General features: G+C 58.0%; 52 protein-coding genes (2 of these 52 cut by a window edge). 14 read left to right on the top strand and 38 right to left on the bottom strand.

Annotated features, from left to right (window positions below):
• The 8 genes from ACLPGZ_RS10035 to ACLPGZ_RS10000 form a co-directional block, all read right to left on the bottom strand.
• On the bottom strand, positions 1–326 hold the beginning of the coding sequence (locus ACLPGZ_RS10035; RefSeq protein ID WP_060186585.1) for an LLM class flavin-dependent oxidoreductase. It extends 1,102 nt beyond the left edge of the window; the window shows 326 of its 1,428 coding nt (coding positions 1–326); its start codon is at positions 324–326; the stop codon falls past the left edge of the window.
• A gap of 16 nt (positions 327–342) precedes the next feature.
• Positions 343–1,167 carry a MetQ/NlpA family ABC transporter substrate-binding protein gene (locus tag ACLPGZ_RS10030; RefSeq protein WP_137431080.1) on the bottom strand — a complete coding sequence of 275 codons (825 nt, stop codon included), beginning with the start codon at positions 1,165–1,167 and terminating at the stop codon, positions 343–345.
• Between the two features lie 165 nt (positions 1,168–1,332).
• Positions 1,333–2,532, bottom strand: a complete 1,200-nt coding sequence (locus tag ACLPGZ_RS10025) for an SfnB family sulfur acquisition oxidoreductase (protein WP_239054957.1) — start codon at positions 2,530–2,532, stop codon at positions 1,333–1,335.
• 4 nt (positions 2,533–2,536) lie between these two features.
• Positions 2,537–3,802 carry an SfnB family sulfur acquisition oxidoreductase gene (locus ACLPGZ_RS10020; protein ID WP_429641178.1) on the bottom strand — a complete coding sequence of 422 codons (1,266 nt, stop codon included), beginning with the start codon at positions 3,800–3,802 and terminating at the stop codon, positions 2,537–2,539.
• Between the two features lie 81 nt (positions 3,803–3,883).
• Positions 3,884–4,546, bottom strand: coding sequence for a methionine ABC transporter permease (locus ACLPGZ_RS10015; RefSeq protein ID WP_009461203.1), 663 nt, complete (start codon positions 4,544–4,546; stop codon positions 3,884–3,886).
• Positions 4,518–5,723 (bottom strand): methionine ABC transporter ATP-binding protein, encoded by a 1,206-nt coding sequence (locus ACLPGZ_RS10010; RefSeq protein ID WP_226349114.1) that lies wholly within the window; start codon positions 5,721–5,723, stop codon positions 4,518–4,520. Before ACLPGZ_RS10010 ends, ACLPGZ_RS10015 begins: the two co-directional genes overlap by 29 nt.
• 1 nt (position 5,724) lies before the next feature.
• Entirely contained in the window at positions 5,725–6,567 is an 843-nt protein-coding gene (locus ACLPGZ_RS10005; RefSeq protein WP_429641176.1) for a MetQ/NlpA family ABC transporter substrate-binding protein, read from the bottom strand.
• Positions 6,567–7,394 carry a MetQ/NlpA family ABC transporter substrate-binding protein gene (locus ACLPGZ_RS10000; RefSeq protein ID WP_083055295.1) on the bottom strand — a complete coding sequence of 276 codons (828 nt, stop codon included), beginning with the start codon at positions 7,392–7,394 and terminating at the stop codon, positions 6,567–6,569. The genes ACLPGZ_RS10005 and ACLPGZ_RS10000 overlap by 1 nt, the downstream gene beginning before the upstream one ends.
• A 334-nt stretch (positions 7,395–7,728) precedes the next feature.
• On the opposite strand from ACLPGZ_RS10000, the gene ACLPGZ_RS09995 reads away from it, so the two are divergent.
• Positions 7,729–7,992, top strand: coding sequence for a type II toxin-antitoxin system RelE family toxin (locus tag ACLPGZ_RS09995; RefSeq protein ID WP_035269329.1), 264 nt, complete (start codon positions 7,729–7,731; stop codon positions 7,990–7,992).
• Positions 7,976–8,302, top strand: a complete 327-nt coding sequence (locus ACLPGZ_RS09990) for a helix-turn-helix domain-containing protein (RefSeq protein ID WP_035269331.1) — start codon at positions 7,976–7,978, stop codon at positions 8,300–8,302. Before ACLPGZ_RS09995 ends, ACLPGZ_RS09990 begins: the two co-directional genes overlap by 17 nt.
• Positions 8,303–8,418: 116 nt before the next feature.
• Here the strand turns inward: ACLPGZ_RS09990 and ACLPGZ_RS09985 are convergent, their stop codons facing one another.
• The gene (locus ACLPGZ_RS09985) at positions 8,419–9,609 is read right to left on the bottom strand and encodes an acetylornithine transaminase (protein ID WP_009461207.1); all 1,191 of its coding nucleotides are present in this window, start codon (positions 9,607–9,609) and stop codon (positions 8,419–8,421) included.
• Positions 9,610–9,882: 273 nt separating this feature from the next.
• Complete coding sequence (gene dinB / locus ACLPGZ_RS09980) at positions 9,883–11,088, bottom strand: DNA polymerase IV (RefSeq protein ID WP_081055435.1); 1,206 nt, start codon at positions 11,086–11,088, stop codon at positions 9,883–9,885.
• 177 nt (positions 11,089–11,265) lie between these two features.
• Between dinB and ACLPGZ_RS09975 the strand changes: the two genes are divergently transcribed.
• The 8 genes from ACLPGZ_RS09975 (at position 11,266) to ACLPGZ_RS09940 (ending at position 21,391) form a co-directional block, all read left to right on the top strand.
• Complete coding sequence (locus tag ACLPGZ_RS09975; protein WP_088451577.1) at positions 11,266–12,837, top strand: ABC transporter substrate-binding protein; 1,572 nt, start codon at positions 11,266–11,268, stop codon at positions 12,835–12,837.
• 155 nt (positions 12,838–12,992) lie between these two features.
• Positions 12,993–13,979 carry an ABC transporter permease gene (locus ACLPGZ_RS09970; protein ID WP_009461210.1) on the top strand — a complete coding sequence of 329 codons (987 nt, stop codon included), beginning with the start codon at positions 12,993–12,995 and terminating at the stop codon, positions 13,977–13,979.
• Between the two features lies 1 nt (position 13,980).
• Positions 13,981–14,895: an ABC transporter permease gene (locus ACLPGZ_RS09965; protein WP_009461211.1), complete on the top strand. Its 915-nt coding sequence runs from the start codon at positions 13,981–13,983 to the stop codon at positions 14,893–14,895.
• Between the two features lie 3 nt (positions 14,896–14,898).
• Positions 14,899–15,873, top strand: a complete 975-nt coding sequence (locus ACLPGZ_RS09960) for an ABC transporter ATP-binding protein (RefSeq protein ID WP_083055176.1) — start codon at positions 14,899–14,901, stop codon at positions 15,871–15,873.
• Positions 15,870–16,874 (top strand): ABC transporter ATP-binding protein, encoded by a 1,005-nt coding sequence (locus ACLPGZ_RS09955; RefSeq protein WP_060186592.1) that lies wholly within the window; start codon positions 15,870–15,872, stop codon positions 16,872–16,874. The genes ACLPGZ_RS09960 and ACLPGZ_RS09955 overlap by 4 nt, the downstream gene beginning before the upstream one ends.
• Before the next feature lie 142 nt (positions 16,875–17,016).
• The gene (locus ACLPGZ_RS09950; RefSeq protein ID WP_009461214.1) at positions 17,017–17,577 is read left to right on the top strand and encodes a sigma-70 family RNA polymerase sigma factor; all 561 of its coding nucleotides are present in this window, start codon (positions 17,017–17,019) and stop codon (positions 17,575–17,577) included.
• Positions 17,578–17,589: 12 nt separating this feature from the next.
• Positions 17,590–18,597, top strand: coding sequence for a FecR domain-containing protein (locus ACLPGZ_RS09945; protein ID WP_429641172.1), 1,008 nt, complete (start codon positions 17,590–17,592; stop codon positions 18,595–18,597).
• A 256-nt stretch (positions 18,598–18,853) separates the two neighbouring features.
• The gene (locus ACLPGZ_RS09940) at positions 18,854–21,391 is read left to right on the top strand and encodes a TonB-dependent siderophore receptor (RefSeq protein WP_429641170.1); all 2,538 of its coding nucleotides are present in this window, start codon (positions 18,854–18,856) and stop codon (positions 21,389–21,391) included.
• 240 nt (positions 21,392–21,631) lie between these two features.
• Here the strand turns inward: ACLPGZ_RS09940 and panD are convergent, their stop codons facing one another.
• Together panD and ACLPGZ_RS09930 are read right to left on the bottom strand one after the other, a co-directional pair.
• Positions 21,632–22,192: an aspartate 1-decarboxylase gene (gene panD / locus ACLPGZ_RS09935; protein ID WP_009461218.1), complete on the bottom strand. Its 561-nt coding sequence runs from the start codon at positions 22,190–22,192 to the stop codon at positions 21,632–21,634.
• Between the two features lie 83 nt (positions 22,193–22,275).
• Positions 22,276–22,455, bottom strand: a complete 180-nt coding sequence (locus ACLPGZ_RS09930) for a hypothetical protein (protein WP_021447139.1) — start codon at positions 22,453–22,455, stop codon at positions 22,276–22,278.
• On the opposite strand from ACLPGZ_RS09930, the gene ACLPGZ_RS09925 reads away from it, so the two are divergent.
• On the top strand, positions 22,454–23,233 hold the full coding sequence (locus ACLPGZ_RS09925; protein WP_088451587.1) for an ABC transporter ATP-binding protein: 780 nt from the start codon (positions 22,454–22,456) through the stop codon (positions 23,231–23,233). The genes ACLPGZ_RS09930 and ACLPGZ_RS09925 overlap by 2 nt on opposite strands.
• 332 nt (positions 23,234–23,565) lie before the next feature.
• On the opposite strand, the gene ACLPGZ_RS09920 is transcribed toward ACLPGZ_RS09925, so the two are convergent.
• Positions 23,566–24,183 carry a flavin reductase family protein gene (locus ACLPGZ_RS09920; RefSeq protein WP_035269337.1) on the bottom strand — a complete coding sequence of 206 codons (618 nt, stop codon included), beginning with the start codon at positions 24,181–24,183 and terminating at the stop codon, positions 23,566–23,568.
• Positions 24,184–24,344: 161 nt separating this feature from the next.
• Between ACLPGZ_RS09920 and ACLPGZ_RS09915 the strand changes: the two genes are divergently transcribed.
• A complete protein-coding gene (locus tag ACLPGZ_RS09915) occupies positions 24,345–25,322 on the top strand; it encodes an AraC family transcriptional regulator (RefSeq protein WP_115634720.1) in 978 nt (325 codons plus the stop codon).
• A 22-nt stretch (positions 25,323–25,344) separates the two neighbouring features.
• Here ACLPGZ_RS09915 and ACLPGZ_RS09910 read toward each other — a convergent pair whose 3' ends face one another.
• From ACLPGZ_RS09910 to ACLPGZ_RS09890, 5 genes are read right to left on the bottom strand one after another with little or no spacing between them, the layout of a single operon-like run.
• A complete protein-coding gene (locus tag ACLPGZ_RS09910) occupies positions 25,345–26,937 on the bottom strand; it encodes a phytoene desaturase family protein (RefSeq protein ID WP_115634718.1) in 1,593 nt (530 codons plus the stop codon).
• 1 nt (position 26,938) lies between these two features.
• Positions 26,939–27,550, bottom strand: coding sequence for a flavin reductase family protein (locus ACLPGZ_RS09905; RefSeq protein ID WP_026483919.1), 612 nt, complete (start codon positions 27,548–27,550; stop codon positions 26,939–26,941).
• 25 nt (positions 27,551–27,575) lie between these two features.
• A complete protein-coding gene (locus ACLPGZ_RS09900; protein ID WP_009461224.1) occupies positions 27,576–28,820 on the bottom strand; it encodes a styrene monooxygenase/indole monooxygenase family protein in 1,245 nt (414 codons plus the stop codon).
• Between the two features lie 56 nt (positions 28,821–28,876).
• On the bottom strand, positions 28,877–29,659 hold the full coding sequence (locus ACLPGZ_RS09895) for an SDR family oxidoreductase (RefSeq protein ID WP_226349105.1): 783 nt from the start codon (positions 29,657–29,659) through the stop codon (positions 28,877–28,879).
• A 22-nt stretch (positions 29,660–29,681) separates the two neighbouring features.
• Complete coding sequence (locus tag ACLPGZ_RS09890) at positions 29,682–30,569, bottom strand: SphA family protein (protein ID WP_035269964.1); 888 nt, start codon at positions 30,567–30,569, stop codon at positions 29,682–29,684.
• A 330-nt stretch (positions 30,570–30,899) separates the two neighbouring features.
• Here ACLPGZ_RS09890 and ACLPGZ_RS09885 point away from each other — a divergent pair, with 330 nt between their 5' ends.
• A complete protein-coding gene (locus ACLPGZ_RS09885) occupies positions 30,900–32,288 on the top strand; it encodes a DUF6056 family protein (RefSeq protein ID WP_371478566.1) in 1,389 nt (462 codons plus the stop codon).
• A gap of 416 nt (positions 32,289–32,704) precedes the next feature.
• Here the strand turns inward: ACLPGZ_RS09885 and ACLPGZ_RS09880 are convergent, their stop codons facing one another.
• The 19 genes from ACLPGZ_RS09880 to ACLPGZ_RS09790 form a co-directional block, all read right to left on the bottom strand.
• Positions 32,705–33,742: a TRAP transporter substrate-binding protein gene (locus ACLPGZ_RS09880; RefSeq protein WP_063689941.1), complete on the bottom strand. Its 1,038-nt coding sequence runs from the start codon at positions 33,740–33,742 to the stop codon at positions 32,705–32,707.
• A 141-nt stretch (positions 33,743–33,883) separates the two neighbouring features.
• A complete protein-coding gene (locus tag ACLPGZ_RS09875; RefSeq protein ID WP_021447142.1) occupies positions 33,884–35,173 on the bottom strand; it encodes a TRAP transporter large permease in 1,290 nt (429 codons plus the stop codon).
• 15 nt (positions 35,174–35,188) lie between these two features.
• Complete coding sequence (locus ACLPGZ_RS09870; RefSeq protein ID WP_009464436.1) at positions 35,189–35,692, bottom strand: TRAP transporter small permease; 504 nt, start codon at positions 35,690–35,692, stop codon at positions 35,189–35,191.
• 771 nt (positions 35,693–36,463) lie between these two features.
• Positions 36,464–37,195, bottom strand: coding sequence for an SDR family NAD(P)-dependent oxidoreductase (locus ACLPGZ_RS09865; protein WP_009463811.1), 732 nt, complete (start codon positions 37,193–37,195; stop codon positions 36,464–36,466).
• A 21-nt stretch (positions 37,196–37,216) separates the two neighbouring features.
• The gene (locus tag ACLPGZ_RS09860) at positions 37,217–37,618 is read right to left on the bottom strand and encodes a Zn-ribbon domain-containing OB-fold protein (protein ID WP_083055164.1); all 402 of its coding nucleotides are present in this window, start codon (positions 37,616–37,618) and stop codon (positions 37,217–37,219) included.
• Positions 37,615–38,799 carry a thiolase family protein gene (locus ACLPGZ_RS09855; RefSeq protein ID WP_429641166.1) on the bottom strand — a complete coding sequence of 395 codons (1,185 nt, stop codon included), beginning with the start codon at positions 38,797–38,799 and terminating at the stop codon, positions 37,615–37,617. Before ACLPGZ_RS09855 ends, ACLPGZ_RS09860 begins: the two co-directional genes overlap by 4 nt.
• Before the next feature lie 4 nt (positions 38,800–38,803).
• The gene (locus ACLPGZ_RS09850) at positions 38,804–40,435 is read right to left on the bottom strand and encodes an AMP-binding protein (RefSeq protein ID WP_042484938.1); all 1,632 of its coding nucleotides are present in this window, start codon (positions 40,433–40,435) and stop codon (positions 38,804–38,806) included.
• 19 nt (positions 40,436–40,454) lie between these two features.
• Complete coding sequence (locus ACLPGZ_RS09845; protein ID WP_009463815.1) at positions 40,455–40,937, bottom strand: aromatic-ring-hydroxylating dioxygenase subunit beta; 483 nt, start codon at positions 40,935–40,937, stop codon at positions 40,455–40,457.
• Positions 40,938–40,939: 2 nt separating this feature from the next.
• Positions 40,940–42,274 (bottom strand): aromatic ring-hydroxylating dioxygenase subunit alpha, encoded by a 1,335-nt coding sequence (locus tag ACLPGZ_RS09840; protein WP_254003235.1) that lies wholly within the window; start codon positions 42,272–42,274, stop codon positions 40,940–40,942.
• A gap of 23 nt (positions 42,275–42,297) precedes the next feature.
• Complete coding sequence (locus tag ACLPGZ_RS09835) at positions 42,298–43,266, bottom strand: PDR/VanB family oxidoreductase (protein ID WP_115634869.1); 969 nt, start codon at positions 43,264–43,266, stop codon at positions 42,298–42,300.
• Between the two features lie 330 nt (positions 43,267–43,596).
• Positions 43,597–44,385 (bottom strand): cyclase family protein, encoded by a 789-nt coding sequence (locus tag ACLPGZ_RS09830; RefSeq protein ID WP_088451603.1) that lies wholly within the window; start codon positions 44,383–44,385, stop codon positions 43,597–43,599.
• Positions 44,386–44,630: 245 nt separating this feature from the next.
• Positions 44,631–45,659 carry a carbon-nitrogen hydrolase family protein gene (locus tag ACLPGZ_RS09825; RefSeq protein WP_042484948.1) on the bottom strand — a complete coding sequence of 343 codons (1,029 nt, stop codon included), beginning with the start codon at positions 45,657–45,659 and terminating at the stop codon, positions 44,631–44,633.
• A 15-nt stretch (positions 45,660–45,674) separates the two neighbouring features.
• On the bottom strand, positions 45,675–46,598 hold the full coding sequence (locus ACLPGZ_RS09820; RefSeq protein ID WP_009463820.1) for a fumarylacetoacetate hydrolase family protein: 924 nt from the start codon (positions 46,596–46,598) through the stop codon (positions 45,675–45,677).
• Between the two features lie 95 nt (positions 46,599–46,693).
• Complete coding sequence (locus ACLPGZ_RS09815) at positions 46,694–47,818, bottom strand: cupin domain-containing protein (protein WP_083055160.1); 1,125 nt, start codon at positions 47,816–47,818, stop codon at positions 46,694–46,696.
• A 21-nt stretch (positions 47,819–47,839) separates the two neighbouring features.
• Complete coding sequence (locus ACLPGZ_RS09810) at positions 47,840–50,176, bottom strand: bifunctional salicylyl-CoA 5-hydroxylase/oxidoreductase (protein WP_083055158.1); 2,337 nt, start codon at positions 50,174–50,176, stop codon at positions 47,840–47,842.
• 130 nt (positions 50,177–50,306) lie between these two features.
• Positions 50,307–50,750 carry an acyl-CoA thioesterase gene (locus ACLPGZ_RS09805; RefSeq protein WP_035269363.1) on the bottom strand — a complete coding sequence of 148 codons (444 nt, stop codon included), beginning with the start codon at positions 50,748–50,750 and terminating at the stop codon, positions 50,307–50,309.
• A gap of 95 nt (positions 50,751–50,845) precedes the next feature.
• Positions 50,846–51,361 (bottom strand): MarR family winged helix-turn-helix transcriptional regulator, encoded by a 516-nt coding sequence (locus ACLPGZ_RS09800; protein ID WP_009463824.1) that lies wholly within the window; start codon positions 51,359–51,361, stop codon positions 50,846–50,848.
• 232 nt (positions 51,362–51,593) lie between these two features.
• On the bottom strand, positions 51,594–53,099 hold the full coding sequence (locus ACLPGZ_RS09795) for an indolepyruvate oxidoreductase subunit beta family protein (RefSeq protein WP_035269365.1): 1,506 nt from the start codon (positions 53,097–53,099) through the stop codon (positions 51,594–51,596).
• Positions 53,100–53,122: 23 nt separating this feature from the next.
• Positions 53,123–55,333, bottom strand: coding sequence for a thiamine pyrophosphate-dependent enzyme (locus tag ACLPGZ_RS09790; RefSeq protein WP_035269366.1), 2,211 nt, complete (start codon positions 55,331–55,333; stop codon positions 53,123–53,125).
• 200 nt (positions 55,334–55,533) lie between these two features.
• Between ACLPGZ_RS09790 and ACLPGZ_RS09785 the strand changes: the two genes are divergently transcribed.
• Positions 55,534–55,992, top strand: a complete 459-nt coding sequence (locus ACLPGZ_RS09785) for a MarR family winged helix-turn-helix transcriptional regulator (protein WP_009463827.1) — start codon at positions 55,534–55,536, stop codon at positions 55,990–55,992.
• Positions 55,993–56,219: 227 nt separating this feature from the next.
• Here the strand turns inward: ACLPGZ_RS09785 and ACLPGZ_RS09780 are convergent, their stop codons facing one another.
• Positions 56,220–56,984 carry the 3' portion of a Bug family tripartite tricarboxylate transporter substrate binding protein gene (locus ACLPGZ_RS09780; RefSeq protein ID WP_009463828.1) on the bottom strand. The gene runs 219 nt beyond the window's last position, so only the last 765 of its 984 coding nucleotides appear in the window; its start codon lies off the right edge, out of view; it ends in the stop codon at positions 56,220–56,222.

The following is a 56,984-nucleotide window of genomic DNA, read 5'->3' as shown; positions in this document are numbered from 1 at the left end:
GACGCTGTCAGACCAAAGCCAATATGTTGCGTGACGGCTGCCATGGCCGAGACCAGCAGCCAGGGGTTGTTCACCGGTAGTTGAATACCCTCGCGCAGCGTCAAGTCCACACCTTGCTGGTAAACGTCGTAATAGCCGACCACATCCGCCAGAAAAATGCCGTCGAACAAGCCTTTTTCCAGCGTTTGGGCCAGATCCGTCCAGTACTTCAGAGTGTGATACTGCGTGGATTGATCACGCGGATGCGTCCACAAACCATGGTGGATGTGGCCGACGCAATTCATGTTGAAAGCGTTGATATGGATGTGTTTCTTGGGCTGCGTCATGGGGCATTCTCCTTGCTTAATGCGGCAACCAGGTCAGGCGATACAGCTTTTTCTCGCCCTGGTAGAACTGATCGATTGCCTCGCGCACGGCAGGCGATGTTTTGTAGACCTCCAGGAACTGGGCAATGCGCGGGTCTTTCGTCCTGTCGCTACGGGCCACAAACTGAATCGCCCAGGAATCGTCCTCGTAACTGGTCAAGGACAAGGCTTTCGTAGCATCAAAGGCTTTGGAGGCCAGGATGAAATACGGAAAGCCCTGAGCCAGATCCACGTCCTGCGTGGCACGTGCCAATTGCGGGCCTTCCACTTCCACAAACTTCAGGTTCTTGGGGTTGGAAACAATGTCATCGGGAGTGCCCAGCAAGCCGGTCTCGGGGCGCAGCGTGATCAAACCTGCATGCTGTAACAGACGCAACCCACGGCCTACGTTGACGGCGTCACTGGCAATCGCCACTTTTGCGCCATCGGGCAAATCGGCCAGCGTGGCGTGCTTGAGAGAATACAGGCCCAGGTAAGACAAAATGCCCGGCTGCACGCTGACCAGCTTGAAGCCCTTGTCGCGCACCGCATTGGCCAGGTAATTACTGTTCTGGTAGTAGTTCAGATCAATATCGCCCGCATCCAGCGCCACATTCGGTGTGGCCCAATCGGTAAATTCGATCACCTGCACATCTACCCCCTGCTTCTTGGCTTCCTGAGCGGCAACGGCCACCGAGTCCGCAAAAATGCCGGGAACAACGCCGATTTTCAATGGCGCAGCGGTCGCTGTGCTGCTCAACAAAACGGCAGTAGAAACCAGGCTAAACGCCGTCAGTTTTTTCAAAATCTTCGAGATAGTCATCAATCAACATCCAGATAAAAGAGAAAGGCTCGTGGCCTGGAAAACAGGCCATATCGAAGCGCATATGTGTCTTGCTAGAACGTATTTACTGACATGCTTTGAGCCATACTGCGCAACGCTTCTTCACCCCTGCAGCCATACCCAAACACAGCTTTCCAGGTGGCATCACAAAGCACCATGACGCGGCGGGCGCACGCCATTCAGGGCGTAATTGCCAATGGCGTGATACTTCCAGCGCACCGGGTCATGCAGGGTATGGACGCGGGCGTTGCGCCAGTAGCGATCCAGCCCATGCTGGGCTTGCGTAGCGCTGGTACCCCCCAGTTCAAACAGCTTGCTGCCTGCCAGCACACTGGCGCTGGTAGCCAGGGCTTTGGCCTGCGCAACGGCAATGGAGGCCTGAGCCACGCTGTCCTCATCCGGTGCTTGCTGGGCGGCGTCCACAAAGCGGGCGGCGCGGGCCAGTAGCGCTTGCGCGGCACGCAAACGCACATGCACATTGCCCACCTCCTGCAGCAGCAAGGGGTCCTGTGCGGCGGTATCCACGCCAGCGGTAATCCAGGGACGGCTGTGCTCGCGGATAAAGGGCAAGGTGGCCTCGAAAGCCCCTTGGCCTATGCCCAAATCCAGTGCTGCATGGATGATCTGGGCATAGGGGCCAATGGTGGTCGGACGCTCGAAGGAGTCCGTGAACGGCACGACCCATTGCGGCTGCACAGGAACACGTGTGAACTCCACCGAGCCGCTGCCTGTCACACGTTGGCCAAAGCCGTCCCAATCGTCTGTCAGCGTGACGCCTGCAGCCCCACGCGGTACAAAAACCAGATACAGGCGGCCTTCATCAGACGAGGTCGTCAGCGTGGGAATCCAGTGTGCAAACAGCGAACCCGTGCAATAGAATTTGCGGCCATCCACAAACCAGCCATCGGGTTCTTTCAGCAATTGCGTGCGACGGACAAAGTCCTTCTTGCCGATCTCTGCCAATGCATTGCCAAAGCGTTTGCCTTGCAGCACCTGATCGTAGAAAAAGGCCTTTTGCTCGTGCGTCGCCCCCACGCGCAACACTTCCAACGCGTAATAGTGGTTTTGCGGGATATGGCCAAAGTTGCCATCGGCCTTGGCAATGCGCTGCACGACACGGGTGAGCACATCGGCGGAAACGCCCGCGCCGCCGTATTCTTTGGGGACCGTAATGCCCCATAAGCCACTTTGACTGAATTGCTCCACCTCTCGATGCGGCAAGATACGGTCGCGGTCACGTTCCAGCGCATCCTGGGCAATGAATTGTGCAAACTGCTCGGCGGCTTGCAGCGCTTCGGCCTCGGACTGGATGATGTGTACGGATGTAGAAAGCTGTGTAGTCATGGCCTCAATTCCATTGGTGATAAGACGGCGAGGCGCCATTGAGCAGATAATTGCCCAGCAAGTGATATTTCCAGCGCACCGGGTCATGCAAGGTGTGCACACGGGCATTGCGCCAGTGGCGGTCCAGGTTATGAGCTGCACGGGTGGACGACGAGCCGGCCAAGGCAAAGAGCTGTTCGCTGGCATTCAGGGCCGCTTCCGTCGTCAGGATTTTGGCCTCGGCAACGGCTACAGAAGCACGGGCGCTGCTGTCTGCATCCACGGGCTTGGCGGCCAATTCATCCAGCAAACGCGCTGCCTCCAGCAAGACTTCCTGAGCAGCATCCACCTCAATCTGCAAGGCCCCGACTTCCTGAATGATATGAGGGTCCTGCGTGGCACTGGCCACACCCGAATCGGTCCAGGGGCGCGCACGATTGCGGACAAATTCCAGTGCATCCTGCAAGGCCCCCTGAGCGATACCGGCATCAATACTGGCTTGAATCAGTTGAGAAATAGGACCCGATAGGGAAGGCTTGTCCGCAAAACGCCAGCTTTCCAGCACATGCTCTTCCTCGACCAGGACCTGGTCGAACACCACACTGCCACTGGCGGTGGTGCGTTGCCCAAAGGCATTCCAGTCATCAATCACCTGCACGCCGGGCGCATCACGACGCACCCAGACCTGCACGCCACGGCCTTGCTCATCCGCAGCCCGGAAAGGAATCCAATGGGCGAACAAGGCCCCGGTTGAATAAAAGCGTGTGCCGCTAACGCGCAAGCGGCCATCCGCTGCCCGAGCAAGATGGGCAGTGATGTCGGTAATCACCGCTGCCTTGCCCTTTTTTTCCGGCCCGCCATTACCTAAACGCGCGCCTTGCAGCACCGCCTTGAACCAACGCTGCTTTTGAGATTCAGTGCCGGTGTCTTTCAGGTTCTGGATCAGCGCGAAATGGTTTTGCGGGATCTGACCCAGAGAAGGGTCAGCCGCGCTGATGATGGCAAAAACCTGCGCCAGCGTTTCGTTGGAGGCTCCCAGGCCGCCATAGGCTTTGGGGATAGTGATGGCACCCAAGCCGCTGGCGGTATAGCGCTCTATCTCGTCCCAGGGGAGCTGGCGCAGGCGATCGCGCTCGGCCGCAGTTTGGGCAAATTCAGCAGCCAATTGCCGGGCAATGGCGATGGCTTCGGCTTCACTGCCAATCACATGAGGCTGTTGGGGGGGCAAGGGCAGACGCGGCTTTGCAGATGCTTCGGGCAAAGCTCCGCCCTGAGTAATCCGATCATTCATACGGCACTCTTTTCAATGACTAAAAACGGTAGGGATAGGCGACGCCACTACATGCAGCGCCAGCCCTTGGCTAAATTTGGATCAACGGGCACGCAGCCATTGCACGTAACGGTCGCCAGCAAACTGCACTACGGTCACTAGTGCGATCAGCACGGCAATCACAATCAGCATCACCTGCGTGTCAAAACGCTGGTAGCCATAGCGGATTGCCAAGTCACCCAGACCACCGGCACCGACCGCACCGGCCATGGCCGACGAGCTGATCAAAGCCACGATAGTGATGGTGAAACCACCCACAATGCCGGGCAGCGCCTCGGGCAAGTAGACATGGCGCACGATGTCCCACTTCTTGCAGCCCATGGCTTGAGCCGCTTCAATCAGGCCCGAGTCCACCTCGCGCAGGCTGACCTCGGCAATACGGGCAAAGAAAGGCGTGGCGCTGATTGCCAAGGGCACAATGGCCGCCCACACCCCAATCGTGGTGCCTGCCAGCAAGCGCGTGAAAGGAATCAGCGCAACCAGCAAAACAATGAAGGGCGTGGCCCGGAAACCATTGACCACGCTACCCACCGCCCGGTTGATCTTGGGCGACTCCCAAAAGCCATGGGGGGCCGTCACAATCAAGAGCACCGCCAGCGGAATACCGGCCAGAAAGGCAATGCCCCCAGACACGCCCACCATCATCAACGTGTCCAAAAAAGCCTGCCAATAACGCTCAGCGGGGATACTCAGATTCCACAACATATCCAATGTCCTCAATGTGATGCGCGATGGCCGCCGGGCCTTGCGTCAAAGATGTCAAATCGGGCAGGCTCACATGCCCCTCAATGGCGACCAGCAAACGTCCATGTGCATGGCCCTGAATGCGGTCCACGCCACCATGCACCAGCTGCGGCTGACCGGGCAGGCTGCGGGCAATGCGCAGCAAATCCGGCTCCCAGCCGCCTTCGCCGCTATAGCTCAATTGCAGAATGCGACTGTACGTGCCGGATTTAGGAGGCTGCTGCACCAGACGTGCCTGCAGATCCTCTGGCAGTGTGTGCTGCAAGGGGGCCAGCAGCGCCTTGGTGGCGTCATGCTGCGGTTTGCCAAACACACGCCAGACCTCGCCCAGCTCGGCAATGCGGCCTTTTTCCAGCACCAGCACGCGGTCGGCAATTTCACGGATCACACTCATCTCGTGCGTAATCAGCACGACGGTGATGCCCAGACGGCGGTTAATGTCCTTGAGCAGACTCAGAATGGACTGTGTGGTCTCCGGGTCCAGTGCCGAAGTGGCCTCATCGCACAGCAAAATCTCCGGGCCGGTTGCCAAGGCGCGAGCAATGCCCACACGCTGCTTTTGCCCACCCGACAAACGACTGGGATAGGTATCGGCCTTATCTTGCAAGCCGACCAGTTGCAGCAGTTCCTGAACACGCTGAGCAATGTCTTGTGCCGACACCCCGGCCACCTTCAAGGGCAAAGCCACGTTCTCGTACACCGTTTTGGCAGACAACAAATTGAAGTGCTGAAAAATCATGCCAATGCGGCGACGCAGCTGCACCAGCTCCGACTCATTCAGACGGGCAATGTCCACGCCATCTACCAATACCTGGCCGCTGCTTGGGCGCTCCAGCCGGTTGATGGTGCGCAGCAAACTGGATTTACCCGCGCCACTGCGACCAATAATGCCGAAGATGCTGCCCGGCTCTATGTCCAGATCAATGTCCTGCAAGGCAGGCACAGCGCCTGCCGAGGACTGATAAATCTTGGACAGATTACGAAAGGCCACGCTGCCTGCCTTGACGACGCTGGGTTGCTGTTCCAGTTCCGCTTTGACAGACGCACTGGCCTTGTGAACCTCGCGCTGTCCTGCGGCCTGTTCGGCGGTATCGCGCAACTCGTCCAAATTACGCCGTAGTGCTGATGTGTATGCCATATCACTTGCTCGCTGTGGTGCTGCCTTGCCAGGGCAAGGTGTACAGATGGGGGTTGTGATCAAAGCGGTCTGCAATCGTGTTGCGTACCGCTTGCGACTGCTGGAACAGCTCCACGAACTGTTTCAGGGCAGGGTCGTTGACGCGATCTTTGCGCGTAACAAAACCCATTGCATAAAAGGTGTCGGCAATGCCGGAATAGACCAAGGCCTTGCCCGCATCCGCCTTGCGGCCAGCGCTGACGAAATAGCTGGGCCAGACGACAGCCAGGTCCACATCCGGCAGGGAATGGATCAGTTGCGGGCCTTCAATTTCCACCAGCTTGAGCTGCTTGGGGTTGTCCACCACATCATTGACCGTAGCCCCGGTATTCAGACCATGGCGCAAGGTAATCAGGCCCGCTTTTTGCAGCAGCAACAGGCCACGGCCCTGATTGACCGGATCATTCGGCAAGGACACGGTTGCGCCCTTGGGAACCTGGTCCAGAGACTGATACTTGTTCGAGTACAGGCCAATGTTTTGCAGCAAGCCCAGACCGATCAATTCCAGGTCGTAACCACGCTCTTTGATGGCATTGTTCAAAAAGGCTTCGTGCTGGAAGAAATTCACATCAATATCGCGGTTGTTGACAGCCTCGTTGGGCAGCGTCCAATCCGTAAATTCCACCAACTGAATATCCAGACCCTGCTTCTTGCCTTCCGGGATCAGCGCTTGCACCGCATCCGAGGTTGCACCAGGAATGGAGCCCACTTTAATCACGGCGGCAGAGCTGCTGAACGGCAGGGCAGCGGCAAACAGAATGCCCAGCGTCCAACGCTGCACGCGAGAGGAGAAAATCGCCGTCATTATTTCGCCCCTCCTTGTGCATTCAGCCAGGCCAGGGTGTAGAGGCGCTCGTCGTTATTGAATGCCGCACGCGACACGTCACGCACAGACTGCGAGTTTTGATAGATGGAAATGAACTTTTGAATGACAGGATCGTTAGTACGGTCCGCTTTCACCACGAACTGAATGGCAAACTGCGCATCTTCAATACCCGAGTAGGCCAGACCACTGGAAGGATCAAAGGCTTTGGCCGCCACGATGAAATGCGGATAGCCCTGGGCAATATCCACATCACCCGTAATACGCACCAGCTGCGGGCCTTCCACTTCCACAAAGCTGAGCTTTTTGGGGTTCTCGACAATGTCATCCAGGCTGCCCAGATAACCGACCTCTGGCTTGAGCTTGATCAGCCCAACTTTTTGCAGCAAGAGCAGACCACGCCCCTGGTTCACGGGATCGTTGGCAATGCCTACCTTGCCGCCCTGAGGGACCTGATCCACCGCCTGATGCTTGAGCGAATACACACCCACATTGGCCAAAATACCCGTGCCCGCGCTGGCCAGCTTGTAGCCGTTTTTCTCGATGGCGTTCTTCAGGAAAGGCTGATGCTGGAAGTAATTGATATCAATATCGCCGTTATCCACCGCCACATTGGGCGTGGTCCAATCGGTGAACTCGATCACCTCGACATTGATGCCTTGGGCCTTGGCATCCTTGGCCGCGGCATTGATGGAATCGGCATAGGCGCCCGGCACCACGCCAATGCGTAAAGAATCGGCGGCAATGGCCGGAGAAACAGCCAGCACAAGGGCACTAGCTACGATGAGTTTGGACAGATGCTGGAGCATGGTAAACAGTGCCTCACGAGGTGGGCCTGCGCTTGCAGGCAAATCTTGGAAGCTTCTATTACATCGACTCCATTCTCCTGACACCACAACAGAACAATCATTTACTTATGCTGGCTAACTGCTGGATGAAATTACCTCAAGTTATTGATATTTATATTATTTTTGAAAATAAACTAAATACTGCCAACGATGGCATTTGTGATATTTCATGCGCGTTTCAAGTTAGTCGTGGGAGTGCAAGAACAGGGGTCACAAATGTTTTTTGCCGTCCTCCGCACAATTTTCCAAAACTTATATCAAGGAACTTAACTTATAATTAACTTATATTTTGTCCATGAACTCGATATTCTGGACACCCAAAGCCGCCAAACAACTGCGCAAGATCGACAGGCAACACCAGGGCGCTATCCGCGACGGTGTCGGCAACTTGGCTGACATGCCCAATTGCTCCGGATCGCAGAACATCAAAGCGCTGACGAATCACCAGTATGGCTATCGCCTGCGCATCGGAAACTATCGCGTCCTGTTTGATTGGGACGTAGAGATAAGAATTATCGACATCCAGGAAGTGAGAAAGCGCGATGAACGCACGTACTAATATTCAGATCATCAATGGCCCGGACGGCAATCCCGCTTTTGTCGTGATTCCCTACGAAGACTACATCGCCAGCCAGACCCAAGACGGCGGGCTGATCCCCCACGCCGTCGTCAGCAGCACGATCGACGGTGCAACGCCGGTTCGGGCATGGCGTGAACACCTTGGGCTGACACAGGCAGAGCTGGCCACTCGTCTGGGTATCAGCCAATCTGCCTATGCACAGCAGGAAAGCAGCGAACGACTGCGAAAAAGCAGCCTGGAGCGCATTGCAGCTGCGCTTGGGATTACACCTGAGCAACTCGACTTCTAAGCCAGGAACGGCAGCTTGCAGGTCCCCTCCAAGCCGCCAGACCCGCAGGGCTACAAAAATCCAAAGACCAAAAAAAATCCGCCCGAAGGCGGATTTCTTTACAGCAAGCTGACCGCTTAGCCGCGAACCTTGACCAGGATTTCGTCCAGCCAGGCCAACATCAGGTCGATTTCGTCGGCCGTGATGTTCAGAGCTGGCATGAAACGCAGCAGGTTAGGACGTGGCGAGTTCAGCAACATGCCTTCTGGAGCACGGTCGCGGGCAGCAGCCACGATTTCCGGGCCGTCGTCCTGATCCAGGATCAGAGCACGCAGCAGGCCTTCGCCACGCTCACCGTTCATGCCCCACTTGGCGCTGATGGCCAGCAGGCCTTCGGACAGCTGCTTGGCGCGGGCGTTGACCGACTCCAGGAAGCCAGGAGCAGCCAGTTCGTCGAACACGGCTACGCCAGCAGCGGTCATCAGGGGGTTACCGTTGTAGGTACCGCCCTGGTCGCCTGGCTGGAAGCAGGACACTTCTTCGCGGGCGCATAGTGCCGACAAAGGCACGCCACCACCAATGCCTTTACCCAAGGTCATGATGTCAGGACGGATGCCCGAGTGTTCGTAGGCAAACATGGTGCCGGTACGGCCCATGCCGGTTTGCACTTCGTCCACGATCAGCAGCAATTTGTGCTCGTCGGCCAGAGCGCGCAGACCCTTCATGAATTCCACGGTCGCAGGAATAACACCGGCCTCGCCCTGTACGGGTTCGAGCATGATGCCCACGGTTTGATCGTCGATCAGCGCGCGCACGGATTCCAGATCGTTCAGTTTGGCTTTAGGAAAGCCGTCGACCTGTGGAGCAAACATGCGATCCCAGCCGGGCTTGCCGGACAGGGACATGGTGGCCAGGGTACGGCCATGGAAAGAGTGCTCAAAAGAAATGATCTTGTAAGCGTTGTTCTTGTTGATCTGACCCCATTTGCGCGCCAGCTTGATGGCGCCTTCGTTGGCTTCGCCACCACTGTTGGCAAAGAACACGCGATCAAAGCAGGAGTGTTCCACGATGCGTTTGGCCAGCTCGATAGAGGGCTCGTTGTAGAACGCAGGCGAGGGGTTGATCAATTTGGACGCTTGTTCGGTGATCGCCTTGATCACGTTGGCAGGGCTGTGGCCCAGCGCGTTCACGGCCCAGCCCTGGACGGTGTCCAGGTATCGCTTGCCGTTGTGATCTTGCAGCCAGGAACCTTCTCCTCGCACAAAGACCAACTCCGGACGCTGGGTAATTTCCATTAATGCACGTACACCGGCCCGATCGAATTCCATAACGGCAAACCTTGATGAAAATGAAAGAAGAAAAAATAAACCAGCCCGGCGGCTGGACAATTAATTCTAACGCAGCACACCCCCGGCAGGACGCTTATGCCTGGGACAATGGTCATCTGGCCGTGGATTGTCCCTTTTCTGGTACACATCCGCGCCCTGGCAGGCGCCAAAGCGTTTTAAGCCTGAAATCTTTGCACGGTATCGGGGTGGGAGTCGCCGGGACGCGCTTGTATAAAACCTGTCATCCAAGCAGCCTTCCAAAGATCTGCCTGCCTAAAACAAACCGTCCAGATCCAGTTGACGAGGCTGCTCCTGCGGCATTTCACTGATGGGCAGCAGAGCGCTGGCTTTCACACCCAGCAAACGCAAGCGTCTGTCCAGCACGGCGCGCTTCAGATTCTGGCGGGCGGCGGCCAGAATGGCATCTGCCGCCAGCACCGGCGCGGGCAGTGACAGGTCGCGCGTCACGGTTTTGAAGTCCTCGAACTTCAGCTTGATGCCTATGGTTTGGGCGCACATGGCGGATTTGCGTAAATCCTGCTCCAGCTTTTCACACAGGGACTCCAGCACGGCAGACAGGCGGGACCGATCCATGCGCACGTGCAGATCACGCTCGAAGGTGGTTTCACGACTGATGGATTTAGGCGTGCGGTCGGTGGATAAGGGGCGCTCGTCCTGGCCTTGGGCCACGGCCATCAGCCATTGCGCGTAGCGCAGGCCAAAATGTTCCTGCAATTTTTCTGCAGGTGTGGCGGCCAGTTCCCCGATCTTCTGTATGCCCATTTCCGTCAGTTTCACGACCGACTTGGGACCAATGCCATTGATCTTGCCCACGGCCAGCGGCCAGATGCGGGTAGGCACATCGTCCATGGTCAACACGCAGGCCCCATTGGGCTTGTTCAGTTCTGAGGCAATTTTGGAGAGCAGCTTGTTGGGCGTAATGCCTACCGAACAGGTCAGGCCGGTGGCCTGGTTCACGGCTTGTCGAATCTGCTCGGCCAGTTCGTGGCTGTCTTCGGTTTTATGGCTAAGGTCTACATAGATCTCGTCGATACCCCGATCCTCGATATGGTCCGAGACCGTGGCCACGGCCTGTTTAAACAAGCGCGAATAATGGCGGTAAGCTTGAAAATCGGCAGGCAGCAAGATGGCATCAGGGGCCAGTTGGGCCGCCTTCATTAAACCCATGGCCGAGAACACACCCAGCTGACGCGCTTCATAGGTCGAAGTCGTGGCCACCCCGCGCCCAACATAATCGGCCAGACGGGCATGTTGCCAGCTGCCATCGGGCAATTGCCTGGGCGCATCAGCACTGCGCCCGCCAATCACCACGGGACTGCCGCGCAAATGCGGGTAGCGCAACAGCTCCACCGAGGCATAAAACGCATCCATATCCACATGAGCGATACGCCGCTCCAGAGGTTTTTCTTCTTGTGCCGCCACCTTGATCAGCCCGTTAACTGTATATATGTACACCATTATAGCGACAAGTCTGCGGTGCACCGAGAGCCACTGAATAAGCGCCGGGATGATATAAATCACTAAACATCATTAAGCTGACAGCAGGCTGAAACTACGTATTGAATCGGCAGCAAGCGCCCGGTTACTATGCAGCCTCTCTATCAGCGACACCAAGCACCCCAACAGGAGGTTTTCATGAAAAAAACAGTATTGGCTGCTGCGCTGGCAGCTCTGGTCGCCCTGCCCTTGGTGGGCCACAGCAAAACGCTTACCTGGTCCAGCCAGGGCGACTTCATGACGCTGGACCCACACGCACAGAACGAAAACCTCACGATCACAGGCAGCATGTATGTCTATGAGGCGCTGGTGGACTACGACAAGGATTTCCAGATTGTGCCCAGCCTGGCCACGGCCTGGGAACAGCGCGAACCTACTGTGTGGCGCTTTACGCTGCGCGAAGGGGTGAAATTCCACGATGGCGCTCCCTTTACCGCCGATGACGTGGTGTTCTCCATTCAGCGCGCCATGGCCCCTACGTCCAACTTCAAGGCCTACGTGAACGGCATCGTCAAGGCTGAAAAAGTGGACGACAAGACGGTGGACATCATCACTGCCGCGCCCAACCCGGTTCTGCTGCGCCAATTGACCAGTGTGTTCATCATGAACAAGGCCTGGTCGGAAAAGAACAATGTCACCCAGCCCCAGGACTTCAACAAGAACGAAGAAACCTTCTCGGCTCGCAACACCAACGGCACTGGCCCTTACAAGCTGAAGTCGCGTGAAGTGGACGTGCGCACCGTCTTTGTCGAAAACGAAGAATGGTGGAACAAGGGCAACAAGGTGGGTAACGTCACCGAAGTGATCTACGTACCCATCAAGCAGAACGCCACCCGTACCGCCGCCTTGCTGTCGGGCGAAGTAGACCTGGTTCTGGACCCGCCTGCGCAGGACTTGCAGCGTCTGCGCCAGCAAACCAAAATTGTGGAAGGCAACGAGTACCGCACCATCTACCTGGGTCTGGACCAAAAGAATCCGGAACTGAAGTACAGCAGCATCAAGGGCAAGAACCCCTTTGCTGATCAACGTGTGCGTGAAGCCCTGTATGTGGCCATCGACATTGAAGCCATCAAGAAAGCCGTGATGCGCGGTTCTTCCGCCCCCACCGGCACCATGGTGGCCCCTCAGGTTCACGGCTACACCAAGGAATTGGCCCAGCGCCTGCCTTACAGCCAGGATCGTGCCAAGGAACTGCTGAAAGAAGCCGGTTACGACAATTCCCTGACCTTCACCCTGGATTGCCCGAATGATCGCTACATCAACGATGAAGCCATCTGCCAGGCCATCGTGGGCATGTGGGCCAAGGTCGGCGTGAAAGCCAACCTGAACGCCATGCCACGCGCCACCTACTTCCCCAAGGTACAAAGCTTTGACTCCAGCGCCTACATGTTTGGCTGGGGCGTGCCGACCTTTGATGCGCTGTACACCCTGCAAAGCCTGATGCACAGCAAGGGCGAGGGCGCTGACGGCTCCTTTAACTTTGGTGGCTACGAAAACGCCGAAGTGGACGCCTTGATCGACCAGATCAAGACCGAAACCGACACCGCCAAGCGCGATGCCGCCATCCACAAGGTTCTGGAAATTCATGCCAAGGAAGTAGGCCACATTCCCCTGCATGACCAGATCATTCCTTGGGCCATGGCCAAGAAGGTCAACGTGGTACATCGTGCGGACAACCGCATGCTGGCCCAATGGACCACCATCGACTAAGTTGTTTTCATACCCCAGCCCCGCCTCCGTGCGGGGCTGGTTCCCATTACGCTGTAGTCATCCGTTTCTACACCAGCCCCCTTGCCGGGCCCTTTCTACACATTAAGGACGACACTGGTCGCGAGTGATCCTCGCGCTCTACCAGGAGACCGCCTATGCTGGTATTTATTATTCGCCGTCTGATCCAGGCTGTTCTGGTGATGCTGACGGTCAGCCTTCTGGCTTTTGTGCTGTTCCGCTACATCGGTGACCCGGTCACCATCATGCTGGGACAGGACGCCACCGAACAAGATCGCGTGGAACTGCGTGCCAGCCTGGGGCTGGACCAACCCGCCCCCGTGCAATTCGGACGCTTTGTGTCCCAGGCCGTACAAGGCGAATTTGGCCTGTCCCTGCGGCAAGCCCAACCGGTTTCCACCCTGCTCAAAGACCGCCTGCCTGCCACCGTAGAACTCTCCGTGGTGGCCGCCATACTGGCCTTGCTGATAGGCCTGCCACTGGGCGTGTACACCGCCTTGAAGCGTAATGGTTTCATGGCGCAAAGCATTCTGGCCTTTTCATTGCTGGGCATATCACTGCCCACCTTCCTGATCGGTATCTTGCTGATCCTGATCTTCTCCGTGCAATTGGGCTGGCTGCCCAGTTATGGCCGGGGCGAAGTCCTGAAGTTTGGCTGGTGGAGTACCGGCCTGCTTAGCTGGGACGGGATCAAGCATTTGATCCTGCCCGCCATCACGCTCTGTTTGTTCCAGCTCACGCTGATCCTGCGTCTGGTGCGCTCCGAGATGCTGGAAGTACTGCGCGCCGACTACATCAAATTTGCTCGTGCCCGTGGCCTGTCGCAACGCGCCATCCACTTTGGTCACGCTCTGAAAAACACCATGGTGCCGGTTATCACCATCACGGGGCTGCAACTGGGCGGCATCATCGCCTTTGCCATCGTGACGGAAACCGTTTTCCAATGGCCGGGCATGGGTCTGCTGTTTATCCAGGCCGTGCAATTTGCCGACATCCCCGTGATGGCGGCCTATCTCTGTCTGATTGCCCTGGTATTTGTTGTGATCAACCTGCTGGTAGACCTGCTGTACTTCCTGGTCGATCCACGTCTGCGCACCCAATTGTCGGGCGCCAAGGGGCACTAATATGTTCGCTAAATTGAAAACCGCCTGGGATAGCGATCTGGTCTGGTCCTGGCGTCATTCCCCCGTGGCCATTGCGGCCACCATCATGGCCTTGCTGCTGTTTATCGGCGCGCTGGGTGCCCGCTGGGTGGCTCCTTACGATCCCTTCGATCTGACCTCCATCGATCTGATGGATGCCTTGCTGGCCCCGGCCTGGTCGGAAAACGGTTCGCCCCAATACTGGTTGGGAACAGACAGCCAGGGCCGTGACCTGTATTCGGCCCTGTTGTACGGGACGCGCACCTCCTTGCTGATCGGTCTGGCCTCGGTAGCCTTGTCCATGGTGGTCGGCATTGTGCTGGGCCTGCTGGCCGGTTACTCCGGTGGCCGTGTGGATGCCTTCATCATGCGTGTGGCCGATGTGCAGCTGTCCTTCCCGGCCATCCTGATTGCCTTGCTGATCGACGGGGTGGCCCGTGCCGTGTTCCCCTTGAACATGCACGATGTAGTCGCCTTCCCGGTGCTGATCGGGGCGATTGCGCTGGCCGGTTGGCCGCAATATGCCCGTACCGTGCGTGGCTCCACGCTGGTGGAGAAAAACCGTGAATACGTACAGGCTGCCCGCGTGATTGGCGTGTCCTCCCCGCGCATCATGTTCAGCCATGTGCTGCCCAATGTGATGGGCCCCGTGCTGGTGCTGGCCACCGTGCATCTGGCCACCGCCATCATCACCGAAGCCACGCTGTCCTTTCTGGGCGTCGGCGTTCCGGCCACCTCGCCTTCTCTGGGCACCCTGATCCGGATCGGTAACGACTTCCTGTTCTCGGGCGAATGGTGGATCACGATTTTCCCTGGCCTGATGCTGGTGCTGCTGGTGCTGTCGGTCAACCTCCTGGGCGACTGGTTGCGTGACGCCCTGAACCCCAAATTGAGCTAAGCCATGACTGCACTCTTAACTGTCCAAGACCTGTGTGTCGAATTCCCGACCCGGCGTGGTGTGCTCCAAGCCCTGGATCATGTGTCCTTTTCCATCGCCCCCGGCGAAGTGCTGGGTGTGGTGGGGGAGTCCGGTGCCGGCAAATCCCTGACGGGTTCCTCCATTATTGGCTTGCTCGATGCCCCCGGTCGCATCAGCGGCGGCCAGATTCTGCTGGAAGGCGAGCGCATCGACAATCTGAACCAGGACCAGATGCGCAAGATTCGTGGCCGCAAGATTGGCGCGATTTTCCAGGACCCGCTGACCTCGCTGAACCCACTCTATACCGTGGGTCATCAACTGGCTGAAACCATCGTCACGCACCTGCCTCTGTCCTGGAAACAGGCACAGGAACGCGCCATCGAATTGCTGGAAGCTACCGGCATTCCGGCAGCGCGCGAGCGTATCGACCACTATCCGCACCAGTTCTCCGGCGGCATGCGCCAACGGGTGGTGATTGCGCTGGCCCTGGCGGCCGAGCCCAAGCTGATCGTGGCAGACGAACCTACTACTGCACTGGACGTGTCAATTCAGGCGCAGATTATCGACCTGCTGAAAAAGCTCTGTCGCTCGCAAGGCACCTCGGTCATGCTGATTACCCACGATATGGGGGTGATTGCGGAAACCGCCGACCGCGTGGCCGTGATGTACGCCGGTCGCATTATCGAGATCGGCCCTGTACAGGATGTAATCCAGAAACCCAGCCACCCTTATACCCGTGGCTTGATGCGTTCCATTCCCAATCTGCACGCGGGGCTGGAGCGTCTGGAGCAAATCCCCGGCAGCATGCCGCGCCTGAACGCTATTCCGCCCGGCTGTGCCTTCAATCCGCGTTGTGATCGTCGCTTTGATCGCTGCCTGGTCGAACGCCCCGAGCTGTTGCCTGTTCCCCCACAAACACAGGCGGCCTGTTGGCTGCATGCACAGGAGTCCGCATGAGCGCCCCTAAACAAGCCCTGGTCCAGGTCAAGGACGCTGCCTGCTGGTTTGATGTGTCCCCGCCCTTGCTGGAACGCCTGGTCTACCGCAAACCAAAGGTAAATCTGCGCGCAGTAGACGGTGTCAGCTTCACCCTGAACAAGGGTGAAACCCTGGCGCTGGTGGGTGAGTCCGGCTGCGGGAAATCCACCGTGGCCCGTCTGCTGACCGGCCTGTATTCGCTGACACGTGGCGAGATTCTGTTTGATGGCCAGTCCCTGCAAACCATGGACAAGGCCAGCCAGAAGGCCATGCGCAAACGCCGTCAGATGATTTTCCAGGACCCCTATGCCAGCCTGAATCCTCGCTGGCGCGTGGGCCGCATCATTGCCGAACCACTGGTCACCCACACGGACATGAGCCGCGCCCAGCAAGACGCCAAAGTGGCTGAGCTGCTGACGCAAGTGGGCCTGAACCCCAGCGACGCCCAGCGCTACCCGCACCAGTTCTCCGGCGGCCAACGCCAGCGTATTTCCATTGCCCGTGCTCTGGCTCTGCAACCCGAGTTCATCGTCTGTGACGAGCCCACCTCGGCGCTGGACGTGTCGGTGCAGGCACAGGTCCTGAACCTGATGAAGGATTTGCAGCGCGAACTGGGGCTGACCTATCTGTTCATCTCACACAACCTGGCCGTGGTGCATCACGTGGCCGACCGGGTTGGCGTCATGTATTTGGGCCGGATTGTGGAAATTGCGCCACGCGACGATTTGTTCGCGCAGCCTCGCCACCCCTACACGCGCATGTTGCTGGGAGCCATTCCTGACATGAGCGGAGCGGGCAAAAGCCGCATCCCGGTCGCCGGTGAAGTGCCTAATCCACTGAACCCGCCATCGGGCTGTACCTTCCATCCACGCTGCCCGCTGGCCAATGATCGCTGCCGCCGCGAAGCCCCGGCTTTGCTGCAAACCGGGCAGCACGAAGTGGCTTGTCATGCTGTAGAAGAAGGGCGCGATCAGGCCTGATCGCTTGCGATGCCAACAGTAAAACCGCCCACGGCAACTTGCCGAATGGGCGGTTTTTTCTGATAATTGAGAATTATTCTCAGTTCTCATTGCCCGATTCTCTACCATTTTTCTGGTCGAGCAGGCACCACTGGAACGCATCATGCACAATGCCGCCTTCTCACCCGACACGGAATCGCTCTACCGGAATTACCACGGCTGGTTGCATAGCTGGCTACGACGCAGGCTAGGTAATTCCTTCGATGCGGCCGATCTGGCCCAAGACGTTTTTGTCCGACTGCTACAGAAACCCCGTCAATTCGGCAGCGAGCCCGAAGCCCGTGTGTATTTGCGGCTCATGGCCAATGGCATGTGCGTGGACTTATGGCGACGCCGTCAGATTGAACAAGCCTGGCTGGAAGAGCTGGCCAACCGCCCGGCCGCCCTGGTTCCTTCTGCCGAACACCAGGCCCTGGTGCTGGAAGCCCTGCAAGAGATAGACAGCATGTTGCGCACCCTGCCCGCCAAAGTGGGCAATGCCTTTTTCATGGCCATGGCCGACGGCATGAGCAACCGGGAAATTGCAGAGGCGCTGGGCGTGTCCACACGCATGGTGCACCGATACCTTAGCCAGGCCATGCTGTGCTGCCTGAAGCTGGAAGCCCGCCATACCGCCTCTGACATGCCCGTGCATCAGGCCTCCAGCCTGCCCGAGCCACGCTGATTACCCGCCCCCATGAGCACCTCCGAACTGCATCCCGACGATACGCTGGAGCCTTCATTTGACGCGCTGGAGCAGGCCGCCGAATGGTTTGCACTGCTGCGCTCGGACGAGGCCTCGGCCCAGGACCGACAAAGCTGGCAAGGCTGGCTGGCCGCTCAGGCCGAGCATCGCAAGGCCTGGCAGTATGTAGAGCGCATCAGTGGCCGCTTTGAACCGATACAAAGCAGCGACAGCCGCCAGGCTGCCGTCCAAAGCTATTGCCTGGCCAACCGACGAATGGGACGCCGCCGCCAATTGCTGCTGGGCCTGGGCACACTGGCAGGCAGCAGTTTGGGCAGTTGGCTGGCTTGGCAGCATACGTCCTTGCCCGGCACAGTAATGGCCTGGTCAGCCGAGCATCGTACCGCCCGTGGTGAAGTCCACCAACTGACTTTGCCCGATGGCTCTACCGTTTGGCTCAGCTCCGACACTGCAATGAACCACGACTACCGAGGCAATCAACGGCTGCTCTCCCTGGTTCAGGGTGAAATTCTGATCGATACAGCGGCCGATCCTGCACGGCCCTTTCTGGTCGAAACCCGTCAAGGCTTGCTGCGTGCCTTGGGGACACGCTTTACGGTGCGACTGGACGGTCAGGAGACTTTTCTGGCGGTGTATCAAGGCGCGGTACAGGTGGACACGGCAAACAAGCGCCAGCAGCACATTATCCATGCCGGTCAGCAGACACAGCTTTCGCGTACCGCGATTGCGGCTACCACTGCTGTCCTGCCCGAGCGACAAAGCTGGACCAAAGGCATCCTCGTCACCGACAACACACCCTTGATCGAGGTCGTGCGCGAATTGCAGCGCTATCGCGGCGGCCACCTTAGCGTTTCACCCGAGGCGGCCCAGCTGCCTGTGATTGGCAGCTATCCCTCCACCGATCCGGACCGGGCCTTGAGAATGCTGGAAGGGGTGCTGCCCATTCGCATCAAACGAACCCTGCCCTGGTGGGTCAGCATTGAACTTGCCGAGCACTGACCTTGATTCAGACACACACATTCACGGGCATCAGCCGCCGTGCATGACAAGCCGGTTTACGGGCCTATTCAAGCGGCCAATGCTTCAAACCGGCTATTTCCACTTTTCCGAGTTCCGCTTTTCCTTGGCGTGTTCGATATACCTGATGAGGGCATCGTTTTACCCGTCTCCTGGCACAAAACCAGAATCTGACCAGGACACATGCAAACCGGCTCGCTCTCGCCGACTACACCGCTTCCAAGGAGCAGAATTCATCATGCCCGGCTATTCCCAGCCTGTCGCCCAAGGGGCGAACTCTTTTGGTGCCATGCACTTTTTCCGACCCGGTTTCAAACTAAGCCCCTTGGCCTGCGTGCTGCAACTTGCCCTGGCCAGCGGTGCATTGAGCCTGGCAAGCTGGCATCCTCAAGCCCACGCCCAAACCATCAACAGTGCGTCTGCCAAACAACAAAGCTACAGCATTCCAGCGGGCCCCTTGAGCACAGCGCTGGCTCGCTTTGCAAGCGCATCCGGCGTACTGGTCGCTGGAGCCGGTGAGCTGGCCAGGGACAGAAACAGCCCAGGCGTTTCCGGCACGTTTTCGCCCCAGGCCGCGCTGGATGCACTGTTGGCCGGTACTGGCCTGACTGCTGTTGCCAGCTCGGATGGCAGCTACCATCTGCGCCAAGTCCCAGAGGCACCTGCCGGTGACGTCACCCAGCTGAGCACCGTAACCGTACGGGGACGACTCGATCCCAGAACCGAAGGCACAGGCAGCTACACCAACGCATCGGCAAGCTCGGCCACGCGCATGAACCTGACTGCACGTGAAACCCCGCAGTCGGTCAGCGTGATCACGCGCCAGCGGCTCGACGACCAGGGTTTGCTCACGCTTAATGACGCACTCAAGCAGGCCACCGGCGTCAAGGTACAAGAAGGCGAAGTGCTGGGCACGACTTATCAGATCCGCGGCTTCTCGCTGGATACGGCACAGCTTGACGGCGTGCCTGTCTCGCTGGGCGCAGGCGGCTCGGAAGCGGCCGCCGACATGGCCATCTACGATCGCGTGGAAGTGGTACGCGGCGCGGCGGGTCTGTTGCAGGGGGCCGGCAACCCGGGCGGCACGCTCAATCTGGTGCGCAAGCAACCCACCCGTGAATTTGCCGCCAGCGGCAGCGCGATGGTGGGATCGTGGAACAGCTACCGTGTGGAAGCCGACGTCTCCAGTCCGCTCAACCACAGCGGTGATCTGCGCGGGCGGGTGGTGGCCGTGCACGACGACCGCGACTCCTTCGTGGATCACGTCAAGGAACGCAAGGAAGTGCTGTATGGCGTCTTGCAATACGACTTCACTCCCTCGATCACGGCCACCGTGGGGGTGGATCATCAGCGCACCAAGGGTACGCCCAACGGCACTGGCGTCGTCTTCTTTGACGACGGCGGCGATCTCGAACTGCCACGCAGCACTTACCTGGGTGCCGACTGGAACCACCGGGCCACCCGCAGCACCACCGTGTTCGGCGACCTGACCTGGGAGATGGACAACGGCTGGCAGACCAAGCTGTCGGCCAACCGCCAGCACTACGACGTAGACACGGTGTTTCTGTCCGCCTCGGGCGCGGGCGTGGACCGCAACACGCACCAAGGCCCACTCCTGAACTACGCACGAGCCAGCAGCCTGAACCGCACCCAGACCAGCGTGGACCTGTACGCCTCGGGCCCATTCTCCTTGCTGGGCCGCAAACATGAGCTGGTAGTAGGTGCGAACATGCGCCGCAATCCCACCGAAACCGACCAGGTGCCGCTGCGTGAATACGCCAGCATCCGGCCCGATGTCTTTAACTGGGACCCCACCTCGCTGCCTCCGCCCAATATTGGACCCTATGAATCGCGCACCGCCACCACCACCAAGCAGTCGGGCATCTATACTGCTGCTCGTCTAAGCCTTGCCGATCCGCTCACCTTGATCGTGGGTGGTCGTTGGAGCTGGTGGGACTACAGCAGCGACAGCACCAATCTGCTCACCGGCGCCAACACGGCCTCCTCGAGCTACAAGGTCAGTGGCGAGTTCACACCGTACGCCGGTCTGATATTCGATCTGAACGATAACTACTCGCTGTACGCCAGCTATACCGACGTGTTCCGTCCGCAAAACGCCATCGATCGCAACGGCTCCTTGCTCAAGCCCATCGTGGGTGCCAACTACGAGGCGGGTATCAAGGGTGAATTCCAGGATGGCCGCGTGCAGGCTTCGCTGGCGGCCTTCCGTATCGAAGAAACCAACCGCGCCCAGACCGATCTGGACGGCCCCAAACCGTGCCCCTACACCACCAGCGACTACTGCTCGATTGCCTCAGGCAAAGTGCGCAGCGAAGGGATTGAGGCGGAGTTGACAGGTGAACTGGCCCCAGGCTGGAATCTGACGGCTGGCTATACCTACAACACCACCAAGTACGTGAAAGATGCGGCCAACCAGGGCAAGCCCTTCAACACGCGCACGCCAGAACATATGTTCAAGCTCTTTACCTCTTACCGCCTGCCAGGCTCGTTGCGCCAGTGGACAGTGGGGGGTGGCTTCACGTGGCAGACCAAATTCCTGTACGAGAACACGGCCGGCACGATCCGTATCGAGCAAAATCCTTACGCCGTGGCTGATCTGATGGTGCGCTACGACTTCACGCCCAAGGTTTCAGCCACCCTCAACCTGAACAACGTGTTCGACAAGAAGTACTACCGTTATATTGCCCACGAACGCGCCTACAACTACTACGGCGACCCACGCAACGTGATGCTGACGCTGCGCGCCCAGTATTGAGGCTGAACGTGAACAAGATGCTCAAGCGCTCTGATTGCAGTGCTCTGGGTACCTTGTAGTCTGACGGCGCCCTGTGCACCATGGCGCTGTGCTCAATGCCATACTCAGGCCTGTGTACCAGATATAATTCGGCCACAAACTGACTGAATAAAAAAACGCTGTGTTTGCTGCCAGAGGCAGTGAACACCGCGTTTTTTAATAAAGCCATCAGCGGGCCTGATGCGGCCCGGTGACATTCAATCAGTTCTGGTTCGCAGGTGCGAAATCGGCCAGGTGGCAGGACAGGATGTCGGCAATGGCACGATCATCCAGGCCACGGGAGCGCAGGTCGGCGGACAGGGCGTCCACGTCAACACGGGCCAGTGGGCGCTCTGCACCGCGAGGGCGGTCGTCGCGTACCACGCGGAAGTCGTAATCGCGCTGGGCGGTCTTGGCCACTTCGTAGTGCATGACTTCATCCACTTCGTTTTCCGGCGTGAAGGTCAGCACGGTAGGGCGCAGGGAATACAGGTCTTCGGAGTTCATCACGTATTCGGTTGCGCAGATGATGACGGTGTCGCCCTTTTGACAGGTACGGGCCGCCGCGCCGTTCAGGACCACACAGCGCGAGCCGGGTTCACCGAAGATCACGTAGGTAGAAATACGGGCGCCACTGTCCTTATTCCAGATTTCCACAAACTCCATGGGTAAAATGCCCGCTTGTTCGCAGATTTCAGGATCCAGTGTGATCGAGCCGTGATAGTTCAAGTCGGCACCGGTCACCTTGATACCATGCAGCTTGGCACGGACCACTTTTTTCATGACAACACTCTCTAGAAACAGGTCCCCTGTAACGGACACCTAAGCTTGGCTAAAACGCGGCTTTCGCTGCGCCCTTAGCCCGATCAGGGCTGCGGGAAAGACTGCATCATAAACCCAGAAATGCGCGCAAATCCGTTTAGACCCACAGATTTGTACGGGAAAACCACAGCATCAATGATTTGCCTGACGGCCAGTCTGTGCTGTAATCCCCTCTGCCGCGTCGCGCCGGTCTTTTTTATTTTCAATACGATACCGTTTTCCATGCCCAACCTGCTCATCGAGAATATTCACAAACGCTATGGTTCCCTGGAGGTCCTCAAGGGAGTCTCTCTCAGCGCGGAGCCGGGCGATGTCATCAGCCTGATCGGGTCCAGTGGTTCGGGCAAAAGTACGTTTCTGCGTTGCATCAACTTTCTGGAAACGCCCAATTCCGGCCGTATCGTCATCAAGGGCGAGGAACTGAAAACCCGTCTGGACCCCAAAACGGACGAACTGGTTGCGGTAGATAAACAACAGCTCAAGCGCCTGCGCACCAGCCTGGCCATGGTGTTCCAGCACTTCAATCTGTGGTCCCACATGACGGTGCTGGAAAACATTACCGCCACGCCCATTCATGTACAGGGCATGGACAAGGCGCAGGCCATTGCCAAAGCGGAGCTGTATCTGGACAAGGTAGGCCTGTCGCGCGATCTGGCCAAACAATACCCGGCCTTCTTGTCGGGCGGCCAGCAGCAGCGCGTGGCAATTGCCCGGGCGCTGGCGCTGGAACCTGAAGTGATGCTGTTTGACGAGCCAACCTCGGCACTGGACCCCGAGCGTGTGGGCGAAGTCCTGCGCGTTATGCAGAATTTGGCCGAAGAAGGGCGCACGATGGTGGTGGTTACGCACGAAATGAGCTTTGCGCGCAACGTCTCCAGCAAGGTGGTGTATCTGCACGAAGGTCAAATCGAGGAAGAAGGCCCGCCAGAAGAAGTGCTGGTGTCGCCACGCAGCCCTCGTCTGGCACAATTCCTGGCAGCGGGCGGTTCGTCCAAGAGCTAAGATGCCCGCCTACGGCGCGCAATACGGATTGACAGGTCTGTGACTGGCTATCTGCCCCTTGGGTCGGTCGGATCGACCCATCACCGAGCAATCACGAAGCAGCAGGTTCGCTACGCCTGCCAGGCTGCGACACGACGGAAACATCGAAAAGCCGGATCGCCGGGCCGCCAGAACGCCAGACAGCCGAATGTATATCAGCAGGTAAAACAGCCCAAAGGCTTCGGCCACACTCTGAGCAGACATAAAACAAACGGCGCCTTGCGGCGCCGTTATGCATTTGCAACCATCCTAATGAAGCCGCCAACCAGCAGCTTCTGACTACAGCCCTGCTATCAGGACTTGGGACGTGGCATATCAAACAAGGCCAGGTCCGTAATCTCAAAGTAATCGCCAGGACCACCACCACGCAAAATCGGACGTGGGATCGCAGTGCGGTAAATGCCGTCCACGATGCTGTTGGGCGACACATGCACACCGACCACTTCGCCCAGCACCATCCAGGTGTTCAGATCCTTGCCTTCCGAGTCTTTCAGCTGAAAGTGCGTCGTCACCTTGCACTCCAGCGAGGCATGGCTCTCGCCCACGCGGGGGGCATCAATCAGGCGGGAATCCACAGGCGTCAGGCCCGCGACTTCAAACTCGCGCACATCTTGTTCCAGGCTGGTCATGTTCATGGGTTCGGCCAGATCACGGGTAGCCAGGTTCCAGGTAAAGACGCCGGTTTCAATTGCGTTGCGCACGCTGTCTTTGTAGCCCACGCTGGAAAAAGCGATCACAGGCGGGCGATAGTTGAACACGTTGCAGAAGCTGTATGGAGCCAGGTTCAGCACACCTTCCTTGCTTTTGGTGCCAATCCAGCCGATGACACGGGGACCCACAATAGAACTGATCGGGTCGTGGCGCAGTCCATGGCCTTGTGTGGGTTCGTAGAAGTGAAAGTCTTTCTGCACGGTTCTCTCTGTTAATAAACACAACAAACTAAACGGGACTGCGGGAAATCCCGGTGGCCCACTGATATACTTTACAACTAAAATAAAGCCGCTGCAAACCGTTGAAACTCAAGGTTTTACGTATCCTTCCTGCCTTTCAGAACCATCTAGGCACATGAAACATGGAAAATAAGCCCGATCACTGGGCACGTGTAGCTTCTGCTGACCTGGAACACGTGCGCAAATCTGTCAGCGATATGTTCAAGTCGCACCAGCTCAAGCAGCTACGTGCCGATCAGACCCTGCAAACCCGGCTGCGTCACGCCCAGTTTGGTCAGGTCGCCTTGAGCCGCCTGGGCTATGGCGCCGACGTACACATACAACCTGATCACCTGGCCGGTTTCTACCTGGTCCAGATGCCCCAATACGGCACCGCCAAAATTCGCTGCGGTGGCCAAACCGTGGACTCCAGTCCCTACGCCGCCACGATCCTCAATCCCAACGAGGACGTGGACATGATCTGGCACGCCAATAATGAGCAATTAATGCTCAAGATAGACCGCAATCTGGTGGAACAGGCCGCCCGTGGCATGGGCCTGGACGTAGGCCCGCAAGGTTTGCTGTTTCCGGTACGCCTGGAGGCGCACACCCAGCCTTCCTGGCAAATCATGCTGCGCTACGTGCTGGACTGTGCACGCAACTACGAAGACATTCGCCGCTCGCCGTTGATTATCAACCAGCTGGAGCAATTGGCGGTGACAACCTTGCTGGATCTGCACCCGCCGACTCAGATTCAGGCCCTGAACCCCACTCGCATCCTGCCGCGCCATTTGAAGAAAGTAGCCAGCCATTTGCATGAGCAGGCTCATTTGCCGGTCACGGTAGACGAGCTCAGTACCATTGCGGGCGTGAGCTCCCGCACCTTGCAGCAAGCCTTCCGAGACCACTACGGCGTCAGCCCCATGCAGTACCTGCGTCAGGTTCGTCTGGACCGTCTGCGCCACGAACTGATCCATTCCAACGAACCTCACCTGACGCTGGCCGACCTGGCCATGCGCTGGGGCTTTGCACACCAGGGCCGTTTCAGCGCCGAATACCGCAGCCGCTTTGGCGAAACGCCTAGCGAGACCCTGCAACGAGTGCGCGGCGGCCAGCACTAAGCTGACCGCCTCACCCGTCCTCTCACCCCTTCAAGATACGCTGGGCTGCCAGATAGCCGGATTGACCACCCAAGCCAGGGCCTGGATGCACCGACGCACCAATTTGATGCAGATTGCGCCAGGGCGTGGTGCCACTGCGCGCGTTCTTGTGTCCTGCAAAAGGACGCATGAAAAAGAACTGATCCGGTGAGCACACCCCGCTATACGGATCGCCCCCCACCAGATTCATGTTCAAGGCTTCCAGATCCGCCGGGCTGACACTACGACGCCCGATAATCTTGGCAGCCAGGCCAGGCATGACGGTTTCCAGACGGGCCTGAACGCGATCGGCCATCGCCTCGCGCACGGCTTCGTTCCAGCGTCCATCCGCTGGCACAGGAATCTCGCCCGCCTCATCACCTTTGATGTGACGCGGCAGCTCCTGCATTTGTACCCATAGAATCCAGTGCCCTTCCGGTGCACGAGTCACATCCACCGCCACCGGCTGGCCCACGGCCAAGGTCGGTTTGGCAGGCAGATAGCCATTGCTGGCCGTCACCACCGAAGAGCACACCTGCTCCATGCTTTCCGTCACATGCACCATAGGGACATGGCGCAGTTCCGGGTCAAGCCAGTCGGGCGGGGAATTCAAGGCAAAGTGTATCTGCATGCCGCCCCGACCATAGTGATAATCCTGGGCGGACTTCAACAGCTCGGGTTCTACTTCCGGCAACAAGTCGCCGTACAGCTGACCGGGCGTCACATTGCAGACCACCGCACGGCGGGCCAGATAGCGCTGCGTACCCACACACACGCCGGTGGCTTTATTGCCTTCCACCAGCACGCGATCCACATGGGAATTGGTCAGTACCGCCCCACCTGCTTCTTCAATAATGCGGGTAAAGGCTTTCACAATCTGATAACTGCCGCCTTTGACGACAGGCATACCGCCACTGACCACAGCACTGAACGTCAGCTTGCCGATCAGGGCCGAGCTGGCTTCATCCGGGCCCAGGCCGCTATGCAATACCCAGGGCGCAATCATGGCGCGGGCCAGATCGCTGCGCAGATCGCGCATGGCCCAGCGCCGGAAGCTTTCCAGCGCTTGCGACCCAAAGGACATCAAGCCATCCAGACCCCGTTCGCGCCAGGCACCAAAGGCCAGTTTGGCCATGGGCCAACGGTAAGGCTCACCGCCCAGCAAGCCAAATACCAAACCGGCATCCGGGCCAAACATGCGAGCCGCCATGGCACCCAAGGCATCGCCTTCACCCGGCATCAAGTCATTGAAGCGACGTACGGTGTCGTCCATATCCTGACGCAAGGCCAGCGACGGGCCACCAGGAATGGCCAGACCCGTGCTGTATTCGCCTTTGACAAACTCCAGACCGGCTTTGGCCAAGGGTTCAGCCAAAGTGGCATAGGATGCACCGCCCATGAACAAGGGATACCAACTGGACAGCACATCATGGGTAAAACCGGGGAACAGCTCTTGCGTACGGATGCAGCCCCCGGCCACCGCATTGCGCTCCAGCACTGTCACCGACAAGCCGCGTTGGGCCAACAAGGCGGCACAGGTCAGGGAGTTCATCCCGCTGCCGACAATGACTACATCAGCGCTGTGCGCATCACTCATTTCAACGGTCTCCGCTAGGCGTGGTCAGGTTGGCGAAACGGCCACGGTGAAACACCGCAGGCTCGTGTTCGGTCAGCGTGGTGTGGCGCACCACACGGCCAATAAACAAGGTATGGTCACCACCCTCGTGCTGACGGTAGTTCTCGCACACAAAGGTCGCCACACAGTCGTCCAGCAAAGGCACGCCTTCTTCACCATCCACATGCGAGACCAGGGCAAACTTGTCCTTGACCTGGGAGTTGGCAAACCCCAGGGCCACGGGCACTTGTTCCTGGCTGATCACGTTGATCGCAAAGTGGCTGCACTTCTCGAAAATTTCCAGGCTGGGCGAGTGATTCACCAGGCTCCACATCACCAGGGGCGGCTCCAGCGACAGGGACGTAAAGGAGTTGATGGTCAGACCCACCGCCCGGCCATCGGGACAACGAGTCGTGACAATGGCCACACCCGTTGGAAAATGGCCCAGTGCCTGGCGAAACGCACGGCTATCGACCACATTCAGATTGGACGGTGTGGGTTTGGCGTCAGCGGCTGCCAACGCTTGGGCAGACACGGCCTGCCGCTGGGCAGCGGTTTGGGACGGGGAGTCTTGCAGCGTTGCGGTGGGGGTCATGATACGTCTCCTTGAATACTATCTATCAGGCAGCCACAGATTGGCTGCGAGTCTTCTCGATCAATGCCTGAGCGGCACTCAGATCTTCCCAGGCCGGGAACAGAACCGGTGGGTGGTTGAAACTGTTGGCCAGGAAATGAGCCAAGGCGGGCGATTGCTGAGCCGAGGTCAACAAGGCAAAAGAAGAGTCGGTTGGTGGCTTCAACATGGAGTTGGTCCAGCGCACCACCAGATTGGCGTAATCCCAGTAACGCTCGAACGTTTCCTGCATCCAGTTACGGTCAAACGCGCCTTCACCACGTTGCAAGATGCTGTCCAGATACACTTGGGCGGCTTTGGCGGCGTTGTTGGAACCTTGGCCGGTAATGGGGTCGTTCACGACAACGGCATCACCCAGACCCAGCACCATGCGGCCCGAAGGCAGCGTCAGCACAGGTTTGCGAACTGTGGGAGGGAAGGCACCGGACAGGTAACCTTGGGCGTCGGTCAGTTCCACATTACGGGCTCGGTCGCCTTCCCAAGGCAGGAATTCGCGCAGGAAAGAAACGCTTTGCTCCAAATGAGCTTCGGGCGTCTTGGCATCGCGGAAACGATCCAGTGGGCCACCGGGCACACCTTCGAACACCATGATGTCGCAGGGACCGGACAGGGTCAGCGAGGGGAACACAAAGTATTCGCCCACACCGGGGATGAAGTTAAAAGACACGCGCGAGTATTCAGGCGTAGGCTCCAGACCATGTACATAGGTCAGGGCCAGGGCGCGCTGAGGCTTGTCGTACATGGAACGCTGATCGTCACGCTCGAACAGCTTGACCACTTCGCCTTTACCGGCAGCCAGCATGGTCAGGTCGTACTCCTGGGTGATGCGCTCCAGTTCGGCCACGCCCACATCTTCCATGATCAGCTTGCCGCCACGCTGCTCGAACAGCTCCAGCCAGTAAGGCATTTTTACGCGCTGGTCAGTTGCCTGGGCTTCACGATCCAGACGGCCGCTCCAGTCCACGGCTTTGGTGTCAGGCTGTTCAGGGTTGGGCAGAGCAAAGCCAATGCCTTGTACAGGCGGGCATTCGTCGTCCCAAAAATTCAGGCCCAGGCGGCGCTCTACGTCCAGCGCCTCGGCAAACATGCACTGGCTGGACATCACGCGGCCACCACGAACATCGTCGGGGCTGCGGTTGGTGAAAACGGCTACGTCGTAGCCCTTGGCCAAAAGACCGAATGCAACGGGCATGCCAGCCTGGCCAGCGCCCACAATAGCAACTTTACGCATGATTTTTTCCTTCTGAGGGAGCTAAGGACGCCACTGCGGCGGCGTCCTGGTTTTTCTTATTCAGCCAATTTGGGAATGGCGGGTACACCTTGCTCGGGTCCCATGGCCGAGTAGCCGCCATCCACGGAGTAATCGGCACCGGTCACGAAACTGGCGGAATCCGAGAGCAGGAAGGACACGACTTCGCCCACTTCCTGGGGATCGCCCACGCGGCCCAGCATGTGAAATGCCGAGGCCACGCGGTCGGTCTTGGCACGGTCACCGCCCGTCAGCTCGTCCATCACGCGCGACCAGATCCAGCCGGGCGAGACCGAGTTCACGCGGATACCGTCTGGAGCAAAGTCCAGCGCCATGCTGCGTGTCAGTTGCAACAAGGCAGCCTTGGAGACCGGGTACAACCAGCGCCCGGTTTGAGCAATCGAGGAGGAGATCGACGTGAAGTTGACGATGGAACCACCACGCGGCAACAAGGGACGCACCGCCTTGGCCGCCTGCACGGCGCTAACCAGGTTGATGTCCAGAGCCTTGAGCCAGTCAGCACGGCTGGACGCCATGCCTTCATCCAGATAGGAACAGGCCAGATTGACCAGACCATCCACACGGCCAAAATGCGCCTGCACCTGCTCGATGGCGGCATTCAGGCTGTCATCGCTGGTAATGTCCACTTCCCAGAATTTGGCTTTGGCGGCATCGTTGCCTACGGCTTTCTGGCCACCTGCGGCATCAATATCGAACACGGCCACACGTGCGCCGTAGCCCATCAGCACCTCGACCACACCTGCGCCTACACGCGTTGCGCCGCCGGTAACGATGACTACCTTATCCTTCAGTCCTTTCATGTCGCTCTCCTGCCGCGGGCCCTTAGAACGGAACCGCTACTTTTACAAAAAATTGTTTTCCTTCGGGACGGCCACGTACGCCCAGATCCTGTTGGTACTTGGCCGTAATCAGCAGACCCTTGTCATTGGCATAACGCAGGCTGGGACCAATGGCGAAGGCACGAGCCTTGCTGTCACCGGCCATGGGGCCACGGTCGCTTTCAATCTGTTGATAGGCGTAACCACCCACACCCAGCACCAGCCCATTGCCAAAACCCCAACCCACGGCGTAATCGGCGTGAATGGCTTTACCCGTACGCGTTTCGGTGTCGCTGTTGCGGAAGTTGAAGTCCACCATCATCTTCAAATCCAGGTTGATGCCGCTGGGCTGCATGTAGCTGAACGCAGCAGCGGGCTGAATGGCCCAGTAGTTGCGGCCCAGGTTGGCGCTGTCGGTCACTTTGTAGCGGCCGGTCGGGGCAACAAAGTCCACTCCCAGGATGTAGTGCATCTTCTCGCTGGGGTGAAAGCCCAAGGCCGGACCAAACACCACGTCACCCAGACCGCTACGGCGCTGGGACTGACCGGCGGCCTGTGCCTTGACGGTCAGCAAGGGAGCCAGGGCGTGGAACGCCAATTGGCCGCCAAACACCTGCTGGTCCGTCACCCAGACCAGACGCGGCGCAACCATTGCCACATCGACCTTGAAGTCAGGAATAGGCAACTTGTCGCCGTTCTTGTCACGCACCGAGTCGTAACGCATGGCACCGCCGTACATCAGCAAGTGCACTCCGGGTGGCGGCAGGGCACCACTCATGAAGTTTTCCAAACCATCGGGATAAATAGGCAGGCCGTTGCCCTCAATGGCACAGGCCGGGCCGGCGCCCAATACCCCTGCACCCAGAACCACTGCTGCTATTTTTTTATTGATGTCCCCCACGTCCGTTCTCCTTTTGTTTTTTAGGTATGACGATGGAGCCAATGGTAGAAGTGCTCTTTTTGTCGGTATATCCACTTTGCGCAGCGCCTAGCCAATAAGCGCAAGAAGCCGCAAAAGCAGGGAAAACCCCGATTTGGTTTAGATTTAAAGGATGACGATCAGTAAGGCCGTTAAACGCTGTGTTTCAACGGGTATATGAGATAATTCCTCGCTTCCCGCCCAGTAAATAATCAATATCACCTGGGCCTGAACACCCAGGACGGCGAGCGATGTGTAATACCGTCGTCGTGGACCTGGCCACAAACACGCCGCTTCATCTCGATGAGCCCAACTCTCTCTTTTGCTGAATCCCGATTCAGCCAGCCCCTGCTCGGCCACCGTTTTGGTGCCTGGGCCTTTATTACTTTTGCGGTGCTGGCCCTGATGGCTACGTGGGCCATTTATTGGCTCACCCCCATGATCTCGGACGACTTCAATTACGCCAACAAAGGCATTGCATGGACATCGATCAAGCAACATTATCTGCAATGGAGCGGTCGTCTGGTCTCGGATACGCTCTCCAGCGCCATGCTCACGCTGGCTCCGGGATGGCTGAAAGCCACACTGAATACAGCGGCCCTGTTTGGCCTGGTCACGGTGCTGACAGCTCTGGGGGCCCAACTGGCCGGACGAGCCTTGCGCCCGTCTTTACTGCTGCTGGTGTTCACCTTGTATTGGCTGGTCAACCCCCATCTGGGGCAAACCACATTCTGGTTGGTAGGCGCCGCCAACTACCTGTGGCCCAATCTGTTCAACTTCGGTTTTGTGCTGGCCTTTATTTACTACTTGCAAAAGGGCAAGCCCTCTGTGATCACAGGCTTGGCGCTCTGCCTTCTGGGCCTGCTGGCCGGTTGTTCCAATGAAAACACCGGCATTATCAGCTGGTGTTTGCTGGCGTATCTGGGCCTAAGGCACTTTCAGCGCACAGGTTCGCTCGGTTCATGGCATCTGGTTTGGTTGCTCTGTATGGGGCTGGGAGTCGCCGTATTGGTCCTGGCGCCGGGCAATCAAGTACGCGCAGAGGTCTTTGCTCATTGGTATGACCAGCCTTTCTTATGGCGCATTGGGGAGCATTTTGGTCGTCGTTTCCCGGACGCCCTATTGCGGTACTGGGGGGTGATTCTAGTGATGCTGGTTTGGCGTTTTGCCATAGGGCCTGCGTCCTCTGAATCTGTACGCCGAACAATGTGGCTGCTCATTGGCGCATCGCTTCTGGCCAATGCCATTCTGGTTCTGGCACCTAATATCCCCAAGCGAGCCTTGAATGGCGGCTTGATGTATCTGCTGGTGGCCTTGTCTATTTACGGACATGATTTATTGGCGCAAGGGCAACGCGCTATACCTATGCAGCGCAACCTGTTAGTAACCTTGGGGGCCTGCGGCACGCTATGGCTGGTGTCCAGCGGATTAATGCTGCGCAGCTATCACGGCACCTGGGAGCAGGATCAGGTACGACGCGCTATCTTGGCCGATGCCCACAAGCATCAGCGTCATCACGTAAAACTACCCAAGTATTTTTTCCTGCCCACGTTGCGTTCGCGGGATCGCTTCGATATGCACTTTGACCCCAAAGCCATGGCCCGATACTACGGGAGCAAAGCGGTGATCAACGAATATGCCGTCCAGCAGTACTATGACCTGGAGACGGGGGCACCACCGCCCACGCCTTAAAGCTTGAGGACTTGTGCATTTCCTCCGCTGCAAGCCGATTCAGGCCCTGGGGGGTCTGGCAGGGCGAGTCAGACTACTTACCGCAGGCAAGGGAGAGCGTAGGGATGCAAGCATCCTGCTGTTTGAGCCGGACGCTTGTACTTGGTCCGGGGGACCAAGTACCCGGCGAGTTCAGGATGCGCCCGTAGCTCTCTCTCGACCAGGGTACCGGTGCGCAGCACCGGCAAGTGGTCAGCCCTGCCAGACCCCCCAGGGCCTGAAGCGGCGTTTTACAGGGAGAAGCGTCCACAATGACTACAGCAGCAACCCGGCTGCCTATCCTTTGCCCTCACAACAGCCCCTCCCAAAAACATAAAAAAACCCCGCTCTCCCAAAGGAAAGCGGGGCCAAGACTGTAGTGTGTCTCTTGCTGCGTATTACTTGGCAGCGCTCAGCTCTTTGATCTGCTCGCGGAAGTAGGCCAGAGCGGCTTTACCGTCAATGCCCTTCTTGTCAGCCGCTTTGATCCAGTCTTCTTCAACAAAGGCCAGACGCTCTTTCATCTGGTCTGCTGCTTCACCCTGGATGCGCAGTGTTTTCAGGCCAGCTGCTGTGTGCTTCTCAATGGCTTGCTGTTCGGCAGCCTGCCATTTGGAACCGAAGTCGTTGGCAATCCATTCGCCGCTGATTTTCTCGATAGCAGCACGGTCGGCTTCCGACAGACTCTTCCACTTGCGCTCGTTCATGAACATGTACTGGCTGGATTTGCCAAAGCCACCTTCCACGGACACCGCGGTCTTGACCAGCTTGTCCAGTTTCCAGTTGTCCAATTGGTCGTACTGGAAGTACATACCATCGATCACACCACGCGACAGCATTTCGTAGCTGTCCGATGCAGGCGCGTTCACGGTCACGATACCCAGCGCTTTACCGATGGCATCAAACAAGGGGCTAGGCGAGCGCAGCTTCTTGCCTTTCAAATCGTCAATGCTTTGCACATTGTCCTGGCTGGTGAAGATCACGGTGGCAGGGCTGGTCCACATACCCAGCAGTTTCACGCCCCTGTGCTCGTTGGCACCCATCATGAATTTTTCGTAGGTGCGCCAGTAGGCAACCGAGTTCACTCCGCCATCATCCGTGGTGAAAGGCAGTTCAGCAAATTCGATCAGCGGGAAGCGGTTAGCCGTGTAGCTGTGTACCGACATGCCCATATCAGCAATACCGTTACGCACCAGATCCAGGTGAGCCTGCGGCTTGCCCAAGGCGTTGATGAACTCCACCTTCACGCGACCTTCCGTGGCTTTTTCCACTTCCTGGGCCCAGGGCTCGAACATATTGGTCACGATGAAGTGGCCTGGAGGCATCCACTGGGAAAAACGCAAGGTGGTAACTTCAGCCGCAACCGAAGGCATGGTCGGTGCCAGGGCTGCTGCAGCCAGGCCCAGGCTCAAGGCCAATTTTTTGAAAACACGCATCTCGACTCCTCGTAAATTATTTTGCTGCCGGGCCACTACAGCCCGGCGTCTTGGCCACTTGATGGGACGTTAAGCAGGTCCTGGACCTGCACACCCGGCGGCTTTACTGCTGCCCGGATCACAACTGCATCCGGGCCGGGTTTACATACTGTTCGGGACAACCAGAACAATCCAGGGGACAAACACCAGCAAGAGCAAACGCACGATATCCATCATTACAAAGGGAGTCACACCCCGAATAATGGTGCCCAAAGGAACATCGGGCATCACGTTCTTGATCATGAAAATGTTCAGACCCAACGGAGGGGTAATCAGGCTGATTTCAGCAGCCACCACCACGATGATGCCGAACCACACCAGATCAAAGCCCAGAGAGGCCACAATCGGGTAGAAGATAGGCACCGTCAGCATGACCATGGACATGGTTTCCAGGAAACAACCCAGAACCAGGTAAATCGCGCAGATGATCAGAATCACCACAATGGGCGAGACATCAATACCCTGGATGAAACCCAGCAACTGATTAGGCAAACCAGCCACGGTCAGGAAGTTGGTAAAGACCAGCGCACCAATCACCAAAGCAAACATGATGGCCGTGGTTTGAGCGGCTTCAATCAGCACCGTCAGGTACATGCGAGGCTGCCAGCCACGACGCTTCAGGGTCAGCAAGAAGGTCGCTGCAGCGCCAATACCCGCCGCTTCTGTCGGGGTGAAGACACCCCCGTAAATACCGCCCATGATGACGATGAACAGCACGGTAATGGCCATCACGCCTTTGGTCGCCTCAAAGCGCTCGCGCCAGCTGGCCTTCTCGCCAGGACGGCCCAGATTCGGGTTGATCGCGGTAATGATCATCACCGTGATCAGGTACATCAGCATGGCGATCATGCCGGGCAAAAAGCCTGCCGCAAACAGCTTGCCAATGTCGGTTTCGGTCAGAATCCCATAGACCACCATCATCACGCTGGGTGGAATCAGAATGCCCAGCGTGCCGCCTGCCGCAATACTGCCGGTAGCCAGACGATCGTCATAGTTGTACTTGCGCATATTGGGCATGGCCACACGACCCATGGCCGCTGTGGTGGCCATACTGGAGCCACAGAGTGCACTAAAGGCACCACAGGCAACAATCGTGGCCATCGCCAGACCACCACGCAGGTGACCAATAAAGGCGTGGGCAGCTTTGTACAGGTCCTTGGACAAACCCGAGGCATTGACCAGATTACCCATCAAGATGAACAGCGGCAGCACGGTAAAGCTGTAGCTCATGGCCGTGTCGTAGCTGGTCTGTGCCGCCATGGTCAAGGCCGCTTCCATGCCGGTAAAGAAGGCAAAACCCAGCGTACCAACCAGCAACATGCCCCAAGCAATGGGCAAACCCAGAAATAAGCTACCCAGCAGGACAGCCAGTCCGATAATAGAAATCAACATGAAAAAACTCCGTCTTTATCGGCTTGGAGAGCTAAAAATCTTGAACAGGGAAGCCACAGTGGCAATGCCTGTCATGGTGGCGATGATGTAGGCAAAAGGGGCAATCGGCACTTGCAAGGCATTGCTCATATCGCCGTAGTCGGCCAGCTCGTTGGCGTGACTCCACAGGTAGACAGTCAACACGGCCAGCATGACGGTAGAGACCACATTGATCACGAATTGCTGGATACGACGCGCCACTGGACCTAGCCAGGCGTCAATCAAACTGACGGTCAAGTGTTGCTGGTGCCAGGTAACACGCGGCAAGGCTGCAAAAATCAGCACACCCAGCAAGAGTTCGCTGGCTTCATAAGCGCCCAGCAAAGGGGCGTGAAATACATACCGGCCTATCACGTCCACAGTAGTGATCCCTGTCATCAGGATCAAGATGACCACACAGGCAGCATCCAGAATTGTCTCTACAACTCGTACTACTCCACGTGAACGCACCAGCTCCATTCCTGGCAGATCGTCGTTCATTACAGCTCCACTCTTTTTGGCCGGCGAAGGCCCGTTTTTTGGGTCATCATGCACCTCGAAAAATCGACGCGCATTGTTATATTTCTGTTCTAAATAGTTTATAGATGAACAAATCCAGGTAAATAGAAAGAAACCCTTAATTCCATCCAAAATCATGGAATCGTGGTTTCTATCTCACATAGCAAGAAATACGGTCACAAACTGCCTCGCTTGTCCTGTGCAAGAGCTGATAAAAATTGCTGGAACAGGCGCGAGTACTGGCTTGGCGCAATGTCGAGCAGGCGAACATTGGCTTTAAGAAGGGCAATAAAAGAATCAGCCCACTAGCAATCAGGCAGCATCCGGACCGGTAGCCAAACCCTCAGGCCCAGGTGTTTCATGTGACAAAAAAAGAGTCGAAAATGAACAGGCCCCTCACGTGTTGGACATACTTCCATGCGATGCGAGCAGGTCTGAAACAGCAACTTTTGACACCAAAAACCGGGGATAAAAAGCCAAAATCGGCCTCTGCGACAAAGAAAAAAACTTAGGCAGCAAAAAATCCCGGCACCGCTGACCAGCCGCCACCAATCAAGACGGTCCCTTCAGCCGTTTGTTTAAACGACACTCGCCGCCAGACATGCTGGAATAGATAGTCCATCAAGGGGGCTGTGCCATCCAAAAGCAAAAACCCCCTTGGAAAACCAAGGGGGTTTTATATGCCGTCAAGCAAATGGACTCGCTCCTGAACGCACTCAAAGCGCGATCACGGGCAGTCCCCTTGCCCGTCGATCAGATCGTCAGCGTACCCACGCTGGCACCGCCGCAGACATACAGCGTCTGGCCGGTGATAAAGCTGTTTTCAGGATCCGAGAAGAACATGGTTGCGCGGCTGATGTCATCCGCACGGCCCAGACGCTTCACAGGGATCGCAGCAGCCAGCTTGGCTTCGCGCTCGCTACCGGCTTCAACCACGTCGTAGAACATATTGGTAGTGATGGGACCGGGGGCAATCACGTTGACGGTAATGCCTTGGTCCGCCAGTTCCAGCGCCCAGGTACGGGCCATACCCAACATGCCAGCCTTGGTAGCGGCATAGGCAGTACGGGTTTGCAGACCCAGCGCACCCCGCGAGGACATCAGCACGATGCGGCCAAAGTGGCGCTCGCGCATGCCAGGCACCACCGCCTGGGTAATCTGCAAGGCTGCACCCAGGTGAATCTGGGTCAGACCCTGCAAGTCTTCCAGCTTGACCTCGTCCAGCAAGGCCGGCCAGATCACGCCTGCGTTGTGGATGAAGTGGGTCACTTCAAAGCGCTCGGCAATATCCTTGGCGGCTTTTTCGGTTGCTGCTGCATCCAGCAAATCCACCTGCACGCAGTGCAGACGCTCGTGCGTCCAGGGCAGGACATTGCGCGCCATGCTGATCACGGTGTAACCCTGATCCAGCATCTTGCGGCAAATGTCTTCACCAATACCGGTGCTGCCGCCCGTCACAATGGCGGTGTATTGAGCTTGTGTCATCTTGATTGTCTCCAGGCAAATTCAGGGCGCAGGGCGCGCCACCAGCACGGCTACGCCGCCAGCATCCAGCTCCAGACTCAGGCGCACTTTCTCGTTCGCCTGCCCGCCTTCGGGCAAGTGGGCGATGGCAAAAGGGCCGCAATCCAGGGCAACTGTGCCGATACGCCAGGGCAGTCGTGCCTGAAAGTAGGGTTCATTACTGTGATGCAAGGTGGTCGTGGCCTGCAGAACACCCGTGTCGGCAACGGCCTGCCAGTTCAGCGTCGTGTGCAAGCAATGGCCGCACACATCGCGGGCGGGATACTGCACCGTGCCGCAGGACGGGCACACTTGCAGGGCGAATTCGCCGCGTTGGGCGGCTTCGGTCAGTCCGGCTGCCGTGGCGCTGCGTGCACCCGGTGGCAAGATTTGGGTGTCGCTCATGACTGCCCCCGTTCCAGCAAGGCCGCAGCAGTACAAATGCCGCGGTCGTAATTAATCATGCCAAAGCCGGACACCAGGCCGATGCGGGCATTGGCCACTTGCGTGTCGCCTGCGGTATCCGTCAATTGGCGCAAGGCCTGAACCAGTCCCAGGTAGCCGCCTGCTGCACCGGCCTGGCCTACCGATAGCTGTCCGCCGCTGGTATTGAAGGGAAAGCTGCCGTCCACCGTAAAAGTGTTCTTGCGGATGAACTCCGGGCCTTCGCCCTTGGCGCAGAATCCCAGGTCTTCAAACTGCAGGACGTTGATGACGGGGTAGTCATCGTAGGTTTCCATGAAATCCACGTCTGCCGGGGTGAGGCCCGCATGTTCGTAGAACGCATCCTTGTCCATGGCCCAGCCACCGCGATGCTGCACAGGGTCTTCAGGGAAAGCGTTGTGACGCTCGATGGAAGAACGGATACGCACATAAGGCAGGCCCAGTGCTTCGGCCTGTTCACGACGCATGACCAGATAGCCTTCGGCTCCAGCACACGGCATCACGCAGTCAAACAAGTGGATGGGGTCGGCAATGACGCGCGCCTCCATGTACTGTTCCAGCGTCAGCGGTTTTTTCATCAGGGCATGCGGGTTGCGCAGCGCATTATCGCGCTGGGCGACGCACAGCTTGCCGAAATCTTCACGCGTGGCACCGTAGTGACGCATGTAGTAGTCCGTCAGCAGCGCAAAGCTGGCGTTGGGGCCACCAGCACCGTATGGGTAGACGGCATCCTGCGAGAAACGCGAGAAGCCCGACACCGTGTTCTTGAAGGACTCACGGTGATTGGTATCGCCCGCAATACACGCCACGATGGACGCATCGCCACACTGCACGGCGCGGGCCGCACGACGCATGGCCACCACACCGCTGGCCCCACCCATGGGGATATGGTCCAGCCAGCGTGGGCTCATCTGAAAATGCTGCATCACGCCTACGGCAGTGTCCGAACCCAGCGTGAAGCTGGATACACACACACCATCGACGTCGGCTTTTTTCAGGCCGGACTGGGCCAGCAACTGGCCCAATGCCGCACCCAGCCACCAATGCGCGGTCTGCTCGGAATGGCGCTCGTAGGGAATGGTCACCGGAGCGACCAGCACCACATCGTCATAGCCCTGACGGGCTGCTTGCGGCAAGGCCATGGGCTCAGGCCTCCTGACGTTTTTTCAGGTGATTCGTGTTCACGCAGGCCGGGTTTTCCAACGCAGCCAGAGCAACCGTCTTCAGCTCACCGCGCTGGATCTTGTTGGTCGAAGTCAGCGGCAAGGCATCCACAAACAGAACGTAGCCGGGCACCTTGAAGTAGGCCAGCTGGGTCAGGCCCCACTGCACCATTTCCTGGGCAGCCTGTTCGCGCTGTTCCTGGGTTTCAATTGGGTTGTGCGGCACCACCAGCGCCATCACTTCGTCGCCACGGATGGCGTCGGGCACGGCGGCCACGGCAATGGAGCGCACCAGCGGGTGCTGCTGCATGATGTTTTCCACTTCCACGGCAGCGATGTTCTCGCCACTGCGACGGATCACGTTCTTTTTGCGGTCCACAAAGTGCAGATAGCCTTGTTCGTCGCGGCAAACAATGTCGCCCGTGTGGAACCAGCCGCCTTCCCAGGCTTCGTCGGTTGCTGCCGGGTCTTTCCAGTAGCCGGAGAAAAAGCCGTAGCGTGGGTTGTCACCGGCCGAGCGCACCAGCAGCTCGCCGTTTTCACCGGCCTGAGCAGGTTCGCCATCGTCTTTACGCAGCAGCACTTCCACCACAGGCATTTCCTTACCGAAGCAGGAGGTGCCGATAAAGCGGGGCTCGTGATTGGCGATGATGCTGGCACCGGCGCCCGTTTCCGTCATGGCCCAGGCTTCCAGCAGAGGGAAACCAAAGCGTTCTTCAAAAATAGGATGCAGACCACGGTCCACACCAGCGCCAAAACCAAAGCGCACATTGTGTTGACGGTCTTTTTCGCTGGCCTCGGCCTTCATCAGGATGGCAGGCATCACACCCAGGTAATGCACCACGGTTGCGCCGGATTCGCGCACCGAATCCCACCAGCTGCGTGGGTGGAAACGGTCCAGGGAGATCAGGCAGCCGCCGGTCTTGATCATGGCCATGGTCGAGCAGGCCATCGCATTCATGTGGAACAGGGGCAGCGGAGTCAGCATGCGCTCTTTGCCATGCTCCAGCGAAGCCAAACCACCAATGTCGCGATACCACTCGCCAGCATAATGGAAGTACTGGTTAGCCAACATGCAGCCCTTGGGGCGGCCTGTGGTACCGGAGGTGTACAGCAAGGCACATTCGCTGTTTTCATCAGGAATGTCACAGGAACGGGAGGCGGCGCGCTCCACCATCGGAGGTACATCACCATCGGCCATGATGGCAAAAGGCTGACCGGCACGCTGAGCCGCTTCCACCAGATCCTGGTGACGGCTGGGCAGGGCAATGGCCATGATCATTTCCGAATGGCCGATCAGGTATTCCAGCTCGGCAGCGCGCAAATCAGGATTGATTGGCACAATCGACACGCCCAGGCTGTTCAGTGCGAACCAGTGCAGGAAGAACACAGGGCGGTTCTCCAGCAGGATGCCGACGCGGTGACCGTGGCCGTAGCCAGCAGCGGCGTAACCGGCGCGCAAGGCGTCGATACGCTCCAGAGCCTGACCGTAAGTCAGCTCGCCCGCTTCAATACCGTAGATCTCGGCGGTCTCAGGCAGGGTACATACAAAGGGCTTGTCGCCCCATTTCTGGGCGGTGTCTCGAAAAGCCTGGTAGACCGTGGTGTTGGCCATCAAAAATTCTCCTGTCCTATCACATAAACAACTGGATATTGCCGAAAGGCGCGTCGCAATTGAGCAGATCCACCCGTTTCAGACGGATCTTCAAGGCGTCGTCCTGGCGCACCAGGGTGTAGGTATTCCAACCCACATAGATATCTTGGTTGTCGCCACGCGTTTCCGTGTAATGGAAGGCGCAACGCACGGTGTATTCGCCTTTTTCCTCGTCCATGCTTTCCACAGTGGGTTGCTGGAGCAGGTGATGGCTGCGGCTCTTGGGCTGCTGGGAAAAGGTACGGCGGCCTGCCAGACGTTCCACACGGATACGCAGCAAGAGCTTGTCCTCGTGCATCAGGGACGCGTGTAAACGGGCGTCCTGCTGATCGTGCACCAGCGGCATCCAGTAGTAGCCATCCTCGGTGAACAGGTCGAGCCATTGCTCGTAGCGCTGCTCATCCAGCAGGCGGGCTTCCGCATACACAAAATCGATAAGGGCCTGACGGCTGATTTCGCTCATGGTTATTCCTCTTCTTTCTTGGCCTGCTGCTCGGGCAGCATGAACTTCAACCAGGCGCGGAACTGGGCGCGCATCTGCATTTCGCTGGTGCCGTTGATCACCACGTTCTTTTGCTGGTCTTCGTCTTTTTCCACCAGACGGGCCAGGTTCATCCAGTCGCGACCACGCGACTGCAAACCGTGCTGGGCACGCTCGTACATTTCCAGGTCATCGTGACCGACCATGGAGGTCGGGGCGTTGATCAGGCGGTTGTACATCAGGGTGCGTTCCAGGAAGGTGTCAGGTGCACCCACCAGGCGGAAGGTCCAGGATTCCACCAGGGTTTTGTCAGCGGCCAGCGGCTTGAACAAACGCAAGGTCTGGATCGGGCCCTTGACCATGATGTTGGGGAAATAACAGGTGTTGTGACGCGTATCGCCCAAAATGGCTTTGGCGCGCTCCTCACCGTAGGCTTCGACCATCTGGTCCCAGTAACCCGGAATTTCGGAGTAATCAGCGTGAATGGAATTGCTCACGCCGGTATGGCCGTGACCGTTTTCCCACACGCGAATGCCCATGCCTTCGTAGAACTCGTAAGGCGACATGAAAGGAGCAAACAGCTCGACCGCCATGGGCTTGGGCGTACCTGGAGGGGCGGCTTCCCAGGCTTTAACCGCCGTACCCGCCGAGGACTCGTGCGCCACCATGGGGTGACAGGTATCGGTCTGATTATCGACCAGCATTTTCCAGTTGCACTGGTGCATGTAGCGCATCACGCCGCCGGCCACTTCCAGGCGGCCTTCGGGGGAGCGATCCACCATATTGTCGATGGTGCTCAGGGACTCGCCAAAGAATTCCTCAAAGCCAATGCCTTCATCGGCCAGTCGACAGAACACGAAATCGCGGTACACCTTGACGTTCTGTACCGCGGCCATGCCCTTGCTGCCTTCGGTGCATTCAAAGCCGGTGTTCTCGTAACCTTTCTTCAAAGGGATGGACAACAGGGAGCCGTCCGTCTTGAACGTCCAGGCGTGGTAGGGGCAACGGAAGAATTTGCCCGTGTTGCCACAGGTCTCGCCCGCCACTTGCACACCTTTGTGCGGGCAACGGTTGTAAAGCACACGGATGCTGTCATCGGTATGGCGCACCATGATGACGGACTCCGTACCGACCGTCGTGGTGTAGAAGTCGCCTTTATTGGGCACCTGGCTGGCATGGCCAACGTAGACCCAGGTATTGACGAACAAGTGCTCCATCTCCAGTTCAAACAGCTCCTGGTTGATGTACAAATCCTTGTGGACCTCGGCCTCGCGTACCAATTCGCGGATGGCCTGGGGATTATCACGATACTTTTCCATCATGTTCTCCGTCGCCCTTGGGCTTATAGATCCAGCACCAGACGCGGGGTCTTGGCGCGGGAAATACAGATCTGGATGACCTTGTTGCTGGCTTTTTCCGAATCGCTCAGGAAGTAGTCGCGGTGGTCAACCTCGCCTTCGATCACATCACAGGTACAGACGCCGCACTCGCCGCGCTTGCAGTCGATCATGGGGTCCAGGCCCTGCTCTTCCATCACGTCCACAATGGTCTTGTCAGCGGGAATTTGCAGGGTCACGCCGCTTTGGCGCAGTTCCACTTCAAAAGGCTGGTCGCCTTCCTGGGGAGCAGCCGTCACAAACAGCTCGAAGTGCACATGGTCAGTAGGCCAGCCACGTTGCTTGCAGGCTTCGATCACGGCATCAATCATGCCTTTGGGGCCGCAGACGTAAATGTGCTGGTCTTTAGACAGACCGTCGAGCAGGGTATTCAGGCAGAAACGGCCTTCGCTGTCGTCCGCGTAGTGACGCAGAGCCGGGCCGGACAGGGCGCTCAGCTCATCCAGAAAGGCCAACTGTTCCACACTGCGACCAGCATAGTGCAGCTGATAAGGGCGGCCCTGGTGATGCAAGGCAGCGGCCATGCTGGCAATGGGGGTGATACCGATACCACCGGCAATCAGCACGGTTTCGGTTTCGCCTTCAGCGGCAGCATGCAAGGGGAAATCATTCTTGGGACCAGCCACGCGCAGCGTATCGCCTACTTTCAGGCTGTGCATGAAGCGCGAACCACCCGAGCTGTTGTCTTCCAGGCGCACGCCCAGACGGTAACAGGTCGGGCCCTGTGCCGTGTCGGCGTCCAGCGAAATCAGGGAATAGCAGCGGTGATCGTTCAGATCAGGAATCTGTACCTGCAGGTGCGAACCCGGCGCAAACGCGGGCAGGGAACCGGCCTGGGCAGGCTCTAGCGTAAAACTGCGAATCAGCGGGGATGCGTTCTGGATGTCCCGGATAACGAGTTCAAAAGTATCCATCATGTGCCTACCATTGAGCATGACTACATCAATTACCCAGCCAAAAAGGCCAAGCCGTGGCATGATGTAGCGCCGCAGGGGGCAATGGGACGGTATCGCGTAACCTGAAAAAGGCTGCGTAAGGCTCGTCTACTGTCTCCGCTAAAACCGGCTGCCTGACACCAAGACTGGCTGTATGGCTGGATCTCTATTCATTCTTTTGTGAATTTATTTTATTGATGAATAGTTTACGGATAAATATATACTGCCGAATATAATGGAAAACCACTAGGTGAGAAAACAGCAGAACCGCATGGTACACAGTTCTGCCACTTCCCCACCGTTTTCTACTTACTGAGCAACCAGTGCGACCACGCGCAATGGGCTGCCGGAACCGCCTTCAATCTTCAGAGGGGCCGACATGATCAGTGCACCTTGAGGGGGCAGCTGATCCAGGTTGCACAAGCACTGCAGACCGTAGCGGTTGGCACCGTGCATCAGGGTGTGGCAAGGGTAGCCAATAGGCCAGGAGTAGGATTGGCCAGCATCGGTGTTGATGGTTTCAACGCCAAAACCGTGAACCTTGCGCTCGTGAATCATCCACTCTACCGCTTCCTGAGCTGGGCCAGGCGTGTGAGCACCGTCTTCACGCATGTTCAGGAAGGCCTCGGCGTCGTTCACGCGTTTGGACCAGTCGGTGCGAAACAGCACCCAGGCGCCTTCAGGGATACGGCCATGCTTGGCTTCCCAGTTCAACAGGAACTCGGAGGTCAGGATGAAGTCTTCGTTCTGGGCCACTTCAGCGGAAGCATCAACCACCACGGCAGGGCGCAGGAAGTTGTCGACTGGAATAGTGTCGACCGTGTTGTCTGGATGGTCCTTGCCGGAAATCCAGTGCGCAGGCGCGTCAAAGTGGGTACCGGTGTGTTCGCCACAGGTGAAGTTGTTCCAGTACCAGCCTGGACCGTTTTCGTCGTATTGGCTGATGCGCTCAATCGAGAAACCGGCAGTCTGGCCAAATTGGGGGGGCAGTTGCAAGGCGGGGAAGCTGGGAGACAGGGTCTGGGTCAGATCCACAAAACGGACCTGCTTGCTGTCGATCGCCTGGATAAAGGCTGCCAATGGGTTCGTGTCGCTCATTTCATCTCCTACTTGGGTCTTATGTCGTCGTTATCGTTGCCTGCCCTGCATGGCGCAGGATAGGGACCAGCCGTTAAAACAGCCCGCTCCTTCAGGCCCGGCACCGCCTTCCTTACAAAGGCAGCTTGCATCTTGGACCGCTGCGGCAAGGCCACGGCGGTTTTTTTGAGCAGGTCGCTTGAGCAAAGAGACCCGTCAAAAAACGGCCCCAATCCACTGGGGGAAAGGGACCGTCTTGAACCTTCTTACACTTCCTTGTCGTCCAGAACGGAGAACTCGGCAGGATTCAGGTCTGGCTGGGACGCTGCGTCGCCTTCGTAAAAGCGGGCGGGCGTCAGTGCCTTGCGGTTCACACGCAGGTCAAACACGTCAAAACGGTTGTAGTGACCAGTGATGTCGTGCATTTGACGCGGCTGGATGCAGCGCGACAGATCGATGTCGGCGTAGGCAATGCCTTCCTTGTCGATCAGTGCTTCGCCCTGAACGCGGCCATCGGGGCCAATAATGCCCGAGAACGCGCTGTTGGGACGAGCCAGCAGATCACGTGCTTCAGGATGGCTGGCCGACATGGCTTCGATGATTTCCTCGGAAACCGTCGAGCAAGCCACAACCGTAAACACCTTACCTTCAAAGCAGTGAGCAGCAGCACGCAGGCGAATCGCTTCAGCCATGTCGTAGTCTTTCGGTGCCACGGGCAAGGCGATGTAGCTGGCAACGTGTACCAGTTCACCTTGCGACAAAAGGCTGAAACGAGCCAGCGTGTTGGTGTTTTCACCGCAAGCCAAGGCACCCAGAGGGCCAATAGTGGTGTCATGCACGCGCATCGAGGACGCATCGCCGTTGGCCCAGGTCAGCTTTTCAGCCCAGGTGGGAACCAGTTTGCGGTGACGGCCCAGAATGCGACCGTCAGCGCCGATGGTGACCAGCGTGTTGTAAATGGTGCCGATGCCAACGGGACTGCGCTCGTTCACACCCAACACCACGTTGACCTTGCGCTGGCGACAAACCTGCGCAACCTTCTGGATCTCGGGACCGGGCACTTCGATGGCCGATTTGCACAGGCGCTCGAACCACGGGCTACCGTCGATCGGGTTCATCACCCAGCTCCAGTAGGGGTAGCCAGATACAAACACTTCGGGGAAGGCGATCAGCTCGGCACCGTTATCGGCCGCTTCGTTGATCAGGCGACATACTTTTTCAATAGTCGCATTCGTATCCAGGAACACGGGCGCTGCCTGAACGGCGGCGGCCTTGAACTGACGCAATTCCAGCATCATGCTCTCCTTTACTTAGTTTTGGGGGGTGACGTCCACGATGGGGTGGCGCAGTTCGCCAATGCCTTCAACCACAGCGTGCACTACGTCACCAGGCCACATCCACTCTTGAGGATCACGGCCAGCGCCCACGCCTTCTGGGGTACCGGTAGCGATGATGTCACCGGGTTCCAGCGTGATGCCGGCGCTGATGTCAGCGATCAGGTCGTTCACGTTGAACAGCATGTGCTTGGTGTTGGAGCTTTGCTTGGTCACACCGTTCAGAGTCAGGCTCAGGTTCAGGTTGTGCGGGTCGGTCAGCTCGTCAGCGGTCACGATCACGGGGCCGAAAGGAGCGTAGGTGTCCTGGCCTTTGGAGTAGATCCACTGACCGGCACGACGGCAGTCGCGGGCGCTCACGTCGATCATGACGGAGTAACCGAACACGTACTTCAGGGCGTCTTCTTTGGCCACGCGCTGAGCACGGGTGCCCATGATCACGGCCAGTTCAACTTCCCAGTCCATTTGCTGAGTGATGTTCTTGTTGTGCTCGATGGCATCGCCAGGGCCAACCACGGTGGTTGGTGGCTTGGAGAAAATCACGGGCTGCTTGGGCAGCTCTTTGGAGGTGTCCAGAGTACGGCTGGATTCGGCCACGTGTTCCACGTAGTTCAGGCCGATACCAAAGATGTTCTTGCGTGGGCGTGGGATAGGAGCCAACAGCTTGACGTTGGCCAGAGGCAGCGCCACACCAAAAGGCATATCGTCGGCGTAGGTTTCCAGCAAGCGAGCCGTGGAAGTCACAGCGGCTGGGCCCAGGTCGATGAAATCGAGCATATTGTCAGGCAGCATGTGGCCTGTGGCGTCGCCCAGGTAACCCAGGTCAACCACCAGATCGCCCACAATGGCACCCAAGCGGCCAGCGGCAGCAACTTCACTACGGTACGTTACAAGACGCATTTCTATCTCCAGATTGGGCCATCTTGTGCAGATGGCTTGAATAAATCGGGTCGGCCCGCCTTGGCAGGCCGTCCAAATAAGTTAAACAAGTAGTCTTACAGCAGGACCTGATGGCCGCCGTTCTCTGCCAGCGCTTCTTCGCGGTACAGATTCAGGGCACGCATCACGGGCAGGTCATGGAACGAGAACAGGCAAGCGTCCTCGGACGAAGAACCGTTCACGTGCTCGTGGAACATCCAGGATGGTACGCAGAAAATGTCGCGTTCGCGCCAGTCAAAGCGTTTGCCATTGATGATGGAATAGCCTTCACCCTTGGCGCATTGGTAAATGATGCTGCCGGTGTGACGGTGGGCCTTGGTGTGCTCGCCAGGGCGCAGCATTTGCATGCTGGCACCAATGGTGGCCATGACAGGGCCGCCGGTCAGCGGGTTGATGTAGTCCATGATGACGCCATCAAAGGGGCTGCCGTCCGTAACCTTGGCGTAGGCCGACAAGGCTTCGTAGGTGGGCTCCCACTCGTACTTGAGCAGGGGCGAGTACGGTTTTTGCCAGTCGTGCAAGGTGGGCTTCAGACCACGACCACCCCAGATACCCACCGCGTCGTTGACGGGGTGCGTAATGGCCTGGGTCAGATCCGGGTGAACCGCGTAGAAACCGGCTTCCAGGGCGTTGACCAGCGGAATGTCCAGACCGTCTTGCCAGATGCAAGGCAGGCCGTCAGCTTCCACACCGTGCTCGTGCCAGCAACCGTTAGGCGTCAGCACGAAGTCGTTGGCGCCCAAGGTCATCTTGTGGCCGTCCACGATGGTGTAGGCACCGCGGCCTTCCATGATGAAACGCAGGGCCGAGGAGGAGTGCGCATGTGCGGAAGCCGCTTCACCCGGTTTCATGACCTGCAAACCGGAGTACAGCCAGCCCACCGCCGCCGAAACTTCCTGGCGACCGGGGTTGTTCAGGTAAATCACACGACGACCGGCCTTTTCAGGGCTGACCAGATCCACCGAACGCAACACGTAATCGCGCAGGTCGCGGTAGCGCCAGACCACAGGCACGGATTCGGACTTGGGCTCCCAGGGCTCGATCTTGTTGGCCACGGTCCACAGGGCACCGGCCTCAAACTGAGTCAAATCCTGGTAGTACTTCACCAATTCGGGCGTGTCCTCAACATCTGCACGACCGAGCACGCTTTCGCGGTGGGTGTCAAAACGTTCTTCCGACATGATGCTGTCTCCTTTCGTGTTTTATGACTTGGCAGGGCCGTCCTGGGCCACTGGCGCACGTTTGATTTGGCGCTGCAACCAGTCCTTGCCCCATTCGTACTGAACGGGCCAGGCCAGGTCGGTGTAACCCAGCTCCGCAGCCTGACGTTGTGGCCAGTTCGCGTCGGCCAGAAAGCCTCGCGACAGGGCGCACAGGTCAGCACGGCCTGCAGCAATAATGCTGTTGGCGTGATCCGCTTCCATGATCGAACCCACCGCCATGGTGGCGATACCGGCTTCGTTACGGATACGGTCGGAGAATGGCGTCTGGTACATGCGGCCGTAAATTGGCTGCTGCTCCAGCACCACTTCACCCGAGGACACGTCGATCAGATCGGCACCGGCTTGCTTGAACAGGCGGGCAATTTCCACACCGTCGTCCGCCGTGTTGCCACCTTCGGCCCAGTCTGTTGCCGAGATACGCACCATGATGGGCTTGTTCTCTGGCCAGACGGCACGGATAGCGGCAAACACTTCCAGCGGGTAAGCCATGCGATTTTCCAGACTACCACCAAATTCATCACTACGCTGATTAGTCAGCGGCGAGATGAAGCTGGACAAGAGGTAACCGTGGGCGGCTTGCAATTCGATGCAGTCAAAGCCAGCCTGGTCAGCGCGCTTGGCGGCGGCCACAAAGGCGTCACGAATTTCGTCCATCTGGGCACGGGTGATCTCGGCAGGCACGGCAGTGACGCCAGCCTGGTAAGGCAGGGCGGAAGCCGACACCAAAGGCCAGTTGCCTTCAGCCAGCGGCTGATTGGCTTTTTCCCAACCCAGCTGCGTCGAACCGCGACGGCCAGCGTGGCCCAGTTGCACACCGATCTTGGCACCCTGTTCGTGGGCGAAAGCCACCACAGGTTTCCAGGCATTGGCCTGCTCGTCGTTCCACAGACCGGTACAACCGGGAGTGACACGACCTTCAGGCGTCACGGCCGTCATTTCAGCCATGATCAGGCCAGCGCCACCCATGGCGCGGCTGCCGTAATGCACCTGGTGCGTCGCACCGGGCATGCCGTCCTTGGCGCTGTACATCAGCGTGGGCGAGAGCACGACACGGTTCTTCAACTGCATGTCGCGCAGCTTGAAGGGCGTGAACATGGGCGAGGGGGCCTTTTCACCGTCGGCCAGCTTCATGCCAGCTTCGGTCGCCATCCAGCGCTCGTATTTTTCCAGCCAGGCCGCGTCACGCATACGCATGTTCTCGTGCGAGATGCGCTGCGAACGGGTCAGCATGGAGTAGGTGAACTGCTCGGGCTTCATATTGGCGTAACGGGCCACGTTCTCGAACCATTCGGTCGAGTTGCGGGCGGCGTTCTGAATGCGCAATACGTCCACGCTACGAGCGGCTTCGTAATCTTTCAGGGCCTCTTCCATGGACTCGTGGTCCATGTGCTGGGCCAGCGTAATGGCATCTTCCAGGGCCAGCTTGGTGCCGGAACCGATGGAGAAGTGAGCGGTGTGAGCGGCATCGCCCATCAGCACCACAGGAACCTTCTTGCCGGTGCCGTAATCTTGCCAGTGCACCCACTTGTTGCAGATAACGCGTGGGAAGCGGATCCAGATGGCCGAACCGCGCAGGTGAGTCGCGTTACTGATCAGCTTGTTGCCATCCAGGTGGTCGGCAAACAGCTTCTCGCAGTAGGCAATGGCCTCTTCCTGCGACATTTCGCCAATACCGGCTTTCTGCCAGGTCTCTTCAGGCGTTTCCACGATGAACGTGGACAGGCCATCCTGGAAGCGGTAGGCGTGAGCCTGGAACCAGCCGTGCTCGGTTTCAACAAAAATGAAGTTGAAGGCGTCGAACACTTTTTCCGTACCCAGCCACACAAAGCGGCAGTTACGGGTGTCGATATCGGGCTGGAACACGTCTTCGTAGCGGGTACGAATGGCGCTGTTGATGCCGTCAGAAGCAATCAGGATATCGGCGTTGTACTTGCGGGCCAGTTCAGCTTCGTCCGTGACCACGGTCTCGAACACCAGCTTGACGCCCACTTCTTCACAGCGAGCCTGCAGGATGTTCAGCAATTTCTTGCGACCAATCCCGATAAAGCCATGACCGCTGGAGCGCACGGCGCTACCCTTGAAATGGCACTCAATGTCGTCCCAGTGGTTGAACGCGTCACCGATGGTCTGCGCGGACACAGGGTCAGCTTCACGCAGGTTTTCCATGGTCGCGTCCGAGAACACCACACCCCAGCCAAAGGTGTCGTACGGTCGGTTGCGCTCGATGACAAAAACCTCGTTCTGAGGGTTTTGCAACTTCATCAGCAAACCGAAATACAAGCCGGCTGGGCCTCCGCCAATACATACGATATTCATGATATGTCCGTATGGTCTGAATACATGCTTCTGAGCATAGTATATTTATTAATAAATATTATACAAGTCAACTATTTAAATCAAAAAAAATACCTGACCTGCACACTGCCTGCTACTACTTCAAACTAGATCAAGCCTTGCTGCTTTCTGGCTGGGCAATCACATACTCTTGCATGGGGTTGCGCAGGAAATCAGGGATAGGAATACCCAGGTGCGTCTCCAGCGAGGTGGTCACCACGGTCTGGCGCACTTGCATACGCAACACACCGTCTTTACCGATGCAGCGCAACAGCAGCTTCAAGGAGCTATTGCCAATGCGTTCCACACCCAGGCTCATCACCACATCATCACCCATACGGCTGATGGACTTGAACTCGGCTTCGATATGCACCGAGGGCATGCCCACCCGTTTGCTGGCGATCATGTTGTGAAAACCCTCGGGGGTCATGGAGTCGATCCATGCTTCCATCAGGTCGTTAAACATCACAAAGTACTGCGGATAAAAAACGATACCCGCTGGATCGCATTCCGAAAAACGGATGCGATGTTCTTGTTCGTACAGCTTGGAAACCATGTTGTAGACACCTTTTTAGCAAGTGTTTTGTGCGCCTGTTCGTGACGCTATCCGCATCCTGCCTGGTTTACAGGCCTGGCAGGATGCACCTTATGCTAGCCAGCAGCGCTTTGCAGATGGACCCGCAACAGGCCCAGATGCTGATGGATGTGCACGACCTCTTCCGTGCCCAGACCTTCAAACATTTCCGCAATCCAGTCGCTGTGGGCCTGGGCCATCGCCTCGAAACTGCTCTTGCCCTTGGGGGTGAGACGCAACACCCAAGCACGTCGGTCGGTGGGGCTGCTCTGGCGAGACACCATGCCCTCGCGGGCCAGCTCGTCAGTCAGTCCGGTAATATTGCCGCCGGTTACCATCAGATAGCGCGACAATTCGCCCATCTTCAGGCCCTGCGGGTAACGATACAGCTGGGCCATATAGTCGAAACGGGCCAGCGAAATATCAAAATTCTGGCGCAAGCGGCGACGGATTTCGTCTTCGATCTGCTTGGTGCAGGTCAGCATGCGCAACCACAATTTCAGGCTGGCGGGGTCCTTTGGACCGACGCGGCCTTCAAAGCCGGCATCAGCCGGTTCTACCAAAAATTCGAGTGCTGCTTCGCTTTGATTCATATTGTTTTTCCCCCAAGCTTTGGCTAATTCAGTTTGACCAACAGGCGGGATATTCTTGCTTGAACAAGTGGCCAAGTAGACACGGGATGTCTGGCTTTCAGGGCCTTGGTCGCAGTGCCAATCCGAATTTATATTCTACTATGAATATTTTAGAAATAAAGTATTTGGCGGGATAAAAACGCTTCCTCAAGGGTTTTCACCAAGGCCGCCCGAAAGCGGCCCGGTGTTGCCCTTACACCAGTGCGTACTGGCGCAGTGCAGCCTCCAGCTTGACGCCGTGCTCGTCGGCCAAAGCCGCATCGCGCAAGGCACCCAAAATGGCAGGTGACAGGGTGCTGGGGTTGCGCTCCAGAGCCGACATCACGGTCTGGTAGTTACGCAAGCCACGGGCATGGGTATCGCCATACCCTTTGACCAGACGCTGGCACTGGGCAATTTCCAGAGCCAGGGCCGGATGGGCATCGGCAGCCTGTTCAATCTGCTTCAGCCAGCCCTCAATACGCTGCTGCTCAGCCTGGTAGCGCAACGTACGACGACGCCAGCGCTTGAAGCCCGAGAGCAGGTACAAGGGAATGAAGCCGCGCACCGAGCTGGTTTGAATCACACGACCGGATTTGGTCTGGGATTTCACCAGCTTGTTGCCCCAGGTAGGACGCATCAACCAACGGCCTACGCTGGCAAACGGCAGGATTTCGCTGATTTCTTCCACACGGGGGTGCATGTATTCATTGATCGCCACGATCTGGCCGTCGGCAGCGCGCACTTCTTTATGCACACGGTCAAAACGGCTCGAGCGGGTTTTCAGTTCAGCCACGCGAATGGCGTCCTCGTAAGACATCCACAGCGCCAGGTAGCGGCCGGTTTCGCGGATCAGGGCCACATCGTCAGGGCGGGCAAACTGGCTGATCTTTTTCAGGCGGTCCAGGTACAGATTGGCGTAGGCCACGTCCTGGAAGTCCAGAACACGACGCACACCTTCCACCACGATAGGCTGGGCCTGCGCGGGTACTTCGGCACGGACGCGGTCAATCAGCTTGGCCACCGCAGGATCGCGGGGGGCCAGCGTCGCCATATCAACCGGCTTGTTTTCCGAATCGGCTTTACCTGCATCACCTTCCGCAACACGGGCGTAAGCGGCACCAAAAGCCTTCAAGCTGGGCTTGACGCCCACACCACCGCGCTCGATGGTCTGTTCAAACTGCGAACGGCTAAAGGGCAGCACGCCGGTGCTGGCCAATGCGCCAAACAGCACGGCGGAAATCACGCTGCCCGAATCCTCGGCCGCTTTTTCCATATTGAAGTACACAAAACGCTTGGCAGCCTGGGTTGCGTGCGCAATCAGGGCGTTGTCGTCCACACGGCCATCGCCCATGGCCGATTTTTCGGCAATGGAATAGACACGGTGGGTGGAAGCGATCAGCGTGGTGCGGTCCTCTGTCACCAGGCCACGTTGTACGGCGCGACCGGCTTCCATGAGTTCGGAAGCCAGCACCACGTCCACGTCACCGGGCATGGGCATCAGAGCCAGCACAGGCTTTTTGCCATCCACGGCGGCCGAGTGCGGGAACAGTTCCACGTAGTAAATCGTGGCGCCGGTACGCTGGGCCACGCCCGGCACCGAGGTGGTCTGTGCAAAGTAGCCGTTTTGTTCGCCCAGGTTGACGATCCAGTCGGCCAACACGCCGCCGCCTTCGCCACCCATGGCCAAAATAGCAATCTTGATTGGTTTGATCTGCATGATAAAAATCTCTACGGGTGTGCTTAGAAGGCCAGACGTTCACGACGGGCAGCGTCACGACGCTGCAACCAGCCGATAAAGCTACGGCGGGTTTTTTCGCGGAACTTGTCCCAGCCAGTCGGGTTGCTGACTACTTGTGCACGGTAGAAAGACGGGCACAGAATCGCCGCGTGGGAAACCTCACCACACAGACCGCAACCCACACAACTGTTCATCACGTTCGCCACCGGATCCTGACGCAGAGCGTCCGGATTGGGGCGAATCGACAGCGAAGGGCAACCGGACAAGCGGATGCAGGAGTGATCGCCGGTACACGTATCCGGATCCACACCAAAACGCTCGCGCACTACGCGTTCGCCCGCCGCCACGGCTTTACGCACCTGGCCTTTCTCGCGGCGCTGACGGTTCAACATACATTCGCTTTGCGCCACCAGCACCTTGGGACCTTTTTCCTTGGTCGTCAGGGCTTCACGCAGGGTTGCCGTCATGGTCTTCAAGTCGTAGGTGCGACGTATCATGCGCAGCCATTCCACACCGACGCCACGCGCGGCTTTCTCGATCAGGTGACCGGTACTGCGCGTTTCGTTCTTGGCCTTGGAGGACAGAATGTCCTGACCGCCCGTAGCCGCGGTGTAGCTGTTGTCGATCACAATGGTCAGGTTGTCGCTGCGGTTGAACACGGCGTTGGCAATACCACTGGTCAAACCGTTGTGCCAGAAACCGCCGTCACCCATGACCGAGATGGCACGCTTGTCCGAATCCACGTTCAAGGCGGCCGAACCGGCGCCACCCAGGCCATAACCCATGGTGGTGTTGCCCAGGTTGAAGGGCGGCAGAATGGAGAACAGGTGACAGCCAATGTCGGCCGACACGTGGTGCTCGCCCAGCTCGCGCTCCACCAGCTTCAAAGCGGTAAAGATAGGACGCTCGGGACAGCCGGTACAAAACCCTGGCGGACGGGCGTGAACGTTCTCGTCCAGGCTGCCCAAGGGTTTGACTTCAGCCGCTTCCACTTCCACCAGGCTGGCCTGCTCAGCTTTGGGACGCTCCACGGTCTCGACTTTCATCGGGATCACGCGTGGTTTGCGGGCTGGCAGGGGCTCGATGCGCTCGTATTTTTCCATGAAGGCACGCAGGCCTTTCAACATGGTGGCGGTGTTGTACTCACCGGCCAGAGGCAACAGATCCTTGCCGTGCAAGGTCACGTCCACATTGTGACGACGCACGATGTCGGAGATGTTCTGTTCAACAAAGTTGGGCTGACCTTCTTCCAGCACCAGCACCGCACGCTTGCCTTCACAGAAGCGGACGATTTCAGATTCGATCAACGGGTAAGCCACGTTCATCACGTACATCGGCACTTTGGATTCGCCGAACACGTCGGCCATATCCAGGTGTTCCAGAGCACGGATCACGGTGTTGTAGCCACCGCCCTGAACGATCAGACCGACGTCATCGGTGCCATCAGCAAAGAATTCATTCAACTGACGCTCTTCGATGAACTTGACGGCATTAGGCCAGCGCTGTTCGATCTTTTCTTTTTCGTGCAGGAAACTGGCGGGCGGCAACACGATACGGTTGATATCGCGTGTGGGCTGCTCCATCGCTTCTTTGATGGTGAATTTGGCGCGGCGGTTATCCGAGGCCACAAACTGACCATGCACGTGACAGGCGCGAATACGCAGCTGCAGCATCACGGGGGTGTTGGACGCTTCGGACAGGTCAAAGCCGTCTTTTACCGCCTGCACGATACAGGGCAGGTTGGGACGGGGGTCCAGCATCCACATTTGCGATTTCATGGCAAAAGCGTGGCTGCGCTCCTGCATGATGGACGAGCCTTCGCCGTAGTCTTCGCCCACAATAATCAACGCACCGCCCTTGACCCCGCCAGAGGCCAGGTTGGCCAGCGCGTCCGAGGCCACGTTGGTACCCACGGTTGCTTTAAAAGTGATGGCGCCACGCAGCGGGTAGTTAACCGACGCAGCCAGCGTTGCCGCCGCCGTTGCCTCGCTGGCACTGTTTTCAAAACGGATTCCGTTCTCTTGCAAGATGTCCTGGGCATCTGCCAGCACGTCCATCAAGTGCGAGATAGGCGCACCCTGGTAACCGGCCACGTAGGACACGCCCGATTCCAGCAGGGCCTTGGTCACCGCCAGGATGCCTTCGCCACTGAATACGTCTCCATCACCCAGGCGCAGCTTTTTGACTTCTTCGACAAACGATCGCTCAGCCATTTTTCTTTCCTTACTTACCGCTCATTGTGAACATGGTATTTATTTTCATCGGAATATGTTTATATCTCAACATATCCATTCTCATGGTTTTCCCTAGTAAAGTAGCTAAATTATTTGCGACACGCGAGCGGACAGCTTGGTTATAGTGAGCCCTGTTGCTGCCTTGCGGCACCCATTAGCCTGTAATGACAATAAGCACCATGAGCCCCACCGAACACGACACCGTCTTTGTCGAAAACTACCTGCCCGCCTTGTTGGCCCAGGCAAGCCAGCTGATCTCTGCCGAATTCCATGAAGTGGTGCTAAGCAACGGTTTGTCCATTTCCGAATGGCGTGTGCTGTCCACCCTGTCCGGCGCGGGCGAAGTGAGCATCGGCCATCTGGCTCGCATTGCCACCACCAAGCAACCCACCGTCACGCGCTTGCTCGATCGCCTGGAAAAGCAAGGTTTGCTGCGCCGCGTGGCCCACGATGTGGACCGTCGCATCACCTTGGTACGCATCACCGAAGAAGGCCAGACGCTGATCTCCGGCCTGATTGCCAAGGCCCGCCTGCACGAGCAGGAAGTGGTGCAGCGCCTGCAACCGCTGGATGTCGGCGCCCTCAAAACCACCTTGCGGCGTCTGATCTCCGAGCAGCACGACTACAACGATCAGTAAAACGCAGCCCGCCCGGCCACACTATCGGTTCTAACCCTGCATAGCGCGGGCTTGGCGTTCTGAACCTGGTCTGTAGCGACTTCCAGATTCAAGAGACACCACACACGCCTCACCTGAACGGGGCGTGTGTGGTGTTTTTTTATCCTTTCCAACCTTGAGGATTCACAGAGCCATAACCGTCAGCAGCCAGGCTACTGATCAGATGTATGGCTCTGCCAGATAGCCCATTACTCAGGCTGAATGCCCAGGGTAGGGATCAGCTCGGAATAGACCTTGGAGTCGTTCTGCACGCGCTCCAGCGTCTGGGCCGGGGTGGTGAAGAACTGGGCCAGACCACGGCTCTTGAAGGCAGCCTGCATTTCGGGGGTCTTCAGGGCAGCATCCACCTTTTCCTGAATTTCTTTCACGGTGTCATCCGGCGTGGTGCCGGGGGCAAACAGCGCAAAAGTCGTCGTCGGAATGCTGTTGGCATGGCCACCTGCTTCCTGCACCGTCGGCACATTTGGCAGCAGTTCAGTACGCTTGTCAGCGCCTACCGCCAAGACTCGCACCTTGCCGCCATCTACGTGCTGGGATGCCAGAATGCCACCGACCAGCATGGCATCTGTCTCACCGCCCAGAATGGCGTTTGTCGCCGGGGCCATGCCCTTGTAAGGGATGTAGGTGAAGTTCACCCCTTCTTCACGGGCCAGCAAGCCCATACCCAGGTGCGTGACGTGTCCACGGCCACCGGTGCCCACATTGGTATCACCATTGGCTTTCTTGGCCTGGGCGATGAATTCCTTGTAGTCCTTGGCCGGGAAATCATTACGCACCAGCAGATACAGGTTCACGCCAGCGACTGTGGTGACCGGCTTCAGGTCCTTTTCCCATTTGTAGGGCAGGTTGCTGTAAAGCAGCGGGTTGGTCGATACCGCCAGGCTATCGACCATCAGCAGGGCCGAGCCGTCCCCCTTGGCTTTGGCGATATTGTCAGTACCGATAATGGCGTT

The organism is Alcaligenes sp. Me129, from assembly GCF_050487245.1.
Taxonomy (GTDB): domain Bacteria; phylum Pseudomonadota; class Gammaproteobacteria; order Burkholderiales; family Burkholderiaceae_B; genus Alcaligenes; species Alcaligenes phenolicus.
Note: the sequence above shows the minus strand (reverse complement) of the source record. Positions and strands in the feature narration are given on the sequence as shown.

Excerpts from the sequence above, each read along its gene's own strand:
- ACLPGZ_RS10030 (WP_137431080.1), bottom strand. The coding sequence starts at position 1,167 with ATGACTATCTCGAAGATTTTGAAAAAACTGACGGCGTTTAGCCTGGTT.
- ACLPGZ_RS10025 (WP_239054957.1), bottom strand. The coding sequence starts at position 2,532 with ATGACTACACAGCTTTCTACATCCGTACACATCATCCAGTCCGAGGCC.
- ACLPGZ_RS10020 (WP_429641178.1), bottom strand. The coding sequence starts at position 3,802 with ATGAATGATCGGATTACTCAGGGCGGAGCTTTGCCCGAAGCATCTGCA.
- ACLPGZ_RS10015 (WP_009461203.1), bottom strand. The coding sequence starts at position 4,546 with ATGTTGTGGAATCTGAGTATCCCCGCTGAGCGTTATTGGCAGGCTTTT.
- ACLPGZ_RS10010 (WP_226349114.1), bottom strand. The coding sequence starts at position 5,723 with ATGGCATACACATCAGCACTACGGCGTAATTTGGACGAGTTGCGCGAT.
- ACLPGZ_RS10005 (WP_429641176.1), bottom strand. The coding sequence starts at position 6,567 with ATGACGGCGATTTTCTCCTCTCGCGTGCAGCGTTGGACGCTGGGCATT.
- ACLPGZ_RS10000 (WP_083055295.1), bottom strand. The coding sequence starts at position 7,394 with ATGCTCCAGCATCTGTCCAAACTCATCGTAGCTAGTGCCCTTGTGCTG.
- ACLPGZ_RS09995 (WP_035269329.1), top strand. The coding sequence starts at position 7,729 with ATGAACTCGATATTCTGGACACCCAAAGCCGCCAAACAACTGCGCAAG.
- ACLPGZ_RS09990 (WP_035269331.1), top strand. The coding sequence starts at position 7,976 with ATGAACGCACGTACTAATATTCAGATCATCAATGGCCCGGACGGCAAT.
- ACLPGZ_RS09985 (WP_009461207.1), bottom strand. The coding sequence starts at position 9,609 with ATGGAATTCGATCGGGCCGGTGTACGTGCATTAATGGAAATTACCCAG.
- dinB (WP_081055435.1), bottom strand. The coding sequence starts at position 11,088 with ATGGTGTACATATATACAGTTAACGGGCTGATCAAGGTGGCGGCACAA.
- ACLPGZ_RS09975 (WP_088451577.1), top strand. The coding sequence starts at position 11,266 with ATGAAAAAAACAGTATTGGCTGCTGCGCTGGCAGCTCTGGTCGCCCTG.
- ACLPGZ_RS09970 (WP_009461210.1), top strand. The coding sequence starts at position 12,993 with ATGCTGGTATTTATTATTCGCCGTCTGATCCAGGCTGTTCTGGTGATG.
- ACLPGZ_RS09965 (WP_009461211.1), top strand. The coding sequence starts at position 13,981 with ATGTTCGCTAAATTGAAAACCGCCTGGGATAGCGATCTGGTCTGGTCC.
- ACLPGZ_RS09960 (WP_083055176.1), top strand. The coding sequence starts at position 14,899 with ATGACTGCACTCTTAACTGTCCAAGACCTGTGTGTCGAATTCCCGACC.
- ACLPGZ_RS09955 (WP_060186592.1), top strand. The coding sequence starts at position 15,870 with ATGAGCGCCCCTAAACAAGCCCTGGTCCAGGTCAAGGACGCTGCCTGC.
- ACLPGZ_RS09950 (WP_009461214.1), top strand. The coding sequence starts at position 17,017 with ATGCACAATGCCGCCTTCTCACCCGACACGGAATCGCTCTACCGGAAT.
- ACLPGZ_RS09945 (WP_429641172.1), top strand. The coding sequence starts at position 17,590 with ATGAGCACCTCCGAACTGCATCCCGACGATACGCTGGAGCCTTCATTT.
- ACLPGZ_RS09940 (WP_429641170.1), top strand. The coding sequence starts at position 18,854 with ATGCCCGGCTATTCCCAGCCTGTCGCCCAAGGGGCGAACTCTTTTGGT.
- panD (WP_009461218.1), bottom strand. The coding sequence starts at position 22,192 with ATGAAAAAAGTGGTCCGTGCCAAGCTGCATGGTATCAAGGTGACCGGT.
- ACLPGZ_RS09925 (WP_088451587.1), top strand. The coding sequence starts at position 22,454 with ATGCCCAACCTGCTCATCGAGAATATTCACAAACGCTATGGTTCCCTG.
- ACLPGZ_RS09930 (WP_021447139.1), bottom strand. The coding sequence starts at position 22,455 with ATGGAAAACGGTATCGTATTGAAAATAAAAAAGACCGGCGCGACGCGG.
- ACLPGZ_RS09915 (WP_115634720.1), top strand. The coding sequence starts at position 24,345 with ATGGAAAATAAGCCCGATCACTGGGCACGTGTAGCTTCTGCTGACCTG.
- ACLPGZ_RS09910 (WP_115634718.1), bottom strand. The coding sequence starts at position 26,937 with ATGAGTGATGCGCACAGCGCTGATGTAGTCATTGTCGGCAGCGGGATG.
- ACLPGZ_RS09905 (WP_026483919.1), bottom strand. The coding sequence starts at position 27,550 with ATGACCCCCACCGCAACGCTGCAAGACTCCCCGTCCCAAACCGCTGCC.
- ACLPGZ_RS09900 (WP_009461224.1), bottom strand. The coding sequence starts at position 28,820 with ATGCGTAAAGTTGCTATTGTGGGCGCTGGCCAGGCTGGCATGCCCGTT.
- ACLPGZ_RS09895 (WP_226349105.1), bottom strand. The coding sequence starts at position 29,659 with ATGAAAGGACTGAAGGATAAGGTAGTCATCGTTACCGGCGGCGCAACG.
- ACLPGZ_RS09885 (WP_371478566.1), top strand. The coding sequence starts at position 30,900 with ATGAGCCCAACTCTCTCTTTTGCTGAATCCCGATTCAGCCAGCCCCTG.
- ACLPGZ_RS09880 (WP_063689941.1), bottom strand. The coding sequence starts at position 33,742 with ATGCGTGTTTTCAAAAAATTGGCCTTGAGCCTGGGCCTGGCTGCAGCA.
- ACLPGZ_RS09875 (WP_021447142.1), bottom strand. The coding sequence starts at position 35,173 with ATGTTGATTTCTATTATCGGACTGGCTGTCCTGCTGGGTAGCTTATTT.
- ACLPGZ_RS09870 (WP_009464436.1), bottom strand. The coding sequence starts at position 35,692 with ATGAACGACGATCTGCCAGGAATGGAGCTGGTGCGTTCACGTGGAGTA.
- ACLPGZ_RS09865 (WP_009463811.1), bottom strand. The coding sequence starts at position 37,195 with ATGACACAAGCTCAATACACCGCCATTGTGACGGGCGGCAGCACCGGT.
- ACLPGZ_RS09860 (WP_083055164.1), bottom strand. The coding sequence starts at position 37,618 with ATGAGCGACACCCAAATCTTGCCACCGGGTGCACGCAGCGCCACGGCA.
- ACLPGZ_RS09855 (WP_429641166.1), bottom strand. The coding sequence starts at position 38,799 with ATGGCCTTGCCGCAAGCAGCCCGTCAGGGCTATGACGATGTGGTGCTG.
- ACLPGZ_RS09850 (WP_042484938.1), bottom strand. The coding sequence starts at position 40,435 with ATGGCCAACACCACGGTCTACCAGGCTTTTCGAGACACCGCCCAGAAA.
- ACLPGZ_RS09845 (WP_009463815.1), bottom strand. The coding sequence starts at position 40,937 with ATGAGCGAAATCAGCCGTCAGGCCCTTATCGATTTTGTGTATGCGGAA.
- ACLPGZ_RS09840 (WP_254003235.1), bottom strand. The coding sequence starts at position 42,274 with ATGGAAAAGTATCGTGATAATCCCCAGGCCATCCGCGAATTGGTACGC.
- ACLPGZ_RS09835 (WP_115634869.1), bottom strand. The coding sequence starts at position 43,266 with ATGGATACTTTTGAACTCGTTATCCGGGACATCCAGAACGCATCCCCG.
- ACLPGZ_RS09830 (WP_088451603.1), bottom strand. The coding sequence starts at position 44,385 with ATGAGCGACACGAACCCATTGGCAGCCTTTATCCAGGCGATCGACAGC.
- ACLPGZ_RS09825 (WP_042484948.1), bottom strand. The coding sequence starts at position 45,659 with ATGCTGGAATTGCGTCAGTTCAAGGCCGCCGCCGTTCAGGCAGCGCCC.
- ACLPGZ_RS09820 (WP_009463820.1), bottom strand. The coding sequence starts at position 46,598 with ATGCGTCTTGTAACGTACCGTAGTGAAGTTGCTGCCGCTGGCCGCTTG.
- ACLPGZ_RS09815 (WP_083055160.1), bottom strand. The coding sequence starts at position 47,818 with ATGTCGGAAGAACGTTTTGACACCCACCGCGAAAGCGTGCTCGGTCGT.
- ACLPGZ_RS09810 (WP_083055158.1), bottom strand. The coding sequence starts at position 50,176 with ATGAATATCGTATGTATTGGCGGAGGCCCAGCCGGCTTGTATTTCGGT.
- ACLPGZ_RS09805 (WP_035269363.1), bottom strand. The coding sequence starts at position 50,750 with ATGGTTTCCAAGCTGTACGAACAAGAACATCGCATCCGTTTTTCGGAA.
- ACLPGZ_RS09800 (WP_009463824.1), bottom strand. The coding sequence starts at position 51,361 with ATGAATCAAAGCGAAGCAGCACTCGAATTTTTGGTAGAACCGGCTGAT.
- ACLPGZ_RS09795 (WP_035269365.1), bottom strand. The coding sequence starts at position 53,099 with ATGCAGATCAAACCAATCAAGATTGCTATTTTGGCCATGGGTGGCGAA.
- ACLPGZ_RS09790 (WP_035269366.1), bottom strand. The coding sequence starts at position 55,333 with ATGGCTGAGCGATCGTTTGTCGAAGAAGTCAAAAAGCTGCGCCTGGGT.
- ACLPGZ_RS09785 (WP_009463827.1), top strand. The coding sequence starts at position 55,534 with ATGAGCCCCACCGAACACGACACCGTCTTTGTCGAAAACTACCTGCCC.